At 55.6% G+C, this 57671-nt stretch carries 47 protein-coding genes (1 of these 47 only partly in view); 23 read left to right on the top strand and 24 right to left on the bottom strand.

Annotation, left to right across the window (positions count from 1 at the left end; all coding sequences use genetic code 11):
- On the top strand, positions 1-1296 hold the 3' portion of the coding sequence (locus tag AAFH99_RS06310) for a transporter substrate-binding domain-containing protein (protein ID WP_406828969.1). 1083 nt of this gene lie to the left of the window's left edge; only the last 1296 of its 2379 coding nucleotides appear in the window; the start codon falls outside the window, past its left edge; it ends in the stop codon at positions 1294-1296.
- A gap of 43 nt (positions 1297-1339) precedes the next feature.
- On the opposite strand, the gene AAFH99_RS06305 is transcribed toward AAFH99_RS06310, so the two are convergent.
- From AAFH99_RS06305 to AAFH99_RS06290, 4 genes are all read right to left on the bottom strand, one after another.
- Positions 1340-2488, bottom strand: a complete 1149-nt coding sequence (locus AAFH99_RS06305; protein WP_406828967.1) for an SO2930 family diheme c-type cytochrome — start codon at positions 2486-2488, stop codon at positions 1340-1342.
- Positions 2481-3788: a parallel beta-helix domain-containing protein gene (locus AAFH99_RS06300; protein WP_043318462.1), complete on the bottom strand. Its 1308-nt coding sequence runs from the start codon at positions 3786-3788 to the stop codon at positions 2481-2483. Before AAFH99_RS06300 ends, AAFH99_RS06305 begins: the two co-directional genes overlap by 8 nt.
- Positions 3789-4168: 380 nt before the next feature.
- Positions 4169-4771: a Yip1 family protein gene (locus AAFH99_RS06295; protein WP_043317675.1), complete on the bottom strand. Its 603-nt coding sequence runs from the start codon at positions 4769-4771 to the stop codon at positions 4169-4171.
- Positions 4772-5267: 496 nt separating this feature from the next.
- Positions 5268-6332: a branched-chain amino acid aminotransferase gene (locus AAFH99_RS06290; RefSeq protein WP_406828966.1), complete on the bottom strand. Its 1065-nt coding sequence runs from the start codon at positions 6330-6332 to the stop codon at positions 5268-5270.
- Positions 6333-6891: 559 nt separating this feature from the next.
- On the opposite strand from AAFH99_RS06290, the gene AAFH99_RS06285 reads away from it, so the two are divergent.
- The 15 genes from AAFH99_RS06285 to glpQ all read left to right on the top strand — a co-directional run bounded on the left by AAFH99_RS06285 (position 6892) and on the right by glpQ (position 24386).
- Complete coding sequence (locus tag AAFH99_RS06285) at positions 6892-7200, top strand: hypothetical protein (RefSeq protein WP_156035185.1); 309 nt, start codon at positions 6892-6894, stop codon at positions 7198-7200.
- Positions 7197-8492 carry a hypothetical protein gene (locus AAFH99_RS06280; protein ID WP_043317679.1) on the top strand — a complete coding sequence of 432 codons (1296 nt, stop codon included), beginning with the start codon at positions 7197-7199 and terminating at the stop codon, positions 8490-8492. Before AAFH99_RS06285 ends, AAFH99_RS06280 begins: the two co-directional genes overlap by 4 nt.
- 192 nt (positions 8493-8684) lie before the next feature.
- Positions 8685-10028, top strand: a complete 1344-nt coding sequence (locus tag AAFH99_RS06275; protein WP_406828965.1) for a hypothetical protein — start codon at positions 8685-8687, stop codon at positions 10026-10028.
- Positions 10029-10078: 50 nt separating this feature from the next.
- The gene (locus tag AAFH99_RS06270) at positions 10079-11275 is read left to right on the top strand and encodes a hypothetical protein (protein ID WP_406828964.1); all 1197 of its coding nucleotides are present in this window, start codon (positions 10079-10081) and stop codon (positions 11273-11275) included.
- Between the two features lie 108 nt (positions 11276-11383).
- Positions 11384-12958, top strand: a complete 1575-nt coding sequence (locus AAFH99_RS06265) for a tetratricopeptide repeat protein (RefSeq protein WP_406828963.1) — start codon at positions 11384-11386, stop codon at positions 12956-12958.
- A gap of 344 nt (positions 12959-13302) precedes the next feature.
- Positions 13303-15393, top strand: a complete 2091-nt coding sequence (locus tag AAFH99_RS06260) for an SUMF1/EgtB/PvdO family nonheme iron enzyme (protein ID WP_406828962.1) — start codon at positions 13303-13305, stop codon at positions 15391-15393.
- 10 nt (positions 15394-15403) lie between these two features.
- Positions 15404-15772 (top strand): hypothetical protein, encoded by a 369-nt coding sequence (locus tag AAFH99_RS06255; RefSeq protein ID WP_043317689.1) that lies wholly within the window; start codon positions 15404-15406, stop codon positions 15770-15772.
- Positions 15773-15871: 99 nt separating this feature from the next.
- Positions 15872-16666 carry a MotA/TolQ/ExbB proton channel family protein gene (locus AAFH99_RS06250; protein ID WP_043317691.1) on the top strand — a complete coding sequence of 265 codons (795 nt, stop codon included), beginning with the start codon at positions 15872-15874 and terminating at the stop codon, positions 16664-16666.
- Positions 16667-16745: 79 nt separating this feature from the next.
- Positions 16746-18050: a hypothetical protein gene (locus AAFH99_RS06245; RefSeq protein WP_406828961.1), complete on the top strand. Its 1305-nt coding sequence runs from the start codon at positions 16746-16748 to the stop codon at positions 18048-18050.
- The gene (locus AAFH99_RS06240; RefSeq protein ID WP_043317696.1) at positions 18040-19122 is read left to right on the top strand and encodes a vWA domain-containing protein; all 1083 of its coding nucleotides are present in this window, start codon (positions 18040-18042) and stop codon (positions 19120-19122) included. Before AAFH99_RS06245 ends, AAFH99_RS06240 begins: the two co-directional genes overlap by 11 nt.
- A complete protein-coding gene (locus AAFH99_RS06235; protein WP_043317698.1) occupies positions 19119-20120 on the top strand; it encodes a vWA domain-containing protein in 1002 nt (333 codons plus the stop codon). The genes AAFH99_RS06240 and AAFH99_RS06235 overlap by 4 nt, the downstream gene beginning before the upstream one ends.
- A gap of 78 nt (positions 20121-20198) precedes the next feature.
- On the top strand, positions 20199-20855 hold the full coding sequence (locus AAFH99_RS06230; RefSeq protein WP_406828960.1) for a hypothetical protein: 657 nt from the start codon (positions 20199-20201) through the stop codon (positions 20853-20855).
- Between the two features lie 108 nt (positions 20856-20963).
- The gene (locus AAFH99_RS06225; protein ID WP_043317700.1) at positions 20964-21626 is read left to right on the top strand and encodes a hypothetical protein; all 663 of its coding nucleotides are present in this window, start codon (positions 20964-20966) and stop codon (positions 21624-21626) included.
- A gap of 59 nt (positions 21627-21685) precedes the next feature.
- Complete coding sequence (locus tag AAFH99_RS06220) at positions 21686-23131, top strand: M48 family metalloprotease (protein WP_406828959.1); 1446 nt, start codon at positions 21686-21688, stop codon at positions 23129-23131.
- Between the two features lie 184 nt (positions 23132-23315).
- Positions 23316-24386 (top strand): glycerophosphodiester phosphodiesterase, encoded by a 1071-nt coding sequence (gene glpQ, locus AAFH99_RS06215; RefSeq protein WP_406828958.1) that lies wholly within the window; start codon positions 23316-23318, stop codon positions 24384-24386.
- Between the two features lie 9 nt (positions 24387-24395).
- Here the strand turns inward: glpQ and AAFH99_RS06210 are convergent, their stop codons facing one another.
- Both AAFH99_RS06210 and AAFH99_RS06205 read right to left on the bottom strand, forming a co-directional pair.
- A complete protein-coding gene (locus tag AAFH99_RS06210) occupies positions 24396-26213 on the bottom strand; it encodes a diguanylate cyclase (RefSeq protein WP_406828957.1) in 1818 nt (605 codons plus the stop codon).
- 490 nt (positions 26214-26703) lie between these two features.
- Positions 26704-27495, bottom strand: a complete 792-nt coding sequence (locus tag AAFH99_RS06205; protein WP_051687030.1) for an enoyl-CoA hydratase — start codon at positions 27493-27495, stop codon at positions 26704-26706.
- Between the two features lie 297 nt (positions 27496-27792).
- Here AAFH99_RS06205 and AAFH99_RS06200 point away from each other — a divergent pair, with 297 nt between their 5' ends.
- A complete protein-coding gene (locus AAFH99_RS06200) occupies positions 27793-28575 on the top strand; it encodes a tryptophan 2,3-dioxygenase (RefSeq protein ID WP_043317704.1) in 783 nt (260 codons plus the stop codon).
- A 122-nt stretch (positions 28576-28697) separates the two neighbouring features.
- Here AAFH99_RS06200 and AAFH99_RS06195 read toward each other — a convergent pair whose 3' ends face one another.
- Both AAFH99_RS06195 and AAFH99_RS06190 read right to left on the bottom strand, forming a co-directional pair.
- Positions 28698-29120, bottom strand: coding sequence for a biopolymer transporter ExbD (locus tag AAFH99_RS06195; protein WP_043317707.1), 423 nt, complete (start codon positions 29118-29120; stop codon positions 28698-28700).
- 166 nt (positions 29121-29286) lie between these two features.
- Positions 29287-29757 carry a methylglyoxal synthase gene (locus AAFH99_RS06190; RefSeq protein ID WP_043317709.1) on the bottom strand — a complete coding sequence of 157 codons (471 nt, stop codon included), beginning with the start codon at positions 29755-29757 and terminating at the stop codon, positions 29287-29289.
- A gap of 215 nt (positions 29758-29972) precedes the next feature.
- Here AAFH99_RS06190 and AAFH99_RS06185 point away from each other — a divergent pair, with 215 nt between their 5' ends.
- Positions 29973-30431, top strand: coding sequence for a hypothetical protein (locus tag AAFH99_RS06185; protein WP_043317711.1), 459 nt, complete (start codon positions 29973-29975; stop codon positions 30429-30431).
- Positions 30432-30550: 119 nt separating this feature from the next.
- Here the strand turns inward: AAFH99_RS06185 and AAFH99_RS06180 are convergent, their stop codons facing one another.
- A complete protein-coding gene (locus tag AAFH99_RS06180; RefSeq protein ID WP_043317713.1) occupies positions 30551-31396 on the bottom strand; it encodes a redoxin domain-containing protein in 846 nt (281 codons plus the stop codon).
- Between the two features lie 123 nt (positions 31397-31519).
- On the opposite strand from AAFH99_RS06180, the gene AAFH99_RS06175 reads away from it, so the two are divergent.
- The gene (locus AAFH99_RS06175; protein ID WP_043317716.1) at positions 31520-32377 is read left to right on the top strand and encodes a hypothetical protein; all 858 of its coding nucleotides are present in this window, start codon (positions 31520-31522) and stop codon (positions 32375-32377) included.
- Between the two features lie 74 nt (positions 32378-32451).
- On the opposite strand, the gene AAFH99_RS06170 is transcribed toward AAFH99_RS06175, so the two are convergent.
- From AAFH99_RS06170 to AAFH99_RS06160, 3 genes are all read right to left on the bottom strand, one after another.
- A complete protein-coding gene (locus tag AAFH99_RS06170) occupies positions 32452-35619 on the bottom strand; it encodes an efflux RND transporter permease subunit (protein ID WP_406828956.1) in 3168 nt (1055 codons plus the stop codon).
- Positions 35616-36830: an efflux RND transporter periplasmic adaptor subunit gene (locus AAFH99_RS06165; RefSeq protein WP_081847985.1), complete on the bottom strand. Its 1215-nt coding sequence runs from the start codon at positions 36828-36830 to the stop codon at positions 35616-35618. The genes AAFH99_RS06170 and AAFH99_RS06165 overlap by 4 nt, the downstream gene beginning before the upstream one ends.
- A 287-nt stretch (positions 36831-37117) precedes the next feature.
- Positions 37118-37888 (bottom strand): cyclic nucleotide-binding domain-containing protein, encoded by a 771-nt coding sequence (locus AAFH99_RS06160; RefSeq protein ID WP_231491681.1) that lies wholly within the window; start codon positions 37886-37888, stop codon positions 37118-37120.
- Positions 37889-38252: 364 nt separating this feature from the next.
- Between AAFH99_RS06160 and AAFH99_RS06155 the strand changes: the two genes are divergently transcribed.
- The 3 genes from AAFH99_RS06155 (at position 38253) to AAFH99_RS06145 (ending at position 43779) form a co-directional block, all read left to right on the top strand.
- Positions 38253-39494 (top strand): TonB family protein, encoded by a 1242-nt coding sequence (locus AAFH99_RS06155; protein ID WP_406828955.1) that lies wholly within the window; start codon positions 38253-38255, stop codon positions 39492-39494.
- 202 nt (positions 39495-39696) lie between these two features.
- Positions 39697-41772 carry a M13 family metallopeptidase gene (locus AAFH99_RS06150; protein ID WP_406828954.1) on the top strand — a complete coding sequence of 692 codons (2076 nt, stop codon included), beginning with the start codon at positions 39697-39699 and terminating at the stop codon, positions 41770-41772.
- A gap of 120 nt (positions 41773-41892) precedes the next feature.
- Positions 41893-43779, top strand: a complete 1887-nt coding sequence (locus AAFH99_RS06145) for an MFS transporter (protein WP_043317723.1) — start codon at positions 41893-41895, stop codon at positions 43777-43779.
- A 92-nt stretch (positions 43780-43871) separates the two neighbouring features.
- Here the strand turns inward: AAFH99_RS06145 and tpx are convergent, their stop codons facing one another.
- The 5 genes from tpx to prfC form a co-directional block, all read right to left on the bottom strand.
- On the bottom strand, positions 43872-44366 hold the full coding sequence (gene tpx / locus AAFH99_RS06140; RefSeq protein ID WP_043317725.1) for a thiol peroxidase: 495 nt from the start codon (positions 44364-44366) through the stop codon (positions 43872-43874).
- A gap of 186 nt (positions 44367-44552) precedes the next feature.
- On the bottom strand, positions 44553-45923 hold the full coding sequence (locus AAFH99_RS06135) for a M20/M25/M40 family metallo-hydrolase (protein ID WP_406828953.1): 1371 nt from the start codon (positions 45921-45923) through the stop codon (positions 44553-44555).
- A 129-nt stretch (positions 45924-46052) separates the two neighbouring features.
- Complete coding sequence (locus AAFH99_RS06130; RefSeq protein WP_043317729.1) at positions 46053-46394, bottom strand: hypothetical protein; 342 nt, start codon at positions 46392-46394, stop codon at positions 46053-46055.
- A gap of 203 nt (positions 46395-46597) precedes the next feature.
- Positions 46598-47122: a 1-acyl-sn-glycerol-3-phosphate acyltransferase gene (locus AAFH99_RS06125; RefSeq protein ID WP_406829166.1), complete on the bottom strand. Its 525-nt coding sequence runs from the start codon at positions 47120-47122 to the stop codon at positions 46598-46600.
- A 143-nt stretch (positions 47123-47265) separates the two neighbouring features.
- Positions 47266-48849 carry a peptide chain release factor 3 gene (gene prfC / locus AAFH99_RS06120; protein WP_406828952.1) on the bottom strand — a complete coding sequence of 528 codons (1584 nt, stop codon included), beginning with the start codon at positions 48847-48849 and terminating at the stop codon, positions 47266-47268.
- Positions 48850-48957: 108 nt separating this feature from the next.
- Here prfC and AAFH99_RS06115 point away from each other — a divergent pair, with 108 nt between their 5' ends.
- A complete protein-coding gene (locus AAFH99_RS06115) occupies positions 48958-50733 on the top strand; it encodes a M24 family metallopeptidase (protein ID WP_406828951.1) in 1776 nt (591 codons plus the stop codon).
- A gap of 13 nt (positions 50734-50746) precedes the next feature.
- Here AAFH99_RS06115 and AAFH99_RS06110 read toward each other — a convergent pair whose 3' ends face one another.
- The 7 genes from AAFH99_RS06110 to AAFH99_RS06080 all read right to left on the bottom strand — a co-directional run.
- Positions 50747-51796: an alpha/beta fold hydrolase gene (locus tag AAFH99_RS06110; protein ID WP_406828950.1), complete on the bottom strand. Its 1050-nt coding sequence runs from the start codon at positions 51794-51796 to the stop codon at positions 50747-50749.
- Between the two features lie 16 nt (positions 51797-51812).
- The gene (locus tag AAFH99_RS06105; protein WP_406828949.1) at positions 51813-53186 is read right to left on the bottom strand and encodes an MATE family efflux transporter; all 1374 of its coding nucleotides are present in this window, start codon (positions 53184-53186) and stop codon (positions 51813-51815) included.
- 57 nt (positions 53187-53243) lie between these two features.
- A complete protein-coding gene (rimI, locus tag AAFH99_RS06100) occupies positions 53244-53756 on the bottom strand; it encodes a ribosomal protein S18-alanine N-acetyltransferase (protein WP_081847987.1) in 513 nt (170 codons plus the stop codon).
- 43 nt (positions 53757-53799) lie between these two features.
- Positions 53800-54597, bottom strand: a complete 798-nt coding sequence (locus AAFH99_RS06095; protein WP_043317735.1) for a hypothetical protein — start codon at positions 54595-54597, stop codon at positions 53800-53802.
- A 24-nt stretch (positions 54598-54621) separates the two neighbouring features.
- Positions 54622-56157 (bottom strand): 2-isopropylmalate synthase, encoded by a 1536-nt coding sequence (locus AAFH99_RS06090; protein ID WP_406828948.1) that lies wholly within the window; start codon positions 56155-56157, stop codon positions 54622-54624.
- Between the two features lie 531 nt (positions 56158-56688).
- Positions 56689-57168 (bottom strand): glutathione peroxidase, encoded by a 480-nt coding sequence (locus AAFH99_RS06085; RefSeq protein WP_406828947.1) that lies wholly within the window; start codon positions 57166-57168, stop codon positions 56689-56691.
- Positions 57169-57407: 239 nt separating this feature from the next.
- On the bottom strand, positions 57408-57671 hold a 264-nt coding region (locus AAFH99_RS06080), incomplete at its 5' end, for a transposase domain-containing protein (RefSeq protein ID WP_406828946.1).

Below are 57671 nucleotides of genomic sequence, written 5' to 3'. Positions count from 1 at the left end.
GAGCTCGCTCAGGCGTTCGCGAAAAAGCATAAATTGCGACTGGAGATTATCGTCGCACCCACACATGCCGATCTTTTGACCATGTTGCGAGATGGCAAAGCCGACATCGCCGCAGCCCTGCTCTCGGCCACAGAGAAGCGGGACAACAGCGGTATGGATTTCTCAACGCCCTATATGAAAGAGCGCGTGATTCTTGTAGGTGAGGACAGCGACAAGATTGAGTCACTTGATCAACTTGAAGGGCGCACAATCCACGTGCGTAAGTCCAGCAACCATTACGAGGTTGCCAGGCAGCTCAAGAAAAAAGTTCCGGGAGTGATTATCGAACTGGCACCGGAAGAGCTCAACATCCAGGAAATTATCGATCGGGTCGCAGATGGCGACTATGACCTCGCAATCGCAGATCGCCTCTCCGTAAAACTGGAGCATGCCTGGCGAACCAATGTCGATGAACTCATTGATCTGGAAATCGACGATAACGTTTATGGCTGGATGGTTCGCGAAAACAATCCACAGCTACTCAAGGCGATCAATAAATTTTTCGCAAAGAAAAGCACACAGAAGAAAATGCGCATTCTGTATACCAAATATTTTGATTCCCCCAAGCGCACCCGCCCTGAGATTGACGAGCTCAATGCCAATGGAACGATTTCCCCCTATGACGATTACGTAAAAAAATACGCCGATGAATATAACTTTGACTGGCGACTCGTAGTCGCACAAATGTTTCAGGAGAGCACATTCAACCCCAAGGCAAAATCCTGGGTGGGCGCTCGCGGCCTGATGCAGGTAATGCCGGACACAGGAAAGCAGGTCGGGGAAAGGAATCTGTTTGATCCTGAAAGCAGTGTGCGTGCAGGTCTTAAATACCTGGAGTGGCTACACCGTAAATTCGAAGACAAGGGAATCAGCCCGGAAAATATGATGTGGTTCACCCTGGCCTCCTACAATGCCGGACTCGGTCATGTTTACGACGCACAGGACCTGGCAGAAGAAAAAGGCTGGGACCGCAATGTCTGGTTCAACAATGTCGAGAACGCAATGCTGCTTCTGTCAGACAAAAAATACTATGAAAAGGCGCGCTACGGCTACGCGCGCGGGCAGGAGCCCTACGACTATGTGCGCAAGATTCAGGAGCGATTCCGCACCTATGTCGCGTTACTGGAAGACTATGAGCGGAGAAACAACGAAACTGGCCGGCTACTGGACTTCCTTTATCCCGAATATCTGGCCACGGAAAAATTGGCTAGAACAATACCCCCCGACACACCGCTCGTCCATGCTTCCCATCACTGACTCGCAGCAGGCGGAAGTCATTGACCGCCACCTGCTGAGACTGTCAGGAGCAGTTACCGGGTAAGGAGGCAATCCACTCTTTCAACAACTCGGCGCCTTCTTCATGGGCAAGGCTACGTCCGAGCTCCGGCATCATTGCCCCCGGATCGGTGGACTCCACGCGGAAATTGAGAATGGATTCGTCCGGGCTTCCCGGCACGATCGCAAACAGTCGGTCACCGGAGCCAGTACCCGCGGCAACCGGCGGCTTGCAAACTCCCAGCTTACGCCGATCCTGCTCAGCCCCGTATAACATCAGGCCGGAGGTATCCGCAGGCCCACTGGGGTTGTGGCAATGGCCACAATTGATATCCAGGTAGGAACGAGCGCGATCTTCCAGTGATGCAGTGGCATCTTCATAGTCGACGTTGCGGGGCACTTCGACCAGGTCCGGCACACCGGTGAGGTACCCTACCTGCTGCCAATATAACAACTGGTTTTGCTCGCCATCCTGCCCGCCACTATCGCGGTAGTCGAACGTCTTGTTCAGATGACGTGCACGAGGGCCAATCGGACGTACGGCTTTCTGCGCGTGATTATCGGCGTGGCAGCCGGCACACTGATTCGAGTCAGGCACCACGTAGGTAAACGCCTCAGCACTGCCATCGGCACTGACCAATTGCAGACGTTTCGCGTCTCCTGCGATCTCCAGCACCGCGTCAGTCTGGGCATCATTCCACACGTAGGGCAACGCCTGCCAACCATCACTTCGCTTCACCAGCAAGCGGGTTTCAATCAGCTTCACCTTCGACAGGTCCAGACCGGAACCGGCGAAATCCCCGCTGTAATCATCGGTACGCACGACGGTGCCGTCTTCACCCCGCGGATAATAGAACGTTTTGCTGATGATCGTTCCTACCGGATAATCGAAATCCGCATCACCGTACTCCGCACTGCTGCCCTCCGGCATCCAGACTGTGCGTAGCTTGTGCGCGTAATCAGTAAACAGTGCGGTATTCAGATCGTAGGGAACGACTCGCGCATTCAGCGACAGCTTTCCGTCGATGGCCTCAACCACATGCCACTGACTCAGATTGTCCGGCACGGCATTGCGTTCATGTACCGTGACCTGCTCACGGGGTGCACCGCACCCAGCGAGCAGTAGGGCCAGTACCGCCCCCCCGAACCATCTGATTGAAGCAGACTTACGCATCGGTTACCTCATTGATTGCGTGTTGCTCCTCCTGAGGCTCTTCCTGGTTGCTGTCGAAATCAAGAACCACCTGCGGCAGTTTTTTCAGGTTGCATTGATGTGCACTGATATCGGTGGTGATGTTCTTGTAGCCACCCTGGAGATCCACATTGATGATACCGACACCTTCATTCTGAATGCACAGTTTCAGGTTTTCCGGAAGTTTGCCATCCACCATTTTTTCCTTGTCGACCGCACCATCCCACAACACATCCGGCAGACTGCCAGTAAGACCGAACTTGGCAATCTTCAACGCTTTGAGCTCCAGGTCATCCGGAGACTTGCCGCCACCGGAAAAGGTATTGTCATAGATATAAATACCTTCCGGATAGGGGTCGAAATTTTCCTGCGTGGATTTGTCACTGTAATAGCCTGCGGCAAAATAGCTACTCACGATGACATTAGCGGTGTCATTATCGGAAATTTCGTTATTGAAAATTTCCACAAAATCATTGGAATTGATCACTACGCCGGAACCCGCAGGAACCGCAGCAACCGGTGTCCCTTCGTGACCGAAGTTTTCGTAGTTGTTTTTGAAAACTTTGTTGTTGTAGACCCGGGTACTGTGACCCGGCTGCGGTAGGTTCGGCATATTAAACACTAGAATGCCACCGGTATTGTTCGTGGCGACATTGTCGTAAACATCAGCACCAATAGTGTTCTCGATTTCAATACCAGCAACATTATATTCTGCGCGGTTGTTGCGCACGATGACATTGCGCGACTGCCCCACGTAAATACCGGCATCAGATGCGCCAATGGCGACAGTGCCTTCCACCAGAGTATTTTCCGTCTGGACCGGATAAATTCCGTAAGCGCCGTTTTCGGTCGCCGGGCCATTGGTCCACTCAACACGGATGTCTCGAATGACAATGTTTTTGCCTTCATTGACCTTGAGGGCATCACCAATGGTGTCTTCGATCGCCAGGTCTTCAATGGTGAAATCACTGGCATTCACCAGCAGACCTTCAGCCCCCTGAATCTGATTCTTGAAGGAAAGAATGGTTTTATCCATTCCCGCACCACGGATTGTCACACCATCAACGTTAAGTGACAGACTGCGATTGAGCTGGAAACGGCCTTCGGGAATTTCAATGACATCACCCGGCTGCGCCTGGATCAATTGTTTGAGCAATTGCTTCTGGAATTCCGCAGCATCAGCACTGTCCGCACTGTTTGCGGTAGCAGCTTCTTCTTCCGGAGTACAGGCCGTGACCAGTGCCGCCAGTAAGAGAGCGCCCAATTTCGCCGATGTTTTCATTTTTTCTCCAAATTTTTTATTGGTATTTGAGGTGATATCCGTGCGTTCGCAGCGGCCACTAACGTCCGAAAGACCCGAAATGGTGACCATTTTTAACCAACCATTCTTAAATGGTACGCCTGTACCAATTTCAACAGGCAGAAATCGTAACTGCCAGCAGCCCGATAGTATCGCCTCCCCGGGGGCTCGGCAATTCACCAGAAGGAACTTTGTCTCATTTTAACCAGAGATAACTTGACCGGATGGTCGGAAGGGCTCCCCTGGACAGCCGGCCCGCACACTCGGGGACCGGCGCATCAGGGAGATTGGAATAGGACAAGAGAAAGGAACAAGTCCCGAGCGGAACCGGCACCCGGGACCTGAATATCAGACCGCCGCGACTAGTGCTGGAACACAGGGCCGGCCACAAAACTCCAGAACAACACGGTGCCCACCATCACCACGACCGCCATCACCAGGCACACAGTGACCACCGCACTGGCGAACAGAAAGCCCCGCTCTTCGGAAACGTTCATCACAATCGGGATTCCCACGTACAGCAGATACACCGCATAGGCGACCGCCACGGTGGCGAGTAGGATGTCTAGCCATAAGATGGGATAAAGTCCGGCAGCACCAGCGATAAAGATAGGCGTCGCAGTAAACCCCGCAATCACGATGCCTTTCATCGGGTGAGTTTTCGCACCGTAGGTTTTCGCCATCCAGTGGATAAAGTAACCCACCGCGACCACTGCGAGAATCATGGTGACGTAGAACACCGCAACCAGAGACAGTGCACTATTGTTTGTCAGGGTGCGGACCTGATCACCACGACCGATATTCCAGCCAATTTCGGTAGTTCCGAAATACCAGCACAACGCGGGTACCAGCGCCAGAACGATGACGTAAGGGACCTGGCGATTTACGCTCTTTTCGGACAACCCGGCAATTTCCTGCCACTGCCTGCGCGGTTGTACCATCAGGCCGTAGAGATGATTCAGCATTCCCGTTCTCCTCACTCGCGAGGAACTACACGGCTTGTAACCGCGGGGAAAACCTTTTTAATGAGTCACAGCGCAATTCGACTCTGCTGTCTCAATTTGATCTGGATACTACTTGTCAAAGTGAGGGATACCGCCAAAGGCTTTTCCCAAAAGTTCCAGTTTCTTATTTGTCTCATCAAGCGATCGCCCATTGGCGAAACTCTTGATGGATTGCCAGCACCCATACATCAGGGGCACTCTAGGGAGCCTACGAAAGCCCGATGGGTTAGGGGCTTAATCAGAGGCACCCTAGATTTGTAACACCTCCGTCATGCAAGTCAACGCAGGGGCAACAAATGGCGCAAATAAAAATGCGGCCGTTTCCCCTGGAAACAACCGCATGTATTAGAGTGCTACGGAAGCACTCGAAATTAGCTCCGCACGCTTTTTCGGCGCATTTCTTATCTCCCGCCACATGGTCCGCGCCGAAAATGGGGATACAAAGACGTGCAAAGCGTCAGATATCCGCTATTTGCACCGTTTGCATCCAGCCAAACCTGTCTTCCGCACGCCCCTCCTGAATATCCAGTAACGCCGCACGTAATTTTTCGGCGACCGGGCCAGGGGCCCTGGCGAGACGGTAACGCTGCGTGCTATCACCGAGCTCGCTGATCGGGCTGACAATAGCCGCGGTGCCACAGGCGAATGCTTCGCTGCAGGTGCCGGAGGCCACGAGCGCCAGTAAATCGTCGATATCAATTTCTCGCTCGTGAACTTCGATATCCAGATCCCGTGCCAGAGTGAGCATGGAATCCCGGGTTATCCCCTCAAGAATTGAGCCGTTTAGTGCCGGGGTGTGCAGAGCCCCATCCATGACCGCAAAAAAGTTCATTCCCGACAGTTCATCTACCGTGTGACGGTTTCCCGGGTTCAACCACAAGGACTGGTCGTAACCACGCTCCTTGAGCTGTGCGATGCTAAGCAGTGATGCGGCGTAGTTACCGCCCACTTTGGCATCACCAGTCCCGCCCACCGCGGCGCGACTATCTTCCCGCTCAACCCACAGACGCATGTTACCCGCGTGATAGGCCTCCGAAGGGCTCGCGATCACGTAAAACTCGTAAGCCTTACTCGCGGTTACGGTGAGATCAGGCTGGGTGCCCATGAGGAATGGACGGATATAAAGGGACTCGCCGCTGCTGCCGGGGATCAGGTTCGCACAGTGGGCAACCACCGTCTCAACCGCGTCCAGAAACAGGGCTTCCGGCACCGGCGGCATGCACAGGCGGCGGGCGGAGTGGGCCATACGCTGGGCATTGCGCTCGGGGCGAAACAGGCCGACACGGCTGCCGCAGCGGTAGGCCTTCATGCCTTCAAAACAGGACTGTGCATAGTGCAGCACCTTCGCGGCGGGATCCATCGCCAGAGGGCCATACGGAATCAGCTCACCATCGCTCCAGCGGCCATCCTGATACCGGGCACGAAACATGACTGGGGCCATAACGGTGCCAAACCCGAGCCGCTCGGGGAGTTCGAAACCACGCAGGCTGGCGATGGCTTCCGGTTGTATTTTTATCGTCACAAAGCTCTCCCACTGATTTCTGATGCGGTCAATCCAGCGAATTATGGCCGGATTACCAAGTTTTTCCAAATACTCAGAATACTATGAAGTAATACTGAGCAAAACACACAATATTAAAGCGCAACAAATAGGACAAACCTTTTCCGAGCAACGCCAGCACGACACTAAATAGACAAATAGCACAGCGCCGCCCCCTCTTCAGACGCCGGCCGGTGGTCACTCTCGACAAGCTAGCGCCCCTTGCACACAGGAAGTGTATGCAGCCGACAGAATCCTCCAGCGGGCGACATTTTTGGCACCGGGATAATTGAGAGCTTCCCCCCACCCGGTCACAGACTGCCAGACTGTTGGGACCGGAGTGCAAACCCCGAACAGTAACAACCCAGCGGGCATAAACATCACGTACCTCGACCGATATTCAGCCATGAAGCATCAGCCATCCTTCCAGCGGGATTCCTCAGAATCCCGGGACGAACGGGGAGCTGGCAGCGCTGAACAGATGTACCCCGGTAGTCAGTGGCGCGCCTGCCTACGCGAGGAGGCAAGGCGCGAAATTTCGTTGGCTATACTCAAAATACATGGACGGCGAACGCCAATTGCAAGGGAAGCAAGTGCCAATCTGTTGGCCAAAGATTTTCCGGCGACACCAGAGTCCAGCGTCGATATCGACAGCACACCGGGCAACCGGCAGGAAAGTGAACGAACCACACTTCAGGGAGAGAGATTCCGCGCGGCGTATTTTGCGGCAGGCACTTATGTGGCTACCCCGGATATCAACCGCCGCGAGGAAATCGAGCCTGACAAATTTCGCCCCAGGTGGAAATTGGCAGGTCAGGAACAACATGAAATGGAAGTGGTTCAATCGTGACACAGACAGATACCAGCAACGCAATTGCTATCGGCTTGATGTTTACAGCCTCAGCTCTGCTGTGTGGCACTGTTGCGGCAGAAAATCTTTCTGCCCCCGACAATGCCAAGGCTCCACCTGCGGCATATATAGAAGCCGCATCCAAACCACTGGAGAAACCAAAACGACAGCTTCGGCCGTCTGTGGCGATCGATGAATATCGCCAGCGTATTGAAGATATGGAAGCCGAATACGGCGCCTACGGTGCGGGTATTGATGAGCAGCTGTTGGGCCTGGGCCATGCATTGCAGCGCCGGGGCGCACACGAGGAAGCCATCTCTCAATTCCGCCGCGCCATGCTGATCAACCGGGTCAATGAAGGGCTCTATTCTCTTAATCAGGTACCGATGATTGAGCGGATGATCGAAAGCCAGATCGCGCTGAATGCATGGGAAGACGCCAACGACAACCACGAATATCTGTTCTGGCTGCACGCGAAAAACTACGGGGAGAAAGACCCGCGAATGTTGCCGATCATCGACCAGCTAAGCAGTTGGCACCTGCAGGCCTATATTGATGAAAAGGGTGCGACATTATTCGAGCATCTGATCAACGCCACCAATCTTTACGCGTTGGCGGTAGATATTATTTCACAGAATTTTGGCGCCAATGACCTTCGCCTGGTAGAAGCACTGCGCGGTCTCAAAGCCACCAACTATTACCTGGCGACCTATTCCGGTGAGCCCCAGGAAGCCATCGTGATAAACACCGGTTTCGGTGGCGGTAGCGTACCCAATGAGCGTCGCGCTCAGCTGGACCACTACCGGATGAACAGTTTCAGCTCTGGTAAAACCGCGATCACCAAGATTATGGATGTTTATCAGAAAAATCCGGCATCACCGCCAGCGGCCTCGGCCAAGGCAAAAGTGGAGCTGGGTGACTGGTACATGCTGTTCAACAAGTGGCATTCCGCGCGCGAAACATATGGCGAAGCCTACCGTGCCCTTTGGGATAACGGCGCAACCAACCAGGAAATTGATGAAATCTTCGGACACCCTGCGGCACTTCCAAGCCTGCCGCTACTGGACGAGGACCGTGAAGCCCTGGCGGATTCCTACGTCACGGTTTCCTACGATGTGACCGCATTTGGCAAGGCGCGCAATATCCGGATTATCAGCGCGCAGCCAGAGGGGAAAGTAAGTATCCGGTCGCGGGTACGCAACGTCCTTAAACGTGCGAAATTCCGCCCCCGCTTCGAGAACGGCGAACCGGTGGAAACAACCGGTATCGTGCAACGATTTGTATTCGACTAAAGCATCTATGATTAAGACAGTGTTCGACTGATGTATCGAGGTAAGTTGGCCTGACAAACGCGGTAAGTGGAAAACTGGCAGCGAATAACGCCTGACTCCCAAACCTAGTGAAAGGAAAACTGTCGAACTGACATGGAACAAGCGGGCCGCAACGATTTCGTTGCGGCCCGTGAACGCATCAGGAGATAACACATGACACTACGGAAGTTTGCGCGCCGTTTTAATCCGGCAACCGAAGAAGTACACCATGTAAACTGGAAGGCACTCGCGTCCGTGGTTGTACTTGCAGCTGTGATCAGCGGCTGTAAAAACCAGCAGACTCAGCAACAGCCACCTGCGCAGCCGCAGCAGTCACAGTCGAGCTCATCCAGTTCTTCGCAGTCGCAGTCTCAGTCATCCAGTTCGTCGAGCAGCCAGTCCTCGCAATCGAGCCCGTCCACGGCGAGCAGTATGCCTTCACCGAGTTCGCCCAGTAGTAGCCGCAGCAGTCCGAGCGTCTCCACATCGAGCAGTCAGGCGCAGCCGAATACATCCCTCCCCAGTATCGAATCGGGTGAGCGCTCCAGTAAGCAGGCATCAACCGCGTCAGATCAGGGCCAGGAATCCCAGCGTCGCTCTCGTTCGAGTAGCAGCGATGCCGACCCCACAGCGAGCAGCAATCCATCGACGCCAGTTTACAGTGACTCCGATCGCCGGCCAGATGAGTCACGCATGCCACCGGACCCGTCCTCCAACAGTGAAGGCGAGCCACCGGATGAGATCGATTTTTCCGAAGAGCAGAACACTGCTAGCAGCGCCTCCAGCAGTTCATCTTCGAGCGCCTCATCCAGTGCGTCATCGTCCAGCGCAAGCGCTTCTAGCAGTGCCTCTAGCAGTGCCGCGAGCGCCAGTGCATCCGGTTCGCCGAGCAGCGCCTCGAGTGCTGCCCCGGCCTCCGCACAAAGTGCAAGCCAGAGTGGTGGACAGAGCGGCGGACAGAGCGGCGGCCAGCCGTCATCTACCACCGCCAGCGCAGGCGGCCCCGCAGGTGGCAGCAGCGCGCCGAATGAAGCACCGATGAGCAGCGCCGAACGCGTGGCGGAACTGGAAGGTCAGTTTGAGTCCACCATGGCGAGCTACGACGGCATGATCCTGCGCGAGCGTGATTATGTACGCAACCGACCGGCATCCGCCGAAGAACAGGAAGCCATCGAAGATGAGGTTCCCGCGGGTGAATCTCTCGAGGACCTGATTCAATCCGCAGAAGCCGAACTGCCCGCCCCACCTCCGCCAGGTGGCCAGGGTGAAGGTGGCGCGGGCCCTGAGCAGAGTAACTCCAGCGGGCAAGCCACGGGTCCCGGCTTGCCCACCAAGGGGCGGCAGGGCGAGTTTGATCATCGCGGCAGCGCCACGGTGGTACCGGCCGATGTACCCACCGGCGACGATGATGATGTGGTAGCCCGGCAGATTCGTGAAGCGGCCACGCGCGAGTCAGACCCGGAATTGCGCGAACGACTCTGGGAAGAATACAGAAAATATAAAAAATCACAGAAATAGCGATGAATAGTCATCAGGGAATATACGAACACTAGGGAGAGAGTACTGACATGTTTTTCTCGCATGCACGCAGCGCCCTGGCCAGCCTTGCATCAGGTTTCCTGATCATTGCCGGCTGCACCACCACAGAAGTGCGCACCACGGCCTATACACCGCTTACGGTGGAAGACAAAACCATTGCGGAAAACCGCCTGCTGGATGTCGGTATTGTCCAGTTCAATGCAGGCCTTGATCAGGGCGAAGAACTGGAAGAAGACGAGCTGGTATTTCCGGAGTTGCGCCGCGCAGAATCCCGCTATATCGCGGTAACCCTGGCCGACGCTTTGCAATCCAGTCAGGGATGGGGTGCCGTGCGGGTGATTCCCAGTGAGCGCACCAATATCGATGTGACGGTAACCGGGACCATTGTCCAGTCCGATGGTGAAACGCTCACGGTGTCCGTCACTGTGCGCGACTCCCGTGGGCAACTTTGGTTTACCAAAGAGTACACCGAGCAGGCCTCACACTATGCCTATGATCGTAAACATCCAACAGAAGGCGACGCATTTCAGGGTATCTACAACCGAGTATCCAATGACATGCTGATGTACCGTCAGCGCCTCTCGGACCAGTACATTGCCGAACTGCGGACCATTTCAGAAATCAAGTTTGCGCGGAGCTTTTCACCCAGTGCCTTTGATCGCTACCTGGTCCAGGATGAAGAAGGACTCTACCAACTGACCTCCCTGCCCGCAGACAACGACCCGATGCTTATGCGTGTGCGCCAGATCCGCGAGCGGGACTATCTTTTTGTGGACACCCTTCAGGGCTACTACGACACCTTCGTAAAAACCATGGAAACCCCCTATCAGGAGTGGCGCGCCATGAGCTACGAAGAAGTGAAGCAGATGCGTGAAATGAAACGCAAGGCACGCAACAACACGATTATGGGCGTAGCCGCAATCGTCGGTGGTATCGCCACCGCCGGTGCCGGCGGCGGAGCTGCACGTCAGGCGGCAAACGTCGCCGTTGCTGGTGGCGGCTACCTGGTAAAAAGTGGCTTTGACCGTCGCTCCGAAGCCAAGATGCACATCGAAGCACTGCAAGAGCTGGGAGATTCCATTGAAGCGGAAGTGGAACCCCAGATTGTGGAACTGGAAGATCGTACCGTGACTCTATCCGGCTCGGTGGAGAACCAGTACCAGCAATGGCGCGAACTGCTGAAAGAAATCTATCAGGCGGAAACCGGCGGCCTGCAGGATATCTGACACTGCGGCAGCGAACTGCGCCAAATGAGGTAATCGAGGACGGCCGCGAGCGGACACGATATCCGGTTGCGGCCTCCGGACAATAACGACGGCCAGAGCGGAATTACCATGCAACACCGCGATTCAGACCCCAAAGACCCATCATTTATTCAACCGGCAGATTTTTCGTTTGGTGGAGAGGGCGATACTGCGTCAGGCGATGCAAATACCAATCGTCTCAAATCGTCCCGATCCAATGACAGTCGAAAAAGCAAAGTGAACTGGCTGCCGATAGCGCTCGGTACCGGAATGCTCGGCGCACTGGTCGGTGTGTTCTGGGTGCTGCCGCAAATGGTAGATACACCAGCGCCACCGGTGATAATCAGTACAGCAGCGACCGATAGCAGTAAACAGGCACAACCCAAAATCCAGGAGTCTCCGTACACAGAAGCGGAGATCATGCAACAGCGCCGGGATGTACAGAAGATACTGCAGGATATTCTGCAACTTCAGGAAGAGCTGCTGGAGCGCCGGGTAGAAACTTGGGCAGCGGAGGAGTATTTTGCTGCCCGAGCTCTCGCTGAGGGCGCAGATACCATTTATCGCCAGCGCAAATTTATGCAGGCCCTGGAACAGTACCGCGAAGCGCTCGCTGGTATGCAGGCATTGCGTGACAGCATCCCTGAGCGTATCGAGCAACACTTGGCTTCGGGTCATGCGGCACTGGACACGGGCGACCAGGACGCTGCGAACAAATCCTTCGATCTGGTTCTGACAATTTCGGAAGATCACCCCCGCGGGATGAACGGTAAAAACCGCGCGCAAAAGCTGCATGAGGTTTGGCCACACGTTACCGCTGGCAAGGACGCATTTACCGAAAACAATCTGGATACTGCGAAAGCAGAACTGGAAAAAGCGCTGACCCTGGACGGGGATACGGTGCCGGCCAAAGCGCTGCTCCCTGAAGTAAATGCAGCAATCCTTGAACGGGACTACAGCGAGGCAATGTCTGCGGGGTACGCGGCGATCGGGAACGGCGATTTCGAAGAAGCCAAATCCCGATTCAGTGCGGCGAAAAAACTCAAGCCAAACGCCACCGACCCGGATGCCGGGCTTCGCCAAGCAGCCAATGGTGCGGCGCAAGGGCGTATCGACCGACTCTTTGCCAGTGCGTCAAAACATGAACGCAAGGAGCAATGGCACAAAGCCGTGGAACAATATTCCGCGCTACTTGAGACCGACAGCAGCCTTGTTGAGGCGGCGACCGGCAAGGCACGCAGTCAGGCCCGCGCCAAACTTGACGACCAGCTGCAGGAACTACTGCAGGACCCACTCAAGTTAAGCCAGTCCAAACGCAATCAGTACGCGCGCAAAGTATTGGCGGATGCCCGTGCACTCAAGGCGGGCACCCCTCGGCTGACCGCACAGGTGGAGGCACTGGAAACCGCGCTGACCCAGGCGTTAATACCAGTAACCGTTGTCCTGCAGTCCGATGCGAGCACCCAGGTCACCATCTACCACGTGGGCAAGCTGGGCAACTTCTCACAGCGTCAGATTGCGCTGAAACCCGGGCGTTACACCGCCGTTGGCACCCGACAGGGATACCGCGATGTACGCCAGGAATTTGTGGTGCAACCTCAGTCTGAATCCCCGGTAGTCACCATTCAGTGCGCGGAAAAGATCAACAGCGCCAATAATTCCTGAAACCGGAAACCCTGCCTCGGCGATCGGATCAAAATGCACAGATTTTTCATGTTGTGCACCCGATTCGCCGGCACATCCCGCAGCCCAAGCTGACTCATTGGCCGCAAATTTCTACGCCTATTACCGATAGGAAGCCGTGGACAAAATTGTCGCCTCGGTATCGCCTAAACAGAGAAAGGTGCGCCAATCATCCAGCGGCTCGGCCCGCAATGGCGAGAGCAGACTAAGCTGAAATGCGCGGCTCTGTATCTCTCCACCAAGGATGCCCCGCCGACCTGAATGCGGAAATAGCGACCATCGCCGCCACGGAAAATCAATAAGTGCGCAGTAACAGGGAATCATTAATGACAGCCAAGGAAGCGGTCCCCGCACGCGATAGCGAGCCGGCCAACGAAGAAGTATCCGTCATCCAGCCAATAGGCTTCACCCCCGCTCCGGTTTCCTCTGGCGGCAGGAAGCTGTTGCTTTCTCCCAAAGCAATCGCTGTCGTGGGCTGCCTGCTCCTAGGCGTACTGATGCTGGTGTACCTGTTGGTTGCCCGCTCACTGATCTTCGAAACACAGCCCAGCGATGCCAAGGTCACCGTCAGCGGCCTGGCGCTGCCTTTGGGCGACGGGCATCTGGTGCTGCCTGGCCACTACAGCTACACCGTCAGTGCAACAGGTTACGTTTCTCAAAGTGGTGAAGTCGAGGTCAGCAGTGACCGCAACAGCCGCCACGCAGTGAAACTGCAGCGGCTACCGGGGCATTTGCAGGTTGTTACCGAACCCAACGTGCCCGTGCGCATTCTGGTCAATGGTGCTGAGGTAGAAAGCGAAGCCGGTCTGGCCGCCGCTATTCCCGCTGGCCGCAAACGTATCACCGTGCTGACCGAGCGCTACCTCCCCTTCAGCAAGGAAGTGGAAATCGAAGGACTGGATAACACTCAAACCCTGAAGGCCAGCCTGCGCCCTGCCTGGGCGAATGTGCACATTACCAGTAACCCCGCAGGCGCTACCGTCAGTGTGGAGGGAAAAATCCTCGGCACTACCCCGCTCACCGCAGAACTGGTTCAAGGGGATCGCCTGGTGGATATCTCCCTGCCACAACACAAAACCGTCCAAGTGCCGGTACCGGTCACGGCGGGTGTCGACCAGACGCTGCAAACCGTCGACCTCTCAGCAGCTGATGGCACTTTGCGGGTGGTCAGCACCCCGCCAGGTGCCAGTATCACCGTAAACGGCGAGTACCGCGGCCAGACGCCCATGGATCTGGATCTGGCCTCCAACAGCCGCCATCAACTGCGATTCTTTTTAGACGGCTATAGTACCGTCGAACGCGCTGTAGATGTCCGCGCCGGAGACCTGCGGGATATGACCGTGGAGTTAGTCCCTGTATTTGGCAAGGTTGCAATCACCAGTAGTCCTGCCGATGCCCAGGTATTTATCGATGGCAAACTGGCGGGCACCGCCGGTCAGACCTTCACGCTGCCGACCCGCAGCCACAGCATTGTGGTACGCAAAGCCGGTTACGAGGACTACCAGACCACTATCGTTCCCTCCAGCAAGCTGAAGCAGTCCGTGCGCGCCGTATTGCTGACCGGAGAACAAGCGCGCTGGAGCAATGTCCCCGCACAAATTACCCACGGTGCCGGCGGCAAGATGCTGCTGATGCGTCCGAATGCGGAATTCACCATGGGCTCCTCTCGACGCGAACAGGGTCGCCGCGCCAATGAGGTTCTGCGCAAAATCGCTCTGGACCGTCCTTTCTATATTGGCACTACGGAAGTGACCAATCGCGAATACCGGCGCTACCAGCGCATGCACAGTTCCAGCCATACCAACGGTGTCAGCCTGGATAACGACAGTCTGCCGGTGGTGAATATCAGCTGGAATGATGCCGCACTTTTCTGCAACTGGCTCAGCGCCCGCGATGGATTGAAAGAGGTCTACCGCACCGAGCGCGGTCGCGTAGTGGGCTTCGATGCGAGCGCGAATGGTTACCGCATGCCAACCGAGGCCGAGTGGGCCTGGGCATCCCGCTATGAACGGGGTGCCATGCGCAAATTCCCCTGGGGTGACGCCCTGCCAGTGGGCAAAAATTCGGGCAACTATGCCGATAGCAGTGCCGGCCAGATTGTTCCCGCCGTACTGCGCACCTATAACGACCGCTACGCCGCCACCGCACCCGTTGCCAGCTTTCCAGCCAATCACCTTGGACTATACGACATGGGTGGCAACGTCTCCGAGTGGATTCACGACCTGTACACCATCGGTACTGGCCTATCCCTCAAGCGCGAGGAAAACCCCGTTGGCCCCCAGGAAGGGGATTACCACGTGGTGCGCGGCTCCAGTTGGAAGCATGCCGGCCTTACCGAGCTGCGACTTTCATACCGGGATTACGGTGCAGAGGCACGTAATGATATCGGCTTCCGTATCGCCCGCTGGGTGAACTGAGGAACTTCAGATGCAACAGCGATCTTCACCAGCCCAGGAGGCTGGGAGAGCAAAGGCCATTCCCGCAGCGCCCCTGTTCAGCCGACGATTTGTGGTCGTCGTATTGGCTCTCGGTTTTGCCGCCGCTCTCAGTGTGCAGTCTCTGGGTATTCAGGCGCAGTCGACCGGTGACAACAACAACCAGGAATCCAAGGAGACGCCGGTACCGGAGGCCAAAGCAGTTGCTGCGAAGCCGGTAACGGTCAAGCAGTCTACGGAAGTACCGGCAAAAAAAGCGAAAACCAGTATCAAAGCACAAAGTGCGCGAAATGCAGATAGCTACGAGGCGACAGAGGAAATCTCCGAAGACCTTTCCGTCTCTTATCCAGTGGATATTTAGCCGGTATTTAACGATACCGCAGAAAACATTCGAACACAGCCACACGTAATACCGGGCCGGATGCCAATGGAATGGCCCCACAAATAAGCGGGAAACCCCATGAAATTCAAGTCTTCAGATTTTATGTTCCAGCTGTTCGCCCTTCTCGGCGCCATTATTCTGGTTCACGCCATCTATGTGGCCATTATCCGCCCCAACGCGGATGCGCTGATCCAGGAGCAGATGGCACGAGAAGAAGCTGGTGAAACCTATGCGCAGCAGCGATCACTCTACATCGTAATGCGCGACTACGAACAGGAAGCGTGCTTTGTCCTGATGTTGTGGGCAATGGCGATTATGGGACTCAAGGCACGACGTTCCATGCGTGAGCGCAAATTGCTGGACCAGGCACTGCTCAACGTAAGTGAAGGCACACCAATTCTACCAGAAGACGCCCGCGATCTGTCGCGCCCCATTCAGGCGCTGCCAGAAGACGAGCGGAATTTCCTCCTACCACGCGCATTGCTCACCGCTTTACAGCGTTTCGGCTCCACGCGCAATGTCGCGGCGGTATCAAACTCCGTAAAAGAAGTGTGTGAAACAGAAGGTGATCGTCTCGACAGTGAGCTCGCCATGGTGCGCTATATCACCTGGGCCATCCCCTCCATTGGATTTATCGGCACTGTGCGGGGCATTGGCGAGGCACTTGCTCAGGCGCACCGAGCCGTAGAAGGCGACATCGCTGGAGTGACCGTCAGCCTCGGTGTGGCTTTCAACTCTACCTTCGTCGCTCTGGTTATCAGCATTGTCATCATGTTCTTCACGCACCAGCTGCAGTTGATGCAGGAGCGCCTTGTACTGGACACACAGAATTACTGTGACAACAAGCTGCTGCGTTTCCTCAAGGTAAGCTGAGCACGACTCGATTGACAAAAATCCCGGCAACACCGGGTGACCACGGACAGGGTCACCCTCGAAAGACACAGGAAAGACCATGAGCAAAGGTGTACTGGAAATCAACGATTGCGGGCTGCGTGTATTCGACGGCACCAATGAAGTTATCGAAAGCCCCGGAGTGGCCATAATCAATAGCCGGGAAATTGTAACCGGCACCGCTGCACTGATGCGCGCGCGCAGTCACCCCACCCAGGTCAATCATCAGTTCTGGCGCCGTCTCAGCCTCGAATCGGTAAAGTCTGACAACCCCGGCTGCCGCCATCACGCAGACCTGGCGTTCTGTCAGCTGAAAGAAATTGCCGGCTTGTGTGATCTGCCAGATGAGGTAGCTCTTGCGGTACCAGGTAATTTCACACACGAGCAACTGGCACTTCTACTGGGAGTGGTCAAAGAAAGCGCCTTCAATGCTGTTGCATTAGTTGATAGTGCCAGTGCGTGTATCAGCAGCTGTGCGCCTCGCGGTGTGCATCTGCATGTTGAACTACACAGGCACCAGACACTGGTCAGCCGTATCGGCGTTCACGAACAGACTGAACTGGATATTGCGGAGACCGTAACCGATGCCGGCCTGCAGCATTTTCAGGAAGCCTGGGCGCGTATCTTTACAGACGCCTTTATCATGCAGTGCCGCTTCGACCCATTCCATTCTGCGGAGGCTGAACAGCAACTCTATGACCTGCTGCCCCAGTGGATAGCTCGCGCCATGCGTCAGGGAGAGGTCATGGCGGAACTTGACGACCGCACCGCCAAAGTGAGCCTGCGGCAGTTGCAGGACGCCAGCACACCCATTCTCTCCCGTGTACGAGCCATGATCGACAACCTGAGCGATGCCAATAGCGTGGTTTTTGTTTCCCACCGCTGGGCGGAAATCCCCGGTGGGGCCCAACTGGCAGAGCGCATCCACCTGCTTCCCCACAATGCCGTGGCCCAAGCGGTGGAAAAGCACTGGCAGGAAATCCACAGTGAGAGTGGCAACCTCCGCCTGATTACAAATCTCAGCGCGGCACCGGCCACAGAAGTCGCGGTACAGGTAAATGCAGCCGCAGAGGCTGCCGCTACACATTTACTGCACGGTCATCGGGCGCTCGCCGCACACCAGCCGCTATTTGTAAGTTGGCTGAACGGCAAGCTGGATATTACCCCTACACCACCCACGCACCCCGCCGCTACCATTACCAACCACGCCGGGCGCCTGGCGCTGCGCGTGGATGCAGGTGCAAAACTGATGTTAAACGGTGAAACCATTTCCGCCCCGGTCAATCTGACCGCCGGTGACCGCATCAGTGTGGCGGATTTCGACGGCGTAATTACAGCGATCAGTGTGGACCAATATGGCGCGTAAAAACCGGCGGTTTAATACCTTCAGTCTTTCCTTTCTGGACATCATGTCCTGTGGATTTGGCGCCGTGGCTTTGATCTTTCTGATCATCAAACATGGCTCCGATCACGATATTGAGGCGGAAAACCTGGACCTGAAAGCGGAGGTGAACTTGCTACAGGAAGAGGTACAGTTCGGCCGTGAACATATGGTACTCGCGCGTAATACACTGGATAGCACTAGCGATGATCTCGCTACCGCGCAAGGTCTCGCGCGACGGATCATGGAGCAGATTGAAGAAGTCAAAGGCAATATCGCAGAAGTCGACAGCAGTACCGATGAAATGGACATCGCGCGCCTTCAGGAAAAGTTGAAAAAGCTGGAGCAGGCGAAAAAACAGCTGGAAGAGGAAAATCGCAAACTCGGCAACAACGTGCGCAAGTTCGTTGGCGATGGCGACCGCCAGTATCTCACGGGTTTGCGTCTTGGCGGCGACCGTATCCTGATACTACTGGATTCCTCCGCCAGTATGCTGGGAGACGAACTTATCAAGGTAATCCGAACCCGCAACATGTCCGACTCCGTGAAACGAGATACGGAGAAGTGGCGGCGCGCCAAACAGACCGTAAGCTGGCTGGTTTCCCAGTTCCCCCAAGACAGCCAGTACCAGATCTATACCTTCAATACAGGCTTCCAGGCGGCAATTGTGGGAACCGAAGACCGCTGGCTGAACGTGGATGACCGCGATCAGATGGATGACGCGATGAAAGCTCTGGATAAGGTAGTGCCGCAAAACGGAACGAGCCTCGAGCGGATTTTCAATGCAGTCAACAGCATGTCACCGCTTCCAGACAATATCATCCTGATTACCGATGGTCTGCCTACGCAGGGAATGAAAGCACCTCGCGGCAATACCGTATCCGGCAAGGAGCGCATCAAGTTGTTTCGCAAGGCGGTTGACGCACTACCGAAGAGTATCCCCGTCAATGTGGTCCTGGCCCCCATGGAAGGCGACCCCTTCGCCGCCAGCGAATTCTGGAAGCTGGCTATGGAGACCCAGGGTTCTTTCCTCGCACCTTCTAAGGACTGGCCATGAGCAAGCGAACTAAACGGCAACAGGAAGAGTTCAGCATTTCTTTTCTGGATGTGATCTGTTGCGGCTTTGGCGCCATTGTTCTGCTTCTGATGATCGCCAAAACCGTGGAACCCATCGTCCTGGAAGAAGCGGAACTGGATCTGGATGGCCAGGTACAGGAACTGCAGGAGCAACTCGCAGAAATTCGCGGTGAAACCACCATCCTCAACCGTGATCTCAATGCCAAAAAAGAGCAGCTGGATATCGAAACCAAGCGCATCGCCAAACTGAAAGGTGAACTGGAAACCCTGCAGGCCATGTATGCGCGTAAAACCGAAGGCGAATCTGAAGAGGGCAAACTCAAGGGTGAGCTGACCATTGCCCTACAAAGCATGACCGATGAAATGAAGCGGCTGCTCGGCGAGAACTATCAGCGTAAGAACAATGTCATCGGGGGCATTCCCGTCGATAGCGAGTACATCCTGTTCATCATCGACACCTCGGGCAGTATGTTCAATTACGGCTGGGACCGCATGATTGATGAGATGGTAAATACTCTCAATCTCTACCCCAATGTAAAGGGCATCCAGGTAATGAACGATATGGGGGACTACATGTTCTCCAATTATCGCAATCGCTGGATTCCGGATACACCGGGGCGCCGCAAGGCGGTGCTGGACCGCTTGCGTTCCTGGAATCCATTCAGTAATTCCAGCCCGGTAGAGGGCATTCAAAAGGCCGTTCGCACTTTCTACGACCCCAACAAAAAAATCAGTATTTACGTATTGGGAGATGAATTCACTGGCAAGTCCATTCGCAATGTAATGATGGCTGTGGACCGGGTGAATGCGCAGCGCGGAGAGAACGAACGCATGGTACGCATTCATGCGATTGGTTTCCCCATTCAGTTCTCGCGCCCTCTTCATCTTCAGACCACCGGTCTGCGTTTCGCGGCGTTGATGCGCGAACTGACTTACCGCAACGGCGGCACTTTTGTCGGGTTGAATGACTTCCGTTAGATGACCTGGTGAACCCCGTTCACCAGCCATATTTTAAGCGAGACTTTACGAGGGGCACGGATAGCCCGGGAGCAGCACATGAGTATCTGGCGAAATGGATTTAAGTCACTGCGAAAGCTTGGTTCGCTTACCGCGATCGCTCTGCTCACCGCATGTGCACATACGGTCTCCGTGGATGGCGAATTTCCCACACCGGTCGGGAACCAGCACCCTCTGACGGTGGGTGTCTACTTGAGTGACGACTTCCGAAAGTTTACTTATAGCGAAAACCGGGACGACCGGGATGAGTGGAATATCAACACCGGGCGCGCTCAGAAAAATCTGTTCGAAACCGTGCTTGGCTCCATGTTTCGCGAAACCATCAGCCTCGCTCAGTATCCGAGCAACCTGCCCCAGGGGTTGGATCTTGTCATAGTGCCAGAAGTACGTGAACTGCAATTCACCATGCCGCGGGAAACGCGAGTGAATATTTTTGAGGTGTGGATCAAGTACGACATGCACGCTTATAACCAGCGCGGGGACTCCGTCGCGGAGTGGGTCATCACCGCCTACGGGAAAACACCCACAGCATTCTTGAAGTCTCAGGAAGCCGCTCTAGCGCAAGCCATCAACGTTGCACTGCGGGACGCGGGCGCCACGTTGTACACAGGCTTTGACCGGGTGCCAGAGCTCCAGGCATTCATTGCCAACAAGCAACGGGCACTCACAATGAAAACGGCAAACGACGCCGACTAAATACGTCTGGCCAGCAACAAACTGGCCCCGGGAAACAGGATTCTGGTCGCGCCAAAACCCGAGCGCACCAATCAAGGAGGAAGTTCGGTGAGGAAACTGAGCGCATTCATGTCCACATTGGCACTGTCATCTATGGTGCTTACCAGCGGAGGCTGCACCACCGTGGTCATTGATGAGTACCGCCGTAGTACCGGCGAGCTGGCAGTAGGCGACTCCGTTGTCATTCTTGGCCGCCGGCACTCCAGCGAATACGAAACGGAACCCGACCTGATTAACTGTGTCGGTGACACGCTGCACAACCCCGAGTCCGGTGTAAACGTGATCCCGGAGCAACAGTTCGTCGACGCCCTTTACCCGTGGTTTGAGCCCCGTAAAGCACCCATGCACATCAAATCATTGAGCAAGTTGATGGATATTCCCGATGTGCGCAACCGCATGGAACAGTATGGCGTCAAATACATTGTCTGGATTGACGGTTCCACTGAAACCACGTCCAGCGCCGGTTCCATTGGCTGCTCCATCGGTACCGCTGGCGCCGGCTGCTTTGGTTTCGGCACCTGGGATAAGGAATCCGATTACGAAGCCTCGGTATGGGATTTCCGCGACCAGGAGTTGTCCGGAAAGATCAGCGCAGATGCACAGGGCACTTCGTACATGCCGGCGATTGTGGTTCCCATTCCACTGATAGCCCGCGTACAGAACAACGCCTGTAAAGGTATGGCCGCACAACTGAAAGAATTTTTACTACCCCCACAATCCGCCAGTCGCTGAGGGAATACGGCTGGTATTTTTACTGATCGGAGAGAATAAAACAGGAGCCCCTCATGCACATGCTCAACAAAATCATGGCGGCTGTTCTACTGACCACCGCGGTGGGCTGCGCCTTTAATCCGGCGACAAATCGCCCGGATCTGGTCCTGATGTCGGAAGAGAAAGAAATCAAGATCGGTCGCGAAATGCATGAAAAGCTGGTCGCCAGTACGCCAATATACAACGACCCGATCCTGAATGCTTACGTCGAGCACGTGGGTCAGAAAATTGCCAGGGCCAGTGACCGGCCCGACCTCACCTACCACTTCACCATTATCGACAGCCAGGATATCAATGCTTTTGCGTTACCGGGCGGCTATGTGTACATCAATCGCGGGCTTTTGACCTACTTGCAGTCAGAAGCAGAGATGGCCGCGGTACTTGCCCATGAAGTAGGTCACATTACTGCCCGTCACGCAGTACGACAGAAAACCGCAGCCACCGGCGCCGGTGTCGCCTCGGTACTGTCTGTTCTCGTCACCGGCAGTGGGGTCGTGGGCGATGTGGCAAATCTCTGGAGCACCGCAGCGGTTAAAGGATACGGTCGAGATATGGAACTTGAAGCGGATCGCTTTGGTGCCCAGTATATGTACAACGCCGGTTACGACCCGCAATCGATGATCAATGTCATCGCTCTCCTGAAAGATCAGGAAACCTTTGCGCGCCGGCGCGCGCGGGTCGAAGGTAAGAAACAACAGACTTATCACGGCGTTTTTTCCTCACATCCTCGCAATGATATCCGCCTGCGTGAAGTGGTCGAGGCCGCCGGTCAGTTACCAGAAGACAAGAAAATCACCAAAGTTGAATACTACCGAGAGAAGACCGAAGGTATTGTGTACGGACAAAACGCTCAGGAGAGCGAAAAAAACCGTTTCAATCACCAGAGCCTCGGATTTTCACTGCTGTTCCCAGAGGGATGGAATGTGGAAAATCAGCGCAGTGCAATCGTCGGTACTGCCCCGGATAAGTCAGCCACCATTACCATTAAGGTGGCCAAGCGAGACGGAAATCAGCCGGCGGATATGGCACTGCGTGGTGTCTACGACGTGCGCAGCCTGGAGCAGGATGAAGCTCTGAGTCAATACCGCCTTGAAGGACACACAGGCAAACTTCCGGAGCGCAATGCGGAATCACCGGATCGTGTGGCCGTGCTGTTTTACGGCAGCCGTCAATATATCCTTGAGGGCAAAGTCGCCACACCCACCGATGACGAGAAAACCGTAGCCGAGTATGACGATCTGTTTATGACCAGTATTCGCAGCTTTCGGCCACTACGCAAAACGGATGTAGTGAAGCCGGACATCAAGCGGGTTCGCTATGTTCAGGCAAACGACAAGACGACTTTCTCCTCTCTGGCACGGCATATGGAGATCGGGGAGTACGCTGAAGAGCAGCTTCGCCTGCTCAATGGATATTATCCCCGCGGTGAGCCGAAGCCGGGTGAGTGGATCAAGATAGTCCAATGATCCGACCGGCCACAATCCCAACTCGGCTACATTGCCAGCTCACGACGGCCAGGTGAAGGAGCATTACCTGGCCGTCGACAGGAGGACGATAGCAGCCTCACTGGTGACACTATCATCATTTGTTAATATTACTGATCGCCAAGTCGCGATATCTTTAGGCAAATTTTTACTTCCATAATTTGCCATGCCCTCAATTTTAACCGCCCTGCTCATCGCGCTAGTCAGCGTTACTCCGACAGTTTCCCCCGGCCAGACTTCCGAACCCGTGGTTATCGCGCACCGAGGCGCCTCCGGCTATTTGCCAGAGCATACTCTGGAAGCGAAGACGCTGGCGTACGCGATGCGTGCAGACTATATCGAACAGGATCTGGTGCTCAGCAAAGACGACCACCTGATCGTGATGCACGATATCTACCTGGATAAAGTCACCAATATTCGGGATGTCTTTCCCCAGCGGGCACGGCAGGACGGCCACTTTTACGTCATCGACTTCACACTCGAGGAATTAAAGCGACTAGAGGTCACCGGGCCCTTTTTGTCCGGTATGGGGCAAACTCGCCCGCAATTTCAGGGCCGCTTTCCGCTCTGGCAATCACACTTTCAACTGGCGACCTTCGCAGAAGAGCTGGAATTGATCCGGGGGTTGAACCAGTCTCTCGGCTACAACGTGGGAATTTATCCTGAGATCAAGAAGCCGTGGTTCCACCACCGTGAAGGTAAGGATATTTCCCGTAAAGTGCTTCAGGCGCTAAAGCATCACGGTTACACCACTGGTGCTGACAAAGTATTCTTACAGGCGTTTGATGCCGAAGAGTTGCAGCATATCCATACGGAACTTATGCCGCAGCTGGAAATGGAACTGCCACTAATTCAGCTGATTGCGGAGTCCGACTGGGGAGAGAAACTGGTACGGCACGCGGGGGAGTGGATCCAATACGATTATAACTGGATGCGGACGCCTGAGGGACTTGAGAAGATTTCACGCTACGCCGCGGGTATCGGGCCATGGCACCCGATGTTGCTGGATGAACGTGGCAAGGTAAATTCACTGGTAGCGGACGCGCACCGTCTGGGCCTCAGGGTTCACCCGTACACATTTCGGGCCGACCCGGATCAGGTACCCGAAGATTTTCGCAGCTTCGAGGAATTTGTGCTGTTTTACTTCGAAGAGGTGCACGTCGACGGGATATTTACCGACCACCCGGATAAAGTTCGCGCGCTGCGAAAACAAGCCAATCACCAGAAAAACCCGTAGGCCTCTACCTCAGGCGGGCTCCATTCCCGGCTCCGTCGAAACATCCGGCGTGACCAATTCGCCGGAAAGCGACTGTCGGTACTCTACCACCTGGTCTCTGCCCCGTTGCTTGGCGGAATAAAGGGCCTCATCTGCTTCACGCATCAGCTGCTCGAGGGTCTGCGCCTGGTGTGCACAGGCAACCCCAATACTCGAAGTGAACTGAACAGTGCCTTCGGGACAGGGCAGGCGAATACCCGCGATATTGTCGCGCAGCCGCTCTGCAGTGTGCAGGGCATCCGGCTTGGTTTCGGTAATCAACAGGGCAAACTCTTCCCCGCCGAGACGACCAAATATATCTGTCTCGCGGATTTTGTCCTGAATGGTGTAGCTGAACTGGCGCAACGCTTCGTCGCCAATCCCGTGACCGTGGTTATCATTGATGGATTTGAAGTGGTCAATATCAAACATCAGCAGGCTGACCGGCTCACCTTTCCGATAAGCACGCTTGATACAGAGTTCGGCCTCAGCGAGAAAGCTACGGCGGTTACGGATTCCGGTGAGGGGATCGGTACGGGCTTCCATCTCTGCCTGCTGCTTGGCCTTCTCCAGCTCTTCGGTGCGCGCACGCACCAGGCCTTCCAGCTTCACCTTGGATTGCTCCAGGTGACGGCGATACTGTCGCTCCGACTCCAGCCCCTGCAAACGGACCCGGCGCAACTTGATGCCCATTGCCGCCATGATCGTGACCATTTCCACAAATGAGCTCAGTGGCGGCAAGTAGTAATTCAGAAGGTTGTGCTCGACCAGCCCCAGGTCTCGCAATGCCTGGTAGAAAAGTCCGCTGAGCAAGAGTGTCCAGCCAATGGCAAAAACAGCCGCTTCACTGGAACCCTGACGCCAACGCACCAGCGCAATGAACGTCATTACCGGGTAGAACAGCAGGGCCAGCGTAATACTGATAAGCGCAACCTGCTTTATTTGCAGTAAGGCGCTGACCAACAGCACTGCAGCGTTGAGCATCATCAACAGCAGGATGTAATCCAGGCGCGGGGTGCACTTCCGGGTCTGCAAAAACAGGCGATCGAAGACCACGCCGCAGAAGATACTGATAGCACCCGCAGCAGACATATAGCTCCAGTGGAAGTGATTCTGCACTACGTACTGATGGGTAAAGCCGAGAATAGTGCCCCAGGCAATGATCTTGGAGATTCCGTAAACAAAATAGGCAAAAAAGCTGGAATCGCCGGTGGTTACCCCGACAATCAGTGAAAACAGTGATATCAGAGCAATTCCGCCGAACAGGAACGCCAGCACGGCGGTTTCACCGGTGTGGGACTTGCTCAACGCGTCCGGGCTCCAGATTCGCATGGACGGGAAGACAAAACCGGCCTCTTCAGAATCAAAACGCGCGAGAAACCCGCGGCTTTCTCCTGCCGCCAGCTCGACAGGCACCACAAAACGATTGTGGAACACTGGGCGTCGGGCAAAAGGCTCACCCATGGCCTGGTCCGCAATCTTCTGAAACTCAGAACCGTCGCCTTCACCCCGGGAGTAGGCACGTAAGCGAATCAATTGGTGATCCACATATTCGAGTCGCAGGGGTAAGTTGTGGGCCTCTGTGTTTTGCAGCTCGAAATAGGACCAGTAACTGCCCTTCTTCAGCCCCGTGGACCCTGCACTAGTCAAAGGCGTGAACTCACCGGAACGCAGCGCATCCACCGCAGCCGACAAATCGGCTTTGCCGCTGGGATCGTGCCAGACAGAACCCTGTCCGGTACGTTGCGAACCCTCTTCTCCCGCACCGACCTCAACAGCCGAAACTGCGTATACCGCAGGGCCTGACACCAAGAACACCAACAGCAAGACAACGGCAGGCACACGCAACCAGTACCGATGATGCCACCGGTGGGAATCTGCTGTAGAGGCCACTTTGTGTATTCGTGGAGCTGTCATAGAGCGCCTGATGTATGCACCCGGCGTGCGTTATTGTTAAACCGGGACAAGAATCCTGTATCGGCTCAGTACGGGATGGACGGATTCCCGCGAGCGTGAGCCATGTCTAACGGAGAAGTTTACCGGCTCCCGGGCTCAGAATCACTCGGCGATCTTTTCCGACCCCGCAAACCACCGGAAATAAAACCTAAAAGAAAGCTCACAAACAGAAATAAAAACCAAACAATAAAAACTAAAAAGAAAAATACTCCACAAAAAATGTCAGAACAAAAAAAAGGCCGCCAATGACGACCCTTTTATAGACGGCAGCCCGCTAAATATGCCGAAATCTCCAGATGGGGGGTATTTGCCCCCTTCACCACCCCAGATACCGGCAGTAGCGTCACTCGAACCGGGAAAAATCCGCCGGGCGCTTTTCCATAAAGGCGGTCGCCGCCTCGCGGAATTCGTCCGACTGCAGCCGCTTCTGGAAGTGCCCCGCCTCTTCTCGAATTGCTGTCAGGCCCGCTTCATAGGTCCCCTGCCGCAACAGTTTTTTACTCAAGCGTACGGCCTCAGGCGCCTTCGTGGCGAGATCGGCAGCATGCTTTCTGGCCCGTTCCAGAGCCTCCCCTGAATATACGACCTCATTGCAGATATTTACATCGGCAGCGGTTTGCGCATCAAATTTGTTGCCTAATAGCAAAAGTTCAGCGGCTTTGGCGTGCCCCATGATACGCGGCAAAATCAGGCTGGAGGCGTACTCGGGGCAGAGCCCCAAGTTTACGAAGGGCATTTGAAAAACGGCATCATCTTCCGCAATCGACAGGTCACAGTGCAATAACAGAGTGGTTCCAATACCCACTGCCACGCCGCTGACCGCCGCTATAACCGGTTTCGGGAACTGATAAAGAGCCATCATGAACTGGAAGACCGGGGAGTCTTCGCTGCTCGCCGAGCCCCCCAGGAAGTCCGCAAGATCATTGCCACTGGTAAAAGCGCCACCAGCCCCGGTAAGTATCACCACACGTACCTGAGGATCTGACGCAGCCACATTGAGTAGCTGGGCCATCGCCGCGTACATGGCCTGGGTCAGAGCGTTTTTACGCTCTGGTCGGTTGATCGTGATCTCCAGTACGCGGTCAATTAGCTGGGCGTCTATTTCCGCACAGGGGCTCTGCAAGTGGCTTGGCATACGGGCTCCAATAGTCTGGCGTCGTTATAGGGATTTGGACCTAGTTTAGCCACTGAGGACTGGCACACGAGGTCCAATTCGACCAGTTTGAGTTACCGATTCCAAATACGCGGCTCAGGTGGCAAATAGAGAGAGAGACGCAGGTAGGATTTTTCCAAAATTAGCGCATCTGACCTTATAATGCGACCAATAAATAGCGCGACTGCGCAATAATACAACTGAAGCACACCAAATTGCGTTATTTTCATTGCACAAAACGCTATGAAACTGACGTTCGGTGAGAGGGGATATTCGAATATGACGGTGACATACAGCTCTTACCTTAAGGTCGACGAGCTGCTGCAATGCCAGCGACCACTTTCAGAGGGCCCGGAACACGACGAACTACTGTTTATCGTGATTCACCAGAGCTATGAACTGTGGTTCAAACAACTCTTGCACGAGCTGGATTTTCTGGTTCGCCTATTCAATGCAGGAGAGCGAAATCGCGCTCTGCATACGCTGAAACGGGTAGACGCGATTTATCGTACCCTGATCCAGCAGGTCGACATACTCGAGACCCTGACACCACTGGAATTCAACTCCTTTCGCGACCGCCTTTCCACCGCCAGCGGTTTCCAGTCCTACCAGTTTCGTGAGCTGGAGTTTCTCTACGGCGCCAAGGATGCCCGAAAGCTCGACAACTACCCCACTGGGTCCGAGCACTACCTGCGCCTTCAGAAGCGATTGCTAGCCCCAACATTGTGGGACGCATTCCTGCAATTTCTCGCACACGAGGGCCACGAGATTCCCGCCTCTGAACGGAATCGAGACTTCAGCCAGGTCGCTGAACCATCGGCCGCCGTGCAAAAGGTTCTGATCGATGTGTATCGTAACGATCCACTGGTCAGTGAAATCTGTGAGGCCCTCGTGGATATCGACACCTCCCTGCAGCAATGGCGCTACCGCCACGTAAAAATGGTAGAGCGCACCATTGGCAGCAAAATGGGCACTGGCGGATCCAGCGGTGTCGGCTACCTGCAGAGCACCCTGTTCAAGCCGGTTTTTCCGGATCTTTGGGCTATCCGGGCAGAGTTCTGATCCCCCGCGACTTCTGCCCCCCCTGCTCAGACGCGAGAAATCACAGGCATAAAAAAAGCCAGCAAATGCTGGCTTTTCCATCCTGTGAGAGCCGGGCTCTCGACGAAGATCAACCCTGACGGTCAATCTTCGTAAGGTACGAGGGACACCTGAATATTCGGGTTTACCTCTTTCGCCGCGTCGGCGATGGTCACATAGGTGTCGGCACTAGACTTGTTGTGCGCACGAATGATCACGATAGCCTGTGGATTCTCCGCGAAGAGCTGAGCGATACGGGCACGTACTGCACGGCTGTCAACACGGGTGGGGCCCATCCAGATCTCGTCAGCAGAGTTGACGCTGATCAGGATGTTTTGCTTGTCTGGATCGGGCGGAGTCTGCTCGGTCTGATCCGGATCAGGAACGTTCACGTCCAGCGCCTTCTCTTTTACGAAGGATGCCGTCACGATGAAGAAGATCAACATGATGAATACGACGTCCAACATGGGCGTCAGGTCGATGTCTGCTTTTTCTTCTTCTACGGCCTTACCGCGTCGTCTACTCATAAAACACCGTACAGTTTTTGATTCGAATTCGCCGGATTCACCGGTCTAATCAGGTGGGGAAGATTGCCGGGAAATGGCCATCAATGCAAGTGCAACCTGCCACGTAGCCGCGATCCCCTTAAAAATCAATAAGTTAGAGAGCCACCACCAAGAAAAAGGCTACAAATTAAACAGCAATTTCACCGGTTCTGGCCGCCAGATAGCCCTGATAGTCAGGTACTTCACGGGCGAAACTCTGCGACATCAGCGCAGAATGGATCATCATATCCGCACTGCTGGCGTTGCACGCTACCGGTATATTCCACACCGCTGCGATACGCAGTAGCGCCTTTACGTCTGGGTCATGGGGCATGGGCTCAAACGGATCCCAGAAGAAAATCAGGATATCCACATCCCCCTGGCAAATCTTGGCACCTAGCTGCTGATCCCCTCCCATTGGGCCGCTGAACAGTTTTTCCACAGGCATACCGGTGGAGGCCTCAATCTGGGTCCCGGTGGTGCCAGTGCCGAGAAGCTGGTGCTGCTGCAATATCGCCCGGTGCTTCTCACACCAGGCTATCAACCCTTGCTTACGGTTGTCGTGGGCAACCAGTGCGATGCGCTTTTGCGCGGCGATCGGCTTGTCGATGGTCTTCATGTGACTCCATAGCGGAAGCTAGTCAGCTCTTGCGGCAGGCCCTCGCGGGATCTGGACGCATACCAAAGGAATATGTGGATTATGCAGAATTCCCTGCCTCACATCCATTTAACCACGACCGGCACCCTCGGCTCCCCCCCTTCCATCTATGTATAATTCGCGCCTGCGACACCCGGGCAAATCTGACCCGGGCCTGCTTTTATATAGGAGTTACTATGAGTGTCGGTGCCTGGGAGCCTGCCAATCAGGCTTCCAATGATCAATCCGGTCAGGAAATTGACCGCGCTCTGCTGGAACAGATTCTGGCGCTAATGGGCTGCGACCCGGCAAAAGCCGTGGATCCAGATTGCGCGGCAGCCCCGGCAGCAATGAGCGCCCCCACTTTTGATTCCGCGACGCTGCCCGATGCGCTAAAGCCTGCGCACTGGCTGGCCGGCCTACCCGCCAGCCGGTGGTTACAAGAAGCCTCACACTGGCAGCCACAGCAAATCTGGGGATTAATCCGCTTTTTCACGCTCGCGGAATCCAGGCTCGATTGGCCCGGCGGCGCCGAGTCACCGGTGATTCCCCTGGCCAAGTCTTTGCGCCAACGCAAGGCGCCCCTGAATAAAGATCAACTAATGTGGATACGGGAACATTCCGACAATCGCTATTTACCCTATGGCCCACTCTGACGTGCATCGAGCTCGAAAGGGCTAGAGGATAAAGGCTAAATATTAGAAAAGGGCGCATCGCTTTCACCGATACGCCCTTTTTCATATGCGCTACATGGCGTTTCCACTTCGACGCGCGTTCAGTCCAGCAACCGATAACACTGGGATCGCAATAACTCCGCACTCGGCAGGGTTCGATAGCTGCCGGGAAGCGCTCGCCACAAAATAGTGCCTTCGTCATCCACCAGCCAGGCACTCGGCCGGACTGCATCAGCAAACCAGGGAGAAACCAGGAGCGGAGCTCCATGGCGGGCGACAAATTGGGCGGGCCCGGCTAGCGGTGAAACCTCGTCAGAAAACACAGGCGAGTCAGAAAGTGGCTTCAACAAATCAGCCGGCCAGGAAGAAGGGGGCTGAGCACTCCACAGCAACACGCCAATCTTCTTCCGCTCAAATTCAGGGCGCAATTCCTGTAGCGCTACCAGCTGGTGACGGCTATCGGCACAATAACTGCCCCGAAGGAATATTACAAAGACACCACTCAAGCCATTTACCGCACAAAAATCGCCAATTTTATGCTGCCGCCCCTCACGATCGCTCAACTCAGGAAACTCCTCGTTTACAGCGGGCATGTGTGGGTGGGATATCGCACTGAGGTGGTACAGGTAAATCAAAAAGGCAAAAAGATTGAAAAGCACAAGATAGATTGGCAAGCCACGCTGGGTATCCGCCAGCAGAGTCAGTGCGAGCCCTGCCAAAACCGCAAAAAAAGCCGTGGATTCACGTAAGTCCCCCGCTAATTTCTGAGGTCGTAAAAATCGCATCAGCATCCAGAGCGGCAGCGCCAGTGCATTAATTATTACACCCAGCCAGGCAACTTTTTCAGTGGTAGCTGCACTCCCCAATAATGGGATCAATGCACCGAATCCGCAGACCAACAGCCATGAGAAGGTGAAAAAAGTAAAAAAAGCCTTAATTTTATTCATTACGGAGTAAAAACACCCTGAAAACACTTGCATTCAAGTATATAAATAAGCTGCAATTAGCGCGATGAATTCCACTCATCCAAAATAACACCTAAATACTAAATTTAGACACAGGGATATTTTATGGCCGTACGTAAAAGTAGCGCTTCTCGCGTAAGTGACGTAGCAAAACTGGAAGCAGAACTCTCCGCACTGAAAGCTCAACTGGAAAAGGCTCGCAGTGGCCAGGAAGCTGAAGCAAAGAAGGTAGCGGATAAAGCCAGCAAAGAGGCTGACAAAGCTGCCAAAAAAGCACAAGCTGCCGCTGACAAGGTAAAGGCAGTACGCGCGAAGAAGAAATCCGCAGCTCAGCAGAAGCAGCTGAAGACTGCTCAAGCTGCTGCCGCGACCGCCAAGAAAGCAGCAACTGCAGCCAAAGCCGCTGCGGCTGACGCGAAAGCCAAGCTGGCAACCATCGCCGCCGACAACAAACTGGCAATCAAGATCGCCAAGGCCGTAGCCAAAGAAGAAGCAGCAATCACCAAGAAGCTGGCCGCTGCAGAGAAGAAAAAAGCCGCTGCTGCTGCCAAGAAGGCCGCTGCCGCTGCCAAGAAGAAAGCCGCTGCAGACAAGAAGAAAGCCGCCGCTGCTGCCAAGAAGGCTGCTGCTGCTGCCAAAAAGAAAGCCGCTGCTGAGAAGAAGAAAGCCGCTGCCGCCGCTAAGAAAAAGGCTGCCGCTGAGAAGAAGAAAGCTGCTGCCGCCAAGAAAAAGGCTGCCGCTGCTGCCAAAAAAGCGGCTGCGAAAGCAAAAGCCAAGACCAAATCTGCGGCCAAGAAGAAGCCTGGCCGTCCCGCCAAAAGCGCAGCCAAGAAGCCAGCCGCCAAAAAACCTGGCCGCCCAGCCAAGAGTGCTGCCAAGAAGAAGCCCGGTCGCCCGGCCAAATCTGCCGCTGCCAAGAAAGCACCAGCTCGCCGTGGCCGTCCACCAAAGGCCAAGTCCTGATCGGTCAATTCTGGCTAGCAGAATGCAAAAACCCCGGCTCGCCGGGGTTTTTTTTGCCTGTAATCAGGCGCTCCTCAACGAAGCGCTCCCGCACCAGTCGGGCCAAACTTCCGGATTAGCCCCTGAATCAGATCCTTCACCACCGAAGGCAGGGCCAGCATTACCGGTGTAACAATCAGGGTTAGCAGGGTTGAGAAGCTCAGTCCGTACACAATCGCACTGGCCAGCTTCACCCAGAAGGAGGCGATCACTCCGTTTACCACCACATCCCGGCCAACCATATCCACACTCACCCCCAACGCGAGGGGCAGGAGACCGAGAATCGTGGTCGCTGTGGTCAAGAAGACCGGGCGCAAACGCTGTGCAGCGGCCTTTACCGCAGCAGCCCCGGCATCCAGCTCCGGTTCGGATTTACGCACATAATTGTAGGTATCGATCAGTACAATATTGTTGTTCACCACGATCCCCGCCAACGCCACAATACCGACCCCTGTCATTATCACGCTGAAGGTGCTCTGGGTAATTGTCAGACCAAGCATGACCCCGGCCGTAGACATAATCACCGATGATAGAATCAGTGCAGACTGATAGAAGCTGTTGAACTGGGTAACCAGTAAGATAAACATCAGGAATAGTGACAGAGAGAAGGCGACCTGCAGGAATACCAGCGATTCACTCTGCTCTTCGTCAGCCCCCCGGTAAAGCAGCTCGACACGGTCGTCCAGCGGGTTCGCGTCCAGCCACTTCCGGATCTCCCGCACTTTGTCATCGGCGAGAACCCCATCTTCGACATCGGCCTTTACCTGCATGCGGGTAATACCATCAATACGTTCAATCTTGTCGACTTTAGGTCCAGCCACAGTGGAGACAAAACTGCTGACCGGCACAGCGCCACCGGGCGTATTCACCTTCAGTGCGTCCAACGCAGTAATTCCACGGGCATAATCCGGGTAGCGAATACGGATATCCACTTCCTCATCGGAGTCGTCGGGGCGATATTCCGCCATCAACACACCATTAGTAACCAGCTGCACCGCGCGCCCGACGCCCGTGAGGTCCGCGCCATATAGCGCCGCCTTGGCACGATCGACGTTCACCTCCCACTCGATACCCGGCAGTGGCGCTGTATTGATGATATCCCGCACACCGTCGAAATCGTTTTCCAGTGCCCGATGCAACCGCCAGGTCTCAGCGAGCAAACGATCGTAATCACGGCTGCGCAGCTCCAGCACGATATCCTTGCCAACCGGTGGGCCGCCCTCAAAGGCCTTGGCACTGGTTTTTATCCCGGCGAAATGGGCGGTGCGCTCCCGGATATCAGCAAATATCTCCCGACTTTTGCGCTCGCGCATCTCGGTGGAGTGTAACTCCACCAGCAGATTGGCGATCTGATCGGGAGCCTTTTCCTGGTTGCCCGAGATACCACCGGAGCCAATAGCGGTATACACCACACGCACCTCCGGCACATCCATAACGGCGGCCTCTACCTGGGTGACCAGCGCCCGTTTTTCCTCCAATGACAGGTTCCCCTGTGCCCTTACTTCTACGTTGCCATACTGCTCCTCAGTTTCGGTAAAGAATTCCACCCCGGGGTTGAACTTGCCGAACGCGATAAAGATGGCGATCAGCACCGCGATGGTACTGCCGAAAGAAACCAGTGGGTGACGGACAATCGGTGCGAGCGCACGGGCATAGAAGCCGGTAACGCCGCTAAGCTCGGTAGGATTACCGTTTTCCAGCTGCTTGAGGTATTGCTGGGTTGGTAGATCCATATCACTTTTGCCAAATACCGAGCCCAGTACCGGAGCAAAAAACAGCGCGTAGACCAGAGATCCCGCCAGCACTGCGAATACAGTTACCGGCAGGTAGCGCATAAAGTCGCCCACGACTCCCGGCCAGAAAATGATGGGTAGAAATGCGGCCAGTGTCGTACCCGTGGATGCGACCACCGGCCAGAACATCCGCCGCACCGCAATGGAGTATGCCGCACGTGCGCTGAGCCCCTCTGCCATTTTCCTGTCGGCAAACTCGGTAATCACGATGGAGCCGTCGATCAACATTCCCAGCGCCAGCAGCATCCCGAACATCACCATAAAGTTAAACGAGTAGCCGAGAAGCCAAGTGATGATGGAGCCAAATAATAGCGAGAATGGAATACCAAGCCCGACCAATAATCCGGAGCGGAAGCCGAGGGCTGACACCACAATGATCATCACCAGCAACATGGCGGTAAGGATATTGCCCTCCATTTCACTGACCATATCCCGCGCCCAATCAGACTGGTCGAAGACAAAATCTACGTCCACCCCTCGCGGCAGGTAGTCGCGCTCGGCATTGACTACCGCGCGCACCTTGTCGGCCAGGTCTACCGCACTGGCGCCGGTGCGCTTCTCCACGTTAATGGAAAGCCCCTGGCGGCCATTCACACTGGTGTAACTGGTCGCGTCCTTGAAGGTACGGCGGATATCCGTCACCTGACCCAGGGTAACGACCCCGTCATCGGACTGCTTCAACGGGATCTGGTACACATCATCGGCCGTTTCAATCAGCCCCGGAACCTTGACCGAGAAGCGCCCCTTACTGACATCCATCTCACCGGCGGGGATCAGCAGGTTATTGCCCAGCACCGCATTGATCAGCTCACCGCTGGTAATCTGGTAGTGCTCGAGCCGTACCGGGTCAATAATCGCCTCAACCACCTCTTCCCGGTTGCCACTGATATCGGCGCTCAGCACTTCACTGACGTTTTCAATTTTGCGCTTTAAAACCTGCGCACTGCGCAGCAGTTCCCGCTCACTTGCCCCATTGCCCGCAAGGGTCACGACGATTGCGGGAAATGGCTGAGCGGATGCCTCTTCTACGATCGGCTCTTCCGCATCGCGGGGCAGCTCCGCCTTTGCCCGGTCCACCGCATTGCGTACTTCATCCACAGCAGCATCTATATCCAGCGCGGAGTCGAACTCGATAACGAGATACACCAGTGACTCCCGAGCGGTGGCCATAACCTCTTCCACCCCCTCAAGCGCGCGAATCTCCTGCTCCAATGGCCGAATCAGCAGGCGCACCCCGTCTTCCGGGGATATCCCCTCGTGCATGACCTGAACAATCACGATCGGCGGATTGACCTCCGGGCTGGACTCCACCGTCATGGCACCGCGGGCCGCAATCCCCATGATTACGATGAGAACCATGAGGCTGAGGCTGCTGCGAAAACGATCAACAGCTCCTTCCAACAGTCTCATTGCTGCGACTCCTCCGGCTGCTGCCCTCGATGGGAAGTTTGCTGCGCGGATACCGCCGTGGGACCGCCTGAACTACCACCATCGCCGGACAGTGGTGCAGGCAGGTCACCGGCAGAATTCTCCAGCTCGAGTTCCACCAGTTCACCGACACTGACATATTCCTGCCCCACGGTAATCAACAGTGTCCGTGCAGGCAGCCCGGCAACCCACACTCCCTCATTTTCATCACTCACCAGGCGGACACTGTGAAATGCCACCCGGTGTTCATTATCGAGAACCTTCACCCCCAGCAGGCCCGCGTCATCGAGCGTCAGCAGCGAAGAATTGATACGGTGTGCCATCAGCTGGCCGGTGGGCAGCGCCATGCGCGCACTCACACCACTGCGCAACGTGCCTTCGCCATTGGCGACGGCTACCTCCACACGATATGCGCGGGTGACCGGGTGGGCCTGCTGGCTCACGTAGCGAAGACTGCCCTCCATCACCGCGCCACCCTGCAATTGCGCGCTCGCCTGTGCGCCAGGCATCAGATTAGCCACCTGCGACTCGGAAACTTCTCCCACAAGAAGCATCGGGTCCAGGTCCAGAATGGTTGCGCACTCCTCACCTCGACGAACAAAATCCCCAAGTTCGACGGCTCTACTATTTACCACCCCGTCAAAGGGGGCGCGGATGCTCAGGTTCTGCACATCCAGTTGTGCACGCTTCAGGTCAGCGCGTGCACTGGACAGAGCCACCTGCTGCTGCGCCATTGCCGAATCCGACTGCAGGCCCCGCCCCTTCAGTTTTTGCGCACCGGCGAAATCCAGCTCCGCCTTTTTCAAGGCCGCCCGCGCTCGTGTCAGCTTTTCAGGTCGATCCTCGGCAGCCAGCTCACAGATCACATCGCCCTTACTGACCCGGTCACCCTCGTCGACCGGCAACCCCGCCACCACACCATCAAGCTCGGCACGCAGCTGAACACTGCGATTGGCTTCGGTACGGCTATTGACCACAACACGTGTGGTATAGGGTTGTGCCTCTATATACCTCCCCCGAACCTTAACCCTCTCGGCGGGTGCCACAGATGACCGGCTGCTACTCGTTGGGTCCACCGATCCGTTGTCACTTTCGACGAGCAGACCGCTCAGCAGCCAGATGGCCGCCATTCCCCCAACAATGACCGCCGCACGATAGTTGCGTTGTCGCCAGAGCCCCAACAGAAAACTCATACCCGCATTCCTGACTGCAATATTTGAAATTTGTTAAGTGTGGATTTTATGCACAATCCATGAAGGGTGCAGCGTCCAAAGCTGCCGAATTACGAAATCCACAGGCAAAAGCCACGACTGCACGTCAATTCAGGTCAGCTACCTGTTACCTAAGGACGGAAAGCGGCACAGAGCATTGGAAAGACGCAGTGGACATGGACACCGCAGACAGCCAGTCCGGCACTATACGCCGGACCGAGATTGCAGGTTCACCGCCATGAGGGCAGCGGTGAGAAATGTTGCGAAAGTCAGGAGAGGATCGATTCCAGAAAATCAGACATGTCCGACTCTTCAGTGGCGAGCTGCCCGGCACCGAATTCTGCATTCCAATCAAGCAGAATCCGCGCCAGATCCCGCGCCTGGTCTGCCAGAGCCATCAGTTCTTCCTTGCAGTTTTTAGGTCCGGTGTACAATTTCAGGCGCCGATGACTGTTGGCGAGCTCGTGGTTGGGATACTTGGAGCGGTACACCTCAAGTTTCCAACGTAGGGAATGCACCATATTCCGGTAAAACACCAGCTTGGTCGGTAAATGCAGCAGAGAAAAGTCTTCCAGATCGCCAAACAGCGTACAGTCCACCGCTAGCACCTGTATTTCCTGTCCTACCGGAGCGGCCACAATGGTAGCGCTGCGGGGCTCGGCCAGAAGCATGGCAAGATCCCCAAACACCTCGCCCGGGCGGATGACAGCCAGAGGACGGTCGTCCTGGGAAGCGGCGGCATCATCGACATGCACGTGCAGCTCGCCCCGCAATAGAAAATATACCCATTGGTCCACATCACCAGCGTGCAGCAGGGCCTCCCCCGGATTCAGGGATACCAGGCGGGAGCGTTTCAGCAATACATCGTACTGCCACTCACTGGTGGCGCGGATATCGCGGAAGAGGTGAATAACATTTAATAGGCGATCCACGGCGTCACGCGGGTAATCGCTAAGCAGCTTGTAATCCATGTAAAACTTGACTGTTGCGTCGACATTCAATTGCAGCGGTGGGAATGGCCCGGCACCGCCTCTGCGCACCGTAGCTTTCTTTGTGCACCATCCGATCACGCATTCTAGGTGTAAAGTGACGAGTGTCTGCCCCGGGATTTCGGGAAATTGAAAAAACGAGACATTTTACCCATTTCAGGGTTGAACTCCATTGCAGTTGCAGTAGAGTTGAGCAGACCCTGGATCAAAATCGCGCTATTGGTGGGCACTTTCTGACCGGCACTCCCGGCATGAATTTTCCATCGCTGTATGGTGCGCATTTTACCCGGGCCGCGCCTTTCGGGGGGAAGGTGCGACCGAAGCAACTGATCATCCTCAGGGGTAATGGAAGGGGACTCAGTGCTTTACCTGCCGGTTTCTGCCCATCCGGCGACAAAAAGATACCAACGCAAAAATGAAATCGATAAAACTCGTCATTGCCCTGCTGCTGTTCGCTTCGGCCCTGACAGCCAAAGCGGCACCGCTCCTGAACGGACTGGCTCTGGAGCAACAATTCAACAAAGACCGCTATATCGTTGGCGTTTACTCGGAACAACTCTCCGATAGTGCCAGCACGCTGCTGGACAGTAATATGCCTCGCAGCATGCAGGTACGTATCATTGCTGATCGGCTCTCGGCACGTCGCTTCCGTAACCAGTGGATGGAAGGTATCGCGATCAATAACGCTGGCGACACGCTCGCCAACCAGGCGGATAACATGGTGACCTTCGCCAACCTGTTTAAGGGCAGGCTGATGACAGGTGACCACCTGCGCATTGATTACGCTCCGGATACCGGCACTACCTCAGTCTCGCTCAACGACATCATGCTCGGCATGATCGAAGACCGCGAATTTTTCAACACCCTGCTGCGTGCCTGGGTCGGCCCCGTCCCACCCTCTACCGAATTTCGCGACAACCTCCTCGCGGCAGGCCAGGTGGATTCCGGCCTGCTGGCTACCTACGAAGCTCTGCAGCCGGGCGCGGACCGGGTTGCCCAGATTGCTGCAATGGTCGACGAGCAGGAAGCGGAACAGGAAGCTGTTGCCGAAACCAAGCCTGAGCCCGCCAAGCCCGCACAGGTAGCTACCGCGAAACCCAAACTGACCGCGGACATTCCACCACCCACTCTCGCCGCAATTGGCACCGCCGCTATCCAGAAGCCTGCTGCCAGCGTCGAGGAGCCCGCGCAAGACCAGCCGGCTTCCGCCCGCGCCGAACCCAAGCCTGCCGTTGCCGCCACCACCCCGTCAACGCAGCCGAAACCGCTGAAGCCGACCACCACCCGCCCAGCAAGCCCGCCACTAGATGAGGAGGAAGAACTGGAGGAAGAGGACGAAGCTCCACTGACGGCGGATATGATTCTGGCACGCCAGATCTATCACTCCATGCTGCTGCGCCACACGTTTAAGCACATCCGTTACCCGAAACGCGCTCAGGAGCGCGGCCAGGAAGGGAGCGTGCGCCTGAATGTCACCATTGACAGCAACGGCAACGTCACCAACGTAAGCACTTTGCAGGAGTCACGCTACTCCAGCCTGAACCGTGAGGCACTCGAAGCCGTAGAGCGCGCGGGGCCATACCCTGCCACGCCCGCGCAGCTGAAGATGGAAGAGTATCGCTTCTCAGTACCCATCACCTTCCGCCTACCGGATTGATCTCAACCCGGTTCGCAAAAAAGCCCCGCTCTGCGGGGCTTTTTTATGCCCCGGTACCTGCCCCAATACCCGTCGCCTGACAGCAACCACTCGCCGCACTAAAGCTTGCCGGTATCTCCCGCACACGCATACTATGGGAGTCACCAAACTTCGCCCGGCTCACCAGCCGGACTAAATCCAATAAAAGCCCAAAAGGCCAACCATGAAAAAACTGCTTTTACCGCTGGCGATTGCCACTGCCATTACTACTGCAGGCGGCTGTGCCAAATCCGACAATACATCCGTTGACGGTGCCGATACCAAGCCGTCCACAGAGCAAGCCTCCACTACCGCTCTCAGCTCCGGTATTGACCTGAGCGCCATGGACACCAGCGTACGCCCACAAGACGATTTTTATTCCTACGTGAATGGCAACTGGATAAAAAATACGGAAATTCCCGCAGACAAATCCCGCTGGGGTGGGTTCAGCATTCTGCGCGACAAAGCCACCGAAGAAGTAAAAGCCCTGATCATGGAAGCCGGTGAGCACGCCAACAGCGCTGCCGCCAAGCAGATTGGCGACCTCTACAACAGCTATATGAATGAAGAGCTGATTGAAGAGAAAGGCCTTAAGGCTATTGAAGGCGAACTGGCAAAAGTTGATGCCATTCAGTCACACAAAGACCTGGGCGACTTCTTCGCCTATGCGGACACCGTAGGCTACAGCACCCCTTTCAGCGCAGGCATCTGGCAGGACCTGAAAGAAGTCGAGAATTACATTACCGTTATCTGGCAAGGAGGGCTGGGACTTCCCGATCGCGATTACTATTTCGATGATTCGGAGAAAGGCCAGAAACTCCAGCAGGCCTACCGCGACTATCTGATAAAAATGCAGAAAATCGCCGGTCTGGATAACCCGGAAGAAAATGCCGAGAGCATTTTCCAGTTGGAAAAAAATCTCGCTGAACACCACCGCACCCGCGTGGAAAACCGCGATCCAGACAAGTACTACAACAAACTCAGTGTTGCTGAGCTGCAGGCGCTCCTGCCCGCCATTGATCTGGAAAGCTACCTGAACAAGGCGCATCTGGAAAAAGCCGAAAGTTTTATGGTCGGCCAGCCGGATTACCTGGAAGCGGCCAACCAGGTCATCGCCGATACGGATCTGGCGACCTGGAAACGCTACCTGAAGCTTAAAGTTCTATCGGCTGCCGCTCCCTACCTGCACAGGGAAATTGCACAAACCGATTTCGACTTTTACAGCACGACCATTCGCGGAGTTCAGCAGATGGAACCCCGCTGGAAACGCGCAGTGCAGTTCGTAAATGGTTCAGTGGGCGAACTGGTGGGCCAGCGGTACGTCGAGAAGTACTTCCCGCCGGAAGCCAAGGCACGCATGGTCAAACTGGTGGACAACCTCAAGGCAGCCTACAAGGAATCCATCGAATCCCTGACCTGGATGAGTGAGGAAACCAAGAAGGAAGCTCTTACCAAGCTCGCCAACTTCACCACCAAAATTGGTTACCCGGACAAGTGGCGCGACTACAGCGCGCTGCAGGTCGACGCCGATGACCTGGTGGGCAACGCCATCGCCGCCACCCTGTTTGAAACCATGCACGAGCGCGACAAACTGGGTAAACCTCTCGACCGCGGTGAGTGGGGCATGAGCCCGCAGACGGTTAATGCTTACTACAACCCGGCCATGAATGAAATTGTGTTCCCCGCCGCAATCCTGCAGCCACCCTTCTTCAATATGAATGCGGACGATGCAGTAAATTATGGCGGTATCGGTGGCGTGATCGGTCATGAAATCGGCCACGGCTTCGACGACAAGGGTTCCAAGTTTGACGGCAGGGGCTACCTGAACAATTGGTGGACCGATTCCGACCTGAAAAACTTCGAGCACCTGACCGGTAAGCTCGTCGCTCAGTACAACGGCTTTGAACCCCTGGAAGGCGAGCATGTAAACGGCGAACTGACCCTGGGAGAGAATATCGGTGACCTGTCTGGTCTGGGCATTGCTTACAAAGCCTACAAGATGTCTTTGGATGGTAAAGAAGCACCGGTAATCGACGGTTTCACTGGCGATCAGCGCGTATTCCTGGGCTGGGCACAGGTGTGGCGCAGCAAAATGCGTGACGAGGCTCTGAGCGAGCGCCTGAAGACCGACCCGCACTCCCCGGCCGAGTACCGTGTTCAGGGCGTACTGCCGAATATCGAAGCCTTCTATTCCGCGTTTGACGTGAAGGAAGGGGACGGTATGTATCTGCCGGAAGAAGAGCGCGTGGTTATCTGGTAATCAGTACCACCATCGCCTCTTTCGAAGCCCCGCTCTGCGGGGCTTTTTCTTTAGGCTCGGCCTGCCCCTATCTGATTGAATGGCTTACCATAGTTCTCAAAGGACTTTGGGGAGACCAAAATGGCCCACAAGAACCAGTTCCAGCTGCTCGGCAGCCGTCGCTTTCTACCCTTCTTTTGCACTCAGTCTCTGGGCGCGTTTAACGACAATGTATTCAAGAATGCATTGATCGTGATGATCGCGTTTCGCCTGGCCACCGCGGAGGCGAACTTTCTGATCAACCTGGCCGCAGGCCTGTTTATCCTGCCATTTTTTCTGTTTTCCGCCACCGCCGGTCAGGTGGCAGACAAGGTCGACAAGAGCGTACTGATTCGCCGCATCAAACTGGCGGAAATCGGTATCGTGCTGTTTGGTATCGGTGCCCTGTATAGCGGCAACAATTACCTGTGCCTGCTGGTGCTATTTTTACTAGGTGTCCAGTCCGCCTTTTTCGGGCCGGTAAAGTACGCGATCCTGCCCCAGCACCTGCAAAAAGCAGAACTGGTGGGCGGGAATGCACTGGTGGAGATGGGGACATTCGTTTCGATTCTCACCGGCACCATCGTCGGCGGCCTGCTGGCGGGCTTTACCGGTGAGGGTGAACCCGGGCTGCTGTGGATCTCCGCGGTGATACTGGTCACGGCCATTACCGGTTACCTGGTAAGCCGCGCAATTCCCCAGGCAGTGCCACCCGCGCCAGACTTGCAGATCAACTACAACCCGGTAACCCAGACCGGCCGTATTCTCAAAGAAGCCGCAAAAACGCCCGCGGTGTTTTACGCGATAGTCGGTATTTCCTGGTTCTGGTTATTGGGCGCCGCCTACCTGACCCAGATCCCCAGCTTGACTCGCAATGTGCTGGGGGGCGGCGAGTCCCTGGTTACCCTGCTGCTGTGCTGCTTCACCATCGGGGTCGCCATTGGCTCACTGCTGTGCGGACGCCTGTCCGGTGGGAGGGTGGAGCTCGGTCTGGTGCCCATCGGTGCCGCAGGTTTGACCATCGTCGGCGTGTTACTGGCATCGGCCACCGGCAACTACCAACCACCGGCGGAAACCACCGTCGCAGCCTTCTGGGCGAATGACGGCGCGCTGGGAATTCTGGTCAACCTGACGTTGATTGGCATCTTTGGTGGCTTCTTTATCGTGCCACTGTACTCAATGATGCAGGAGCGCTCCGATGCGACTATCCGCGCACGTATCATCGCGGTCAATAACGTGATGAACGCGCTGTTTATGGTGGTAGCGGCCATCCTAGGCATCGTTTTTCTTAATGTGCTGGGTGCCACCATTCCGCAATTCTTTCTGGTAATCGCACTGATGAATGCGGCGGTCGCCATATTCGTGTTTACCCGGGTGCCGGAATTCGCCATGCGACTGCTGATCTGGCTGCTGTCGCATACCATGTATCGGGTAAATCACGAAGGACTGGAACGGATCCCCGCCGAAGGGCCGGCAATTATTGCCTGCAACCATGTGAGCTACGTGGACGCCCTTTTATTAGCCGGGGCCGTGCGCCGCCCTATTCGCTTTATCATGTACAAACCGATTTATGAGATTCCGGTACTGCACTTTATCTTCAAGACCAGCCGCGCCATTCCGATCTGCTCCAAACAGCAAGACCCGGATGGTTACGCACAGGCCTTTACAGCTATTGAGCAAGGGCTGAAAGACGGCGACCTGCTGTGTATTTTCCCCGAGGGCCAGCTGACCAAAGATGGGGAGCTACAGCCTTTTAAAGCCGGAATCGAGAAAATCCTGCAGCACACACCGGTGCCGGTCATTCCAATGGCGTTGCGCGGTTTGTGGGGCAGCTTTTTCAGCCACAAAGATGGCAGTGCATTTAGCACTTTGCCGCGACGCTTTTGGTCGCGAGTCAGTGTGGTGGCGGGGGACCCGCTGGCCGCGGCAGACGTGAAAGCAGAAGCCCTGCAGGAAACCGTACTGGACCTACGGGGAGAAGCGCGCTAGTTGATCGACCAAAGGGACTGCGCACACCACAAACAAAAACGCCGCGGAAATGACCGCGGCGTTTTTTACTCTGGAGGTAACCCGGGCTCCCGTTACAGAGCGCTGATGGCACCTTCATAGCTGGGTTCGTCGGCAGTTTCGGCAACCTGTTCGGTGTAGATGACCTTACCGCCTTCATCGATCACGACCACTGCCCGGGACAACAGGCCCTTCAGCGGGCCGGTTTCAAATGCCACACCGTAATCCTGGCCAAACTCGGAGCGGAACGCAGAACCCAGTTTCACATTATCCAGGCCCTCGGCGCCACAGAAACGGGTCATGGCAAACGGGAGATCCGCGGAGACACAAACCACCACGGTATTTTCCAGGGAAGACACTTTTTCATTGAACGTGCGTACGGAGGTTGCACAGGTCGGAGTATCTACAGACGGGAAAATATTCAGGACTACGCGCTTACCCGCTAGATCGTCCAGCGTGATTTCGGACAGGTCACCCTGCACCAGGGTAAACGCCGGCGCTTCGCTGCCAACAGACGGAAGCTCACCAACGGTGGTAATCGGGTTTCCTTTCAGTGTGATATTGGCCATTTTCGTATTCCTTGACTTGCCGGTTGAAAGTGATGGCAGCATGACGACGCACTTTGACATTGTCAATCGAGCGCCGCCAAACCGTAAACAATAAAAACCTGCAGGCTCGCTACAGCGGTCCACACCCACTGGGCGCGGTCCGTCCACCATTTGCAGTGGTTACTTACTTGAAATGCCCGCTGAGATTCAATTCTCCGTGGGAACCCGCCCAAAATCCCCTTCCATTTCTGCCGCCAGAAACGACATCACTACCCAGGCTGCGACATTCTGCTTCAGATTGTCCGGGTCTACCTTGTCCAAGGTGTCATTAGGTGTGTGGTGATAGTCGAAGTAATCGGTACCATCCTGGTACAGGCCCATGGCCGGTACACCGCGCGCAACAAATACACTGCTGTCCGGGCCACCGGAGGACTTATTGTTGCCGCGCTCAATGCCCAGCGGGGCCAGTAATTGCATCATCTGGTCCGCGATAGCGAACTTGCTTTCCGGAATCCGGGTATCAAAACGCCAGATTTTTCCGGCGCCGAAGTCAGATTCAGACACCATAATGATCTTGTCCAGCTCGTCCTGGTGAACGTCCACATACTGTCTGGCCCCAACCAGACCAATTTCTTCGGCGCCGAACAACACCACACGCAGGGTACGACGGGGGCGCTGCGGCAACTCGGAAATCAGTCGCGCCGTCTCCATCACGATGGCAACCCCGGCACCATCGTCCAGGGCACCGGTGCCCTCATCCCAACTATCCAGATGCGCACCGATCAGTACGACCTCTTCCGGCTTCTCGCGGCCAACCAGCTCGCCAATTACGTTAAACGAGGGGCCATCGGCCAGAGGCTCGTTGTGCACATCCAGTTTCACCTCCACCGGTTTCCCCCGCTCAAGCATGGCTTCCAGCAGGTTCGCATCCGGCGCAGACAGAGCCAGTGCCGGGACTGGATTGGCCACACCATCGATAGACATCATTCCAGTGTGGGCAAAGCGATCAGAATCGGTTCCCACAGAGCGCAACAATAAAGCTACGGCGCCCTTTTCGGCCGCCGCACGCATCCCCTTGCTGCGCCCCTGAACGGCCGGGCCATACCCTTCACCGGTGCGGGCGCGCGCCATTCGCTTATTGATAAAAGCGATCTTGCCTTTTACCTTGCGCGCCGGCGCCTTCATCAGGGCTTCCACATCCGCAAACTCGATAATCTCCGCATTGAGCCCGCCCTCTGGCGTGGAGGCGCCGTAGCCGAGGGACGATACCACCAGCGGCTGCGGGAAAGGCGCTGTCACCTCAGCATGGGCGTGACCGCGCGCCCAGCGCTTCACGTCGATCTGCTCGGTATAGACCCGGTCAAAACCGAGATCTTTCATTTTCTGCTGCGCCCAGGCCACAGCACGTTCGTCGCCTTTAGTACCGGCGCGGCGTGGTCCTACCTCGACGGTAAGTGACTCCACCAGACTGTATGCATCGGAGGACTCTAGTGCCCGGTCGCGCAACACTTCTGCTACAGACAGGTCTTCCTGCTTCAGCGGCGCAGCCTGTGCAGCGGCCATGAGCAATCCCGCCATCAAGCCCCCGCTTACGCTCGCGAGAGGCTTCAACACTCGATTCATCATTGGTTTCTCCAGTTACCACTCGTGGAATTTATTTTGTTGGTCAGATCGCAGTTACTACCGTGTCTTGTGACACCCATTTCACTAACGTCCATCGCCGGGGAGAGCGAGTAACCGCTCACGTACATTACGCAGTTTTTCCAGCCCGGCTGCGGAAAACAGGTAGGGCATTTTCCCGGTGTACTCCTCTTCCTCGATTTTCAGGCACTCCAGCCGCAACGCCTCCAGAGGCGGGTCGTGCCGCATCGGGTAGCCCGTCAGTACCCGCCATTCATTGTCATCTGCTTGCCCGGCAATCACATCTTCCAGGCCTTGCTGAAACTGCGCGCGTTCCATTCTGAAGCGGGGGGTGCGCATATGCATTAAGCCCCACACAATCAGCGCAAAAACCGCAAAGGAAATACACAGAGTTAGAAAAATCGTCAACGGTGATGCCTCCTTCTTCAGCCAGGGAACCTCTGAAAGCCCCGCAGAGCGCGACCTGAAGGCAGCATCTGCTACGTTACAGCTGTTGTAAAGGGCTGGGCCATTCACTGCGCGCTGCGTCTAAACACAGCCTTGACGTCACAATGCGACAATACAGGCTTGACCGGAGGCTCCCCCCTAGGGGACTGTCATCGGGTCAGCTGTCAGTCCGCACCCGCCAAATCCGTCTGGTTTTCCGGGTTACGACCGCGGTACTTACTGAACCGGCGCTGGATTTCGAGCATATCTTCATCCAGGTTACCCGTCGTCCGGTAGAGTGAATCGATACAGATTCGCTTGGTGGGGAAATCCCATGCCACCAGCAGAACGGGCACATTAGCCGCATGAGCAATACGCAAAAATCCGTTTTTCCACTTGGTGGCTTTTTTGCGCGTGCCCTCGGGTGTGATGGCGACCCACATTTTTTCGTGATTCTTAAACTGACTCGCCACCTGTTTGGCCATTCCGCCCGCAGCACGACGGTCGGTGGGAATCCCTCCGAGCCACATAAACAGACCTTTGAAAGGGAAGAAGAAAGCTTCCTTTTTCATTAACCAGGAAGCTTTCAGTTTTAGCGCCATGATAAATGGCATCGCCACCACAAAATCCCAGTTGGACGTGTGAGGCGCCAGTGCCACCATCAATTTTTTCTCTGGTGGAAACTCGCCGTCAAAATGCCACCCCAGCATTCTCACAATCAGCAATCCGACTTTCTGAGTAAGCCAATTGCCGGTGCGCGGCATCTCTTCCGGCAGTTGTGTGGGGATCGTTGTTTTTTTACCAGCTGTCACTGCAAGAATCTCTTCAAAAGTCTGCGAATTAAATTAGTGGATCAGTGCTCACGCGTCGCGTAGAACCGCACCTCTGGATAGCGCTCTTCAGCCAGCTGAAGATTCACCCGGGTGGGAGCGAGATAAGTGAGGTGGCCGGAGCCGTCCAGAGCCAGGTTAGTGCTGGCCTTGCGCTTGAAGTTTTCCAGCTCCTTGGCACTTTCACTATCGACCCAACGGGCAGTGTTCACATTCACGTTCTCGTAAATGGCTTCCACCTTGTATTCATCTTTCAGGCGGTAGGCTACCACCTCAAACTGCAGCACCCCCACGGCACCGACAATAATGTCGTTATTGTCCAGAGGGAAAAACACCTGAGTCGAGCCCTCTTCCGAGAGTTGCTGCAGGCCTTTCTGCAGCTGCTTCAGTTTCAGAGGATCCTTGAGGCGGATACGGCGAAAGAGCTCCGGGGCGAAGTTGGGGATACCTGTGAATTTCAGGCTCTCACCTTCGGTAAAGGTATCACCAATCTGGATGGTACCGTGGTTGTGTAATCCTATGATATCCCCGGCAATCGCCTCCTCCACGTGGGTCCGATCACCAGCCATGAAAGTCACGGCATCAGCAATTTTCACATCTTTGCCGATCCGCACATGTTTCATTTTCATGCCGCGGCTATAAGTGCCAGAACAGACCCGCATAAACGCAATGCGGTCTCGGTGCTTGGGATCCATGTTCGCCTGGATTTTGAAGACAAATCCGGAAAATTTCTCTTCACCCGGCTGCACTTCACGCTCGTTCGTTTCCCGCGACTGCGGACCCGGCGCCCATTCAACAAACCCATCCAGCATTTCCCGCACACCGAAATTTCCGAGCGCCGTGCCAAAGAACACCGGTGTCAGTTTACCGGCACGATAGGCCTCCAGATCAAACTCGTGGGTAGCCCCACGCACAAGCTCGATTTCGTCACGAATCTCTCCTGCCTCATCGCCCAGCAGCGCTGTGGCTTCATCGCTGTCCAGCCCTTTGATCTGGGTATCTTCCGGAATGGTGTGCCCCTGACCTTGCTTGAACACGTGAATGGTGTCGGTATAGAGGTTGTATACGCCCTTGAACAGTTTACCGGAGCCTAGCGGCCAGTTGATGGGCGCCGCCTGGATGTCCAGCACCTCCTCAATCTCATCCATCACTTCGATAGGATCTCGAATATCCCGGTCGAGCTTGTTGATAAATGACAGGATCGGTGTTGTGCGCAGGCGGCACACATTCATCAGCTTGATGGTGCGGTCTTCGACCCCCTTGGCGCCATCGATGACCATCAGCGCAGAATCAACCGCAGTCAGCACCCGGTAAGTATCTTCCGAGAAATCTTCGTGCCCGGGTGTATCGAGCAGGTTTACCACCCGCTCCTTGTATGGGAATTGCATCACCGAGGATGTCACGGAGATACCGCGCTCCTGCTCCATCGTCATCCAGTCTGAGCGCGCGTGTGGTCCCTTTTTGCCTTTGACCGAGCCCGCCAGCTGAATGGCGTTCCCGAACAGAAGCAACTTCTCGGTCACCGTGGTTTTACCGGCGTCCGGGTGGGAGATAATTGCAAAAGTACGGCGACCATTGATGCCCGCCAGAGAAGAGGATTGACCCATAGTGCACACAATCGAACTGGATAAAAAACAGGCGCGCATTATACACGGGAGCGCACTTCTCTGGGGGCTGTTAGACTGCAAAAAGCATTTAAATGAGCGAGGTGAACAATGAGTCAAGACCGCTTGAACGCGCTGTATTCGGCGCTGCAGGAACAGAGTGTACAGGGCTATCTGGTCCCTCGGTGTGACGAGTACCAGAACGAGTATGTACCGCCTTGCGATGAGCGCCTCGCCTGGCTCACCGGTTTTGACGGCTCTGCCGGGCTCGCCGCTCTGGCCCACCGCCGCGCCGCACTTTTCGTTGATGGCCGCTACACTCTCCAGGCACAGCAACAGGTTGGCGACCAGGCCATTGCGCTAAAAGGCCTGTCCGCGAATGAAATAGCTGATTGGCTCAGCAGCGCCCTGAAAGAGGGCGATACGCTCGGCTACGACCCACGCCTGCACACAGAGCCCGGCCTTGCACCACTCAGAAAACGATTGCAGGAACAGGGGGTACGACTACGCCCTCTGGACACCAATCCCATCGACGCGATCTGGTCAGATCGCCCCGCTCCACCCTGTGGTCCGGCGCGCCCCCATCCTTTGGTCTTTACCGGGGAGGAGTCCGCGCAAAAACGCGCACGTATTGCCGGGCAGCTTGCCGACAGGCACCAGGATGCCCTATGGCTTGCCAACCCGGAAGTCTGCGCATGGTTGTTCAATATCCGCGGTGATGATATTCCCCACCTGCCTGTGACACTGAGCATGGGGCTATTGTATCGGGACGGCAGCGCTACGTTGTATCTCGCTCAAAAGGCGGTCACAGATGCCCTGCGCCAACACCTGGGACACGGCGTCGAGCTGGTCCACAACAAAGAGGATCTGTTCCGGGCCGCTACGCATCGACATGTTCAAAGCGTCTGGGCCGACCCGCTGTTGAGTAACTGCTGGAGCCTGCAACAATTCGACGATCGCGACATACAGATTTTTCCGCAGCGGGATCCGATTACCGGTGCCAAGGCACGTAAAAATCCTGTCGAGCTGAAAGGCAGCCGCGCCGCGCATATTCGGGACGGCGCAGCGCTGTGCGAATTTCTTGCCGAGCTGCCCCACGCGGTGCGGCAGGAATCTTTCGGTGAGTTGGAAGCCGTGCAACTACTGCGCAGTAAACGGGAGCAACGCGAGGGGTTTAACGACGACAGCTTCGACGCCATTTCCGGCTACCGCGGCAATGGCGCTATCGTCCATTACCGGGTCACACCGGCGTCCAGCCAGACAATGCACGCGGAAGGCATCTACCTGATCGACTCGGGTGGTCAGTATCCAGATGGCACCACCGATGTCACTCGCACCCTTGCTCTCGGGGAATTTCCAGCGACGGCACGGGAGCACTTTACCCGTGTGCTCAAGGGCCACATCGCCATCGCTACCCTGCGTTTTCCCGCAGGAACCTTCGGTGAGCAGATCGACGCTTTCGCCCGTAAATCCCTGTGGGATGCGGGTCTCGATTATGCCCATGGCACTGGTCACGGTGTGGGGAGCTTCCTGAGTGTCCACGAGGGCCCGCAGCGTATTGGAAAAGCCAGTTCGCAAGTACCTCTGGAGGCGGGAATGATTGTATCCAATGAGCCCGGCTTCTATCTGGCGAACGAATACGGAATAAGGATTGAAAACCTGGTTTTCATCAAAGAATGTTCCGCACATCCCGGATTTCTGGAGTTTGAGGAACTGACGTTGGCCCCTATCGATCTTCAGCTGATCGAGCCGGCACTTCTGAACAAAGATGAAATCCGGTGGCTGAACGATTATCACCGGAAGGTTCGGGAGACACTCATGCCACTGGTAAACGGCAGCACTCGTGAATGGCTTGTGACAGCTACAGCACCGGTCACGGGCTGCTGACAAGTACCGAGAATCAGTACGGGGCGATTTCCGGAGATGGCCCCAAGCCCTCACGCAGGGGCTGACTGCCGAGCTGTGCGCGCCAAAAAGGCAACATTGCAGAGAGTACCCGCCGACTGACCTCCGGTTCCAGGGCGTGCCCCATTCCGGAAATTGCCACAAACTCAGCACCGGGAATCTTTTCTGCGGTATCCCGGCCATGATCCAGTGGCAGCAATGGGTCTTTGTCGCCATGAATTACCAAGGTAGGAACGGCGATCGTCTTCAGTATATCAGTCCGGTCCCCACTCGCCAGAATGGCCTGGAACTGCCGCACGGTACCTGGCCCGTAGCTGCCGCGGTTCATTACCCGCTCCGCCAGCTGGCGCGCATACTCAGTAGAAAAATACTCAGGTGAGCCAATGGTACGCGCAATACTGACCCGGTTTGCAAGCTCCTCTTCCCTGCTGAGGCCGGATTTTGCTCCAGATGCCAGCGCGGATACGGCCTCGGGGCTGGACTCACTAAGATTCGGCGCCCCGGAACTCGACATGATGGAGGTCAATGTAAGCGCCCTTTGTGGGTAAGCCGCAGCCAATACCTGTGCGATCATTCCGCCCATAGAGGCACCAACTATATGCGCCCGGTCAATGCCAAGTGCCTGCAAAACACCCACTGCATCTGCCGCCATATCCTGAAGACCATAGGCCGGCTCTGGAGTAAGCCCGACCTTTGCGCGCACCATTGTCCACCAGACAGGAGGCGCAGCAAGGCGGTAAAATTTTTGCGACAGGCCCGCGTCACGATTATCGATCAACACTACCCGATAGCCTTGATCGAGCAATCCCTGTACCAGGGTATCCCCCCAGTGCAGCATTTGCGCACCCAGCCCCATGATCAGCAGTACCGGTTCACCGTCCCGGGCACCCATATCCTGATACGCAATAGCAGTTTCATCCACCGTAACGAAATGGATCGGATACCGGTCAAAGGGACTTTCGGTAGAATATGCATTCACCGCCAAACACAGGATCACCAACAGGAACGGCCAGTACGCTAGTTGCCGCACATTCGCCTTCAACATATTCAGCCTCTCGAACCTACTTGGCAAACAACCCCTCGCGGTTTCCCACATTCTCCGCAAGGTAACGACGCAACCACCACCACGCCAATATACCGATCGTCAGGTTTGCGATCACTGTGGCCACAAACAAACCGTAAATCCCCAAGACATAATTCCCCAGCCAGGCCAGGGGGAGGTACAGCCCAAGTACGCGCAGGAATGAAATAATGGTTCCAGGTAATGGGTGCCCCAGACCATTGAACGCGGCGTTGGCAGACATGACAAATCCATAACCGGCGTAGCTGAAAGGCACCAGGCTTAAATAGCCTACAGCCACGGCAAGCACTTGCGGCGAGTCGCTGAATAACGCCGCAATATGCCGCCCCAGGAGCCACAGTAAAATCGCCAGTCCCACCCCAAAAACAATGCAAAAACGGGAAAGCACCGCAATGGTTTCATGCAGACGCTGCTGTTTACCCGCACCAGCATTCTGCCCCATAAAAGGTCCAACTACCGACGACAGCGCATAGAACACAATGAGCGCCAGCGGTTCAATTCGCAAGGCAATACCAAGGCCTGCCACCGCGTCGGCACCATGCGCGGCGACCAATGCCACCACCACACCACCGGATACGGGAATAATAACGTTGGTCGCGATGGCAGGGAGACCTACTCTCAACAGGCTCGACCAGGATTCTTTAACAAGCCGCCAATTCAAGGTTGGGGCAGACAGCAATTGTTCACGGCGGGCCAACACATACAGCGCGATAAAAAAGCTCACACCCCGCGCAATCACCGTGGCTAGTGCCGCCCCCTGAAGTTCCAGTCGCGGAAAGCCAAAAAGACCAAAGATGAGCAGTGGGTCCAGAACCAGGTTGAACACCGCAACCGCTATCATAATGCGTCCGGTGAGTGCACTGTTGCCAATAGCCCGCAGTGCAGACAGGGACACCATTGGCACCACTGCGAACACAGCGCCGTAATACCAGGGAACCATGTATTCGGTAATCAACGGTAACAACCGTTCCTGCGCGCCCAGCAGTCGGAATAGCGGTTCTATGGTAAGCAGACCGATTGCACTGACGAGTACAGCAAGCAATAAAGCTAACAGAGTTGCGTCAGTAACCAGCTGGCGCACCCGAGACATGTCCCCCGCACCATAGGCCCGCGCAACCGCCGAGGAAGTGCCAGCCCCGAGCCCGATAGCCAGCGCGTTGATCACCATCACCACCGGAAAGGTGAAGCTCATGGCCGCCAGGGGGCCGTCCCCCAACTGGGATACGAAATAGGTATCCACCACATTGAAGGACATGGTGGCGAGAATACCCCAGACCATAGGCAGTGCGAGACGCTGTAAATGTGCGGCGACAGCACCGTCCAGGAGTGACGGTTGAGATCGATGGGATGCCATGGAGGTTCCGGAGTTAATACGTGCTTTGCCGGGTGACGGGCACAGACAAATGGTCGTTTACAGTACCAGACTCATAAGCAAGGCGTCTTCCCGACTGCCATCGGGTTTCGGGTAGTAGTTTTTGCGGCGACCATCTTCGGTAAAGCCGAGCTTGTGGTACAGCGCTCGCGCCGGACGGTTGGACGCACGAACCTCCAGCAACACTCGCGCCACGTGTTCGGGAAACTGGGCAAAAATATGCTGTAATAACCGCGCTCCGACGCCAAGATTGCGGCAGCCCGGCGCCACAGCGACATCCAGAATTTCCGCTTCGTCAAACAGGCGGCTCACCACACAGCAGGCGAGAATCTGCCCGTGCTTTTGTACTGAAGGTTCGGGTGGGCGCAGGATCCAGCAGTGGTGCCCCGCTCTCAGGCTGTCGTGGTATTGAATCGAGCTCCACGGATGACTATGGGCGCTGCGGGCAAGTGCTGCAAGGTTATCGCAATCTTTCTCCCCGGCACGCTCGAAGTGCAACGGAGACTCTCTGTGCAGGGCAAGCGTTGAGGAATCAGGGATTGGTGAGTTCAACGGCGATTTCCGTAATCAGCAAGAATGTACCCGGCCCGCGCACCTATTGGCTTCGGGTCTGCTCCGGATAAAGGTCACGCAATAAATGCCAGAGTTCCCGCTTGCGCCATGGCTCGTTCAGCAGCTCAGTGAGACTCGGCATGGCTACCACGTATCGCCCCTGCCAGTCATTGATCGGCGACTTCAGGGGGACCGGCGAGCAGAATGCCTGCGCCTGCTCTCCCATAAGCCAGACCCATTTCACTGACTTTCGCCCACAGGCCGCTTCCAGCCAGCTACCACAGGTTTCCCGGGCATCACTGGCACCCGCAGCGGTCGCAAAAGGATTTTCAGCCAGTGGCCACTTGAGCTTGTCGCGTTCGCTCGGCAATTGATGCCAACCGATTGCCCGCGCAATATTACCAAACAGAGATTCTACCGGTAGCGCGGTTCCGGGTTCACGGCTGTCCACCGCCAGCAGCTCTTCTCCCAACCACCAGCAGCTGAGCACAAAGGGCGGTACCGGCTTCTCAGGAGCCGCCACGGGCACGACTCTGGCCGGCGGAGGTACCTTTGCCTCTGCTGCCAGGCTGCCAACCACGCGCTCCATCTCCACAGGTGCAGCCGCCCGCGAGGCTGCAGGTTTAGCCGGTGTTTCGACGGGTAGCGATACGGAGGCACCAACTGTCTGCATCAATGCCGCAGCCGCAGCGGGGCGAACTTCAGGGTTCGCCTGTGCCGACTGAGGCGGCGGGGGCAGCAGGGCCTGGGTAGGCTCTGCTGCGAGTGGCAGTCGGAATCTCGGCATATAGCTGGTTACACCCAGTGCCGTCAGGTACTCCGTCCGCTGTAATTCGTTCACTCTGTTCCCCGCTGGCGCCTTCCATCAAACGCCGGTTGGCTTACTGCTTTTACTGGCGAGCAAGTTTAACGCATCCAGGTAGGCTTTTGCGGACGCTACCAGAATATCGGTATCGGCACCGACGCCGTTCACCAGTTGACCATCGCGTTCCAGCCGAACCGTCACGCTGCCCTGGGAGTCAGTACCCTGGGTCACCGCATTGACAGAATAAAGCTGCAGATCCGCCTGGCTTCCCACCACCGATTCGATGGCCTTGAAAGTTGCATCCACCGGACCACTGCCCTCGGCACTGCACGTTTTTTTCTCCCCATCAATAACCAGCTCTAACTGCGCCTGGGGGTTACTGCCGCTTTTACTGCGCACTTCGAGGTCGGCCAATTGATAGTGCTCTACCGGGTCGGTGGCACCGGAAATCAACGATTGTAAATCTTCATCGAAGATTTCGTGTTTTTTATCCGCGAGATCCTTGAAGCGCTGGAACAGCACATTGAACTCCGCAGGGTCGGCGAAGGTCACGCCCAGCTCTTCATAGCGTGCCTTCACCGCGGCGCGGCCGGAATGCTTACCGAGAACCAGTCGGTTCTGCCCCCAACCCACATCCTCTGCACGCATGATTTCGTAGGTTTCGCGATGCTTGAGCACGCCGTCCTGGTGAATACCGGATTCGTGCGCGAAGGCATTAGCCCCCACAATCGCCTTATTCGGCTGAACCGGGAAGCCGGTGATAGAGGAAACCAGGCGCGAAGTGGGCACAATATGCGAGGCATCGATACCAGTTTCCACTGGATACAGATCCTGACGGGTACGCACGGCCATGACGATTTCTTCCAGTGAAGCATTACCCGCACGCTCGCCCAGACCATTGATGGTGCACTCTACCTGGCGAACACCATTCATCACCGCAGAAAGAGAGTTGGCCACGGCCAGGCCCAAATCGTTATGGCAGTGGGTAGAGAATATGGCCAGGTCGGAATTGGGTACATTCTCGATGACCCGTTTGAACATGGCACCGTACTCTCCCGGTTCACCGTAACCCACGGTATCAGGGATATTGATGGTGCCGGCGCCGGCGTTGATGACCGCTTCGATAATCCGATACATGAATTCTGGCTCAGAGCGGCTGCCGTCCTCCAGAGAGAACTCCACATCGTCGGTAAACTGGCGCGCAGTTTTTACCGCCTCTACCGCCTGGCGCAATACATCTTCCGGCTCCATCTGAAGCTTGTACTTCATATGGATGGGTGAGGTGGCAATAAAGGTGTGAATACGGGACGCATTGGCCTTTTTGAGCGCTTCACCGGCGCGCAGAATATCGGGCCCCACGGCGCGGGCCAGGCTACATACACGGGAATCTTTTACGGTTTCAGCCACCGCCTGCACAGCTTCAAAATCGCCCTGACTGGCAATCGCGAAGCCAGCCTCTATGACGTCGACCCGCATACGCTCCAGCATGGAGGCAATACGGATTTTTTCGTCCTTGGTCATGGAAGCGCCGGGGCTTTGCTCGCCGTCCCGCAAGGTGGTATCGAAAATGACTAATTTATCTTTTTTAGCGTTCATCAGGGCTCTTCTCCTAGTCTGGCCCGAGGCTAAACAGCGGTAACGCCGCTGTCTACGCACTGCTCAAATTAAGTACGGAATTCTGTAGAGAGGTATGGGGATAAAATTATATGCCGCGACGCGGCAGTCGTAGCAGGCGTGCTAGTAGTAGGAGGGCAGTGAAGTTCGCAGCGCGATGGCGTGAATAGGTGGTAAATGACGCCTCCGCGAAAACGCAGGAGACCCGACGCCGCGCACCCGGCAACCATTTGCCGGCGGATTGACTGGGTTTCATGTCTGTATCCGTTTTCTGATTGATTAGTTCACTACTCGCCCGTCGCAGAGCCAACTATTGACCCTGCTCCGGCGTCGCAAACTATAGTCCGACCAGGCCCAAAACATCAATACTCATCCTATTTAACCGCTTACAAATAGCCATCAAAGCAAAATAATTATCGAAAAATCGAGTAAATTTAGGATAAAAGAACCTATCAACACAAGTGTGGCCTGCCAGCCCCCTTACGAGATTGCCTTTTTGGACACGCTGAATGTCTACAGTAAGGCCTCGATGTCTGCCGCAATCTGTTCTGGCTTATCTTTCGGCGCATACCGCTTCACCACATCACCCTCACGGCCCACGAGGAACTTGGTGAAATTCCATTTAATACCCTCAGTCCCGAGAATCCCAGGCGCCTGTTTCTTCAGGAGTGAGAACAATGGGTGTGCATCGGATCCATTCACGTCGACCTTTGCATAGATTGGGAAGCTCACTCCGTAGTTCAGTGTGCAGAACTCCTGAATTTCGTTATCACTGCCAGGCTCCTGCTGACCAAACTGGTTACAGGGGAAGCCGAGTACGACCAGCCCTTGGTCCTTGTACTTTCGGTACAGGTCTTCCAAACCCTGATACTGCGGGGTAAACCCGCACTTGCTCGCAGTATTCACCACGAGCAGGACCTTCCCTTTGAACTCATCCAGTGTTCCTTTTTTTCCTTCACTGGTTTGAACCGGGATAGTGAAGATATCGGACATGGGCTGACTCCTTGATATATAACGGTCAATCTAACATCTGAATATATCGTACAAGTTAACCAGCGCAAGGTAATTCACAGGGCTGTACAAGTTACTCAGAAATACCGGGACTACCTGTGCATATCCTTAACATTTGATTTAAGGAACAAATTAAAACTTATGCACAGGCTGGTTACGCACAGAAACCTTGGACAGACTTGTGGGTAAGTGTGGGATATTAGGTGTGAGTGGGTAAGCGATCAGTCTTCCCCGCCCTCGACGCGAGTATTGCTTTCAGGTAGCCCAGCAGCCCTGATCTTCCACGGTAGCAATGCCTCGATGGCTTCCAATGACTCGGCCTGCGGCAGACGGCTGTAAACGGCAAGGAGATACTCGTGAGGCTCAAGTCCATTGAGCTTAGCCGTTTCAATCAGACTATACAGTGCTGCACTGGCTTTGGCCCCTTTCGGCGTATCACTGAAGAGCCAGTTCTTGCGGCCGATTACGAACGGACGGATAGCATT

Source organism: Microbulbifer sp. ARAS458-1 (assembly GCF_045348205.1).
Lineage (GTDB): Bacteria > Pseudomonadota > Gammaproteobacteria > Pseudomonadales > Cellvibrionaceae > Microbulbifer.
The sequence above is the reverse complement of the archived record's forward strand: the minus strand, read 5'-3'. Positions and strand labels throughout refer to the sequence as shown.

Coding starts and splice junctions, on each gene's coding strand:
- AAFH99_RS06305 (WP_406828967.1), bottom strand. CDS start 2,488: ATGCGTAAGTCTGCTTCAATCAGATGGTTCGGGGGGGCGGTACTGGCC.
- AAFH99_RS06300 (WP_043318462.1), bottom strand. CDS start 3,788: ATGAAAACATCGGCGAAATTGGGCGCTCTCTTACTGGCGGCACTGGTC.
- AAFH99_RS06295 (WP_043317675.1), bottom strand. CDS start 4,771: ATGCTGAATCATCTCTACGGCCTGATGGTACAACCGCGCAGGCAGTGG.
- AAFH99_RS06275 (WP_406828965.1), top strand. CDS start 8,685: ATGACACTACGGAAGTTTGCGCGCCGTTTTAATCCGGCAACCGAAGAA.
- AAFH99_RS06270 (WP_406828964.1), top strand. CDS start 10,079: ATGTTTTTCTCGCATGCACGCAGCGCCCTGGCCAGCCTTGCATCAGGT.
- AAFH99_RS06265 (WP_406828963.1), top strand. CDS start 11,384: ATGCAACACCGCGATTCAGACCCCAAAGACCCATCATTTATTCAACCG.
- AAFH99_RS06260 (WP_406828962.1), top strand. CDS start 13,303: ATGACAGCCAAGGAAGCGGTCCCCGCACGCGATAGCGAGCCGGCCAAC.
- AAFH99_RS06255 (WP_043317689.1), top strand. CDS start 15,404: ATGCAACAGCGATCTTCACCAGCCCAGGAGGCTGGGAGAGCAAAGGCC.
- AAFH99_RS06250 (WP_043317691.1), top strand. CDS start 15,872: ATGAAATTCAAGTCTTCAGATTTTATGTTCCAGCTGTTCGCCCTTCTC.
- AAFH99_RS06245 (WP_406828961.1), top strand. CDS start 16,746: ATGAGCAAAGGTGTACTGGAAATCAACGATTGCGGGCTGCGTGTATTC.
- AAFH99_RS06240 (WP_043317696.1), top strand. CDS start 18,040: ATGGCGCGTAAAAACCGGCGGTTTAATACCTTCAGTCTTTCCTTTCTG.
- AAFH99_RS06235 (WP_043317698.1), top strand. CDS start 19,119: ATGAGCAAGCGAACTAAACGGCAACAGGAAGAGTTCAGCATTTCTTTT.
- AAFH99_RS06230 (WP_406828960.1), top strand. CDS start 20,199: ATGAGTATCTGGCGAAATGGATTTAAGTCACTGCGAAAGCTTGGTTCG.
- AAFH99_RS06225 (WP_043317700.1), top strand. CDS start 20,964: ATGTCCACATTGGCACTGTCATCTATGGTGCTTACCAGCGGAGGCTGC.
- AAFH99_RS06220 (WP_406828959.1), top strand. CDS start 21,686: ATGCTCAACAAAATCATGGCGGCTGTTCTACTGACCACCGCGGTGGGC.
- glpQ (WP_406828958.1), top strand. CDS start 23,316: ATGCCCTCAATTTTAACCGCCCTGCTCATCGCGCTAGTCAGCGTTACT.
- AAFH99_RS06205 (WP_051687030.1), bottom strand. CDS start 27,495: ATGCCAAGCCACTTGCAGAGCCCCTGTGCGGAAATAGACGCCCAGCTA.
- AAFH99_RS06200 (WP_043317704.1), top strand. CDS start 27,793: ATGACGGTGACATACAGCTCTTACCTTAAGGTCGACGAGCTGCTGCAA.
- AAFH99_RS06195 (WP_043317707.1), bottom strand. CDS start 29,120: ATGAGTAGACGACGCGGTAAGGCCGTAGAAGAAGAAAAAGCAGACATC.
- AAFH99_RS06190 (WP_043317709.1), bottom strand. CDS start 29,757: ATGAAGACCATCGACAAGCCGATCGCCGCGCAAAAGCGCATCGCACTG.
- AAFH99_RS06185 (WP_043317711.1), top strand. CDS start 29,973: ATGAGTGTCGGTGCCTGGGAGCCTGCCAATCAGGCTTCCAATGATCAA.
- AAFH99_RS06180 (WP_043317713.1), bottom strand. CDS start 31,396: ATGAATAAAATTAAGGCTTTTTTTACTTTTTTCACCTTCTCATGGCTG.
- AAFH99_RS06175 (WP_043317716.1), top strand. CDS start 31,520: ATGGCCGTACGTAAAAGTAGCGCTTCTCGCGTAAGTGACGTAGCAAAA.
- AAFH99_RS06170 (WP_406828956.1), bottom strand. CDS start 35,619: ATGAGACTGTTGGAAGGAGCTGTTGATCGTTTTCGCAGCAGCCTCAGC.
- AAFH99_RS06165 (WP_081847985.1), bottom strand. CDS start 36,830: ATGAGTTTTCTGTTGGGGCTCTGGCGACAACGCAACTATCGTGCGGCG.
- AAFH99_RS06155 (WP_406828955.1), top strand. CDS start 38,253: ATGAAATCGATAAAACTCGTCATTGCCCTGCTGCTGTTCGCTTCGGCC.
- AAFH99_RS06150 (WP_406828954.1), top strand. CDS start 39,697: ATGAAAAAACTGCTTTTACCGCTGGCGATTGCCACTGCCATTACTACT.
- AAFH99_RS06145 (WP_043317723.1), top strand. CDS start 41,893: ATGGCCCACAAGAACCAGTTCCAGCTGCTCGGCAGCCGTCGCTTTCTA.
- tpx (WP_043317725.1), bottom strand. CDS start 44,366: ATGGCCAATATCACACTGAAAGGAAACCCGATTACCACCGTTGGTGAG.
- AAFH99_RS06135 (WP_406828953.1), bottom strand. CDS start 45,923: ATGGCGGGATTGCTCATGGCCGCTGCACAGGCTGCGCCGCTGAAGCAG.
- AAFH99_RS06125 (WP_406829166.1), bottom strand. CDS start 47,122: ATGCTGGGGTGGCATTTTGACGGCGAGTTTCCACCAGAGAAAAAATTG.
- prfC (WP_406828952.1), bottom strand. CDS start 48,849: ATGGGTCAATCCTCTTCTCTGGCGGGCATCAATGGTCGCCGTACTTTT.
- AAFH99_RS06115 (WP_406828951.1), top strand. CDS start 48,958: ATGAGTCAAGACCGCTTGAACGCGCTGTATTCGGCGCTGCAGGAACAG.
- AAFH99_RS06110 (WP_406828950.1), bottom strand. CDS start 51,796: ATGTTGAAGGCGAATGTGCGGCAACTAGCGTACTGGCCGTTCCTGTTG.
- AAFH99_RS06105 (WP_406828949.1), bottom strand. CDS start 53,186: ATGGCATCCCATCGATCTCAACCGTCACTCCTGGACGGTGCTGTCGCC.
- AAFH99_RS06090 (WP_406828948.1), bottom strand. CDS start 56,157: ATGAACGCTAAAAAAGATAAATTAGTCATTTTCGATACCACCTTGCGG.
- AAFH99_RS06085 (WP_406828947.1), bottom strand. CDS start 57,168: ATGTCCGATATCTTCACTATCCCGGTTCAAACCAGTGAAGGAAAAAAA.